The sequence below is a fragment of the Pedobacter xixiisoli genome (assembly GCF_900215335.1).
Classification (GTDB): domain Bacteria; phylum Bacteroidota; class Bacteroidia; order Sphingobacteriales; family Sphingobacteriaceae; genus Pedobacter; species Pedobacter xixiisoli.
The window spans coordinates 1,153,428-1,211,098 of sequence record NZ_OCMT01000001.1; the positions used below are offsets into that span (position 1 = coordinate 1,153,428).

General features: G+C 36.3%; 51 protein-coding genes (2 of these 51 cut by a window edge). 17 read left to right on the forward strand and 34 right to left on the reverse strand.

Annotation, left to right across the window (positions count from 1 at the left end):
- The 7 genes from CRO54_RS04430 to CRO54_RS04460 form a co-directional block, all read right to left on the reverse strand.
- On the reverse strand, nt 1-592 hold the 5' portion of the coding sequence (locus CRO54_RS04430) for a serine hydrolase domain-containing protein (protein WP_097129115.1). The gene continues 479 nt to the left of window position 1, outside the view; 592 of the gene's 1,071 nt are visible here — the first part of the coding sequence; the start codon lies at nt 590-592; its stop codon lies off the left edge, out of view.
- A gap of 280 nt (nt 593-872) precedes the next feature.
- Nucleotides 873-3,752 (reverse strand): aminomethyl-transferring glycine dehydrogenase, encoded by a 2,880-nt coding sequence (gcvP, locus tag CRO54_RS04435; protein ID WP_097129118.1) that lies wholly within the window; start codon nt 3,750-3,752, stop codon nt 873-875.
- A gap of 162 nt (nt 3,753-3,914) precedes the next feature.
- The gene (locus CRO54_RS04440; protein ID WP_097129120.1) at nt 3,915-4,991 is read right to left on the reverse strand and encodes a DUF3667 domain-containing protein; all 1,077 of its coding nucleotides are present in this window, start codon (nt 4,989-4,991) and stop codon (nt 3,915-3,917) included.
- A 19-nt stretch (nt 4,992-5,010) separates the two neighbouring features.
- The gene (locus CRO54_RS04445) at nt 5,011-6,396 is read right to left on the reverse strand and encodes a nucleoside permease (protein WP_097129122.1); all 1,386 of its coding nucleotides are present in this window, start codon (nt 6,394-6,396) and stop codon (nt 5,011-5,013) included.
- Nucleotides 6,397-6,566: 170 nt separating this feature from the next.
- Nucleotides 6,567-7,187 carry a bifunctional nuclease family protein gene (locus CRO54_RS04450; RefSeq protein ID WP_097129124.1) on the reverse strand — a complete coding sequence of 207 codons (621 nt, stop codon included), beginning with the start codon at nt 7,185-7,187 and terminating at the stop codon, nt 6,567-6,569.
- A 53-nt stretch (nt 7,188-7,240) separates the two neighbouring features.
- A complete protein-coding gene (locus CRO54_RS04455) occupies nt 7,241-8,209 on the reverse strand; it encodes an electron transfer flavoprotein subunit alpha/FixB family protein (RefSeq protein ID WP_097129126.1) in 969 nt (322 codons plus the stop codon).
- 106 nt (nt 8,210-8,315) lie between these two features.
- Nucleotides 8,316-9,053 carry an electron transfer flavoprotein subunit beta/FixA family protein gene (locus CRO54_RS04460; protein ID WP_097129128.1) on the reverse strand — a complete coding sequence of 246 codons (738 nt, stop codon included), beginning with the start codon at nt 9,051-9,053 and terminating at the stop codon, nt 8,316-8,318.
- Between the two features lie 194 nt (nt 9,054-9,247).
- Here CRO54_RS04460 and CRO54_RS04465 point away from each other — a divergent pair, with 194 nt between their 5' ends.
- The 3 genes from CRO54_RS04465 to CRO54_RS04475 all read left to right on the forward strand — a co-directional run bounded on the left by CRO54_RS04465 (nt 9,248) and on the right by CRO54_RS04475 (nt 11,755).
- Entirely contained in the window at nt 9,248-9,583 is a 336-nt protein-coding gene (locus tag CRO54_RS04465) for a tetratricopeptide repeat protein (RefSeq protein WP_097129131.1), read from the forward strand.
- Between the two features lie 128 nt (nt 9,584-9,711).
- The gene (chrA, locus tag CRO54_RS04470) at nt 9,712-10,911 is read left to right on the forward strand and encodes a chromate efflux transporter (RefSeq protein WP_420812673.1); all 1,200 of its coding nucleotides are present in this window, start codon (nt 9,712-9,714) and stop codon (nt 10,909-10,911) included.
- Nucleotides 10,912-11,008: 97 nt separating this feature from the next.
- Nucleotides 11,009-11,755 carry an LOG family protein gene (locus CRO54_RS04475; protein WP_097129133.1) on the forward strand — a complete coding sequence of 249 codons (747 nt, stop codon included), beginning with the start codon at nt 11,009-11,011 and terminating at the stop codon, nt 11,753-11,755.
- A 56-nt stretch (nt 11,756-11,811) separates the two neighbouring features.
- On the opposite strand, the gene dnaB is transcribed toward CRO54_RS04475, so the two are convergent.
- Complete coding sequence (dnaB, locus tag CRO54_RS04480; protein ID WP_097129135.1) at nt 11,812-13,371, reverse strand: replicative DNA helicase; 1,560 nt, start codon at nt 13,369-13,371, stop codon at nt 11,812-11,814.
- Between the two features lie 262 nt (nt 13,372-13,633).
- On the opposite strand from dnaB, the gene rlmB reads away from it, so the two are divergent.
- Entirely contained in the window at nt 13,634-14,401 is a 768-nt protein-coding gene (rlmB, locus tag CRO54_RS04485; protein WP_097129137.1) for a 23S rRNA (guanosine(2251)-2'-O)-methyltransferase RlmB, read from the forward strand.
- 69 nt (nt 14,402-14,470) lie between these two features.
- On the opposite strand, the gene CRO54_RS04490 is transcribed toward rlmB, so the two are convergent.
- Together CRO54_RS04490 and CRO54_RS04495 are read right to left on the reverse strand one after the other, a co-directional pair.
- Nucleotides 14,471-15,562, reverse strand: a complete 1,092-nt coding sequence (locus CRO54_RS04490; RefSeq protein ID WP_097129140.1) for a mannose-1-phosphate guanylyltransferase — start codon at nt 15,560-15,562, stop codon at nt 14,471-14,473.
- Between the two features lie 21 nt (nt 15,563-15,583).
- On the reverse strand, nt 15,584-16,549 hold the full coding sequence (locus CRO54_RS04495; protein WP_097129143.1) for a KpsF/GutQ family sugar-phosphate isomerase: 966 nt from the start codon (nt 16,547-16,549) through the stop codon (nt 15,584-15,586).
- 87 nt (nt 16,550-16,636) lie between these two features.
- Here CRO54_RS04495 and recQ point away from each other — a divergent pair, with 87 nt between their 5' ends.
- Genes recQ through CRO54_RS04510 form a run of 3 tightly spaced genes read left to right on the forward strand, consistent with a single transcriptional unit; the run spans nt 16,637 to nt 20,415 of the window.
- Nucleotides 16,637-18,826, forward strand: coding sequence for a DNA helicase RecQ (gene recQ / locus CRO54_RS04500; protein ID WP_097129914.1), 2,190 nt, complete (start codon nt 16,637-16,639; stop codon nt 18,824-18,826).
- Between the two features lie 50 nt (nt 18,827-18,876).
- Complete coding sequence (gene kdsA / locus CRO54_RS04505) at nt 18,877-19,689, forward strand: 3-deoxy-8-phosphooctulonate synthase (RefSeq protein ID WP_097129145.1); 813 nt, start codon at nt 18,877-18,879, stop codon at nt 19,687-19,689.
- A gap of 3 nt (nt 19,690-19,692) precedes the next feature.
- Entirely contained in the window at nt 19,693-20,415 is a 723-nt protein-coding gene (locus CRO54_RS04510) for a YqjF family protein (RefSeq protein WP_097129148.1), read from the forward strand.
- On the opposite strand, the gene CRO54_RS04515 is transcribed toward CRO54_RS04510, so the two are convergent.
- Complete coding sequence (locus CRO54_RS04515) at nt 20,416-22,305, reverse strand: OmpA family protein (RefSeq protein WP_097129150.1); 1,890 nt, start codon at nt 22,303-22,305, stop codon at nt 20,416-20,418.
- 71 nt (nt 22,306-22,376) lie between these two features.
- A complete protein-coding gene (locus CRO54_RS04520; RefSeq protein WP_097129152.1) occupies nt 22,377-23,000 on the reverse strand; it encodes a 7-carboxy-7-deazaguanine synthase QueE in 624 nt (207 codons plus the stop codon).
- Between the two features lie 80 nt (nt 23,001-23,080).
- Between CRO54_RS04520 and CRO54_RS04525 the strand changes: the two genes are divergently transcribed.
- Complete coding sequence (locus CRO54_RS04525; protein ID WP_097129155.1) at nt 23,081-23,410, forward strand: Rieske (2Fe-2S) protein; 330 nt, start codon at nt 23,081-23,083, stop codon at nt 23,408-23,410.
- Here CRO54_RS04525 and CRO54_RS04530 read toward each other — a convergent pair.
- The 4 genes from CRO54_RS04530 to lepA form a co-directional block, all read right to left on the reverse strand.
- On the reverse strand, nt 23,403-23,822 hold the full coding sequence (locus CRO54_RS04530; RefSeq protein ID WP_097129158.1) for a type II toxin-antitoxin system VapC family toxin: 420 nt from the start codon (nt 23,820-23,822) through the stop codon (nt 23,403-23,405). The two genes, CRO54_RS04525 and CRO54_RS04530, sit on opposite strands and share 8 nt — an antisense overlap.
- A 1-nt stretch (nt 23,823) precedes the next feature.
- A complete protein-coding gene (locus CRO54_RS04535) occupies nt 23,824-24,090 on the reverse strand; it encodes a DUF6364 family protein (protein WP_097129161.1) in 267 nt (88 codons plus the stop codon).
- 326 nt (nt 24,091-24,416) lie between these two features.
- Entirely contained in the window at nt 24,417-25,295 is an 879-nt protein-coding gene (locus tag CRO54_RS04540) for a bifunctional 5,10-methylenetetrahydrofolate dehydrogenase/5,10-methenyltetrahydrofolate cyclohydrolase (protein ID WP_097129164.1), read from the reverse strand.
- Nucleotides 25,296-25,381: 86 nt separating this feature from the next.
- Nucleotides 25,382-27,169, reverse strand: a complete 1,788-nt coding sequence (gene lepA / locus CRO54_RS04545) for a translation elongation factor 4 (protein ID WP_097129167.1) — start codon at nt 27,167-27,169, stop codon at nt 25,382-25,384.
- 119 nt (nt 27,170-27,288) lie between these two features.
- On the opposite strand from lepA, the gene CRO54_RS04550 reads away from it, so the two are divergent.
- Nucleotides 27,289-28,059, forward strand: a complete 771-nt coding sequence (locus tag CRO54_RS04550) for a hypothetical protein (protein ID WP_097129169.1) — start codon at nt 27,289-27,291, stop codon at nt 28,057-28,059.
- A gap of 351 nt (nt 28,060-28,410) precedes the next feature.
- Here the strand turns inward: CRO54_RS04550 and CRO54_RS04555 are convergent, their stop codons facing one another.
- From CRO54_RS04555 to CRO54_RS04590, 8 genes are all read right to left on the reverse strand, one after another.
- Nucleotides 28,411-28,821 (reverse strand): hypothetical protein, encoded by a 411-nt coding sequence (locus tag CRO54_RS04555; protein ID WP_097129172.1) that lies wholly within the window; start codon nt 28,819-28,821, stop codon nt 28,411-28,413.
- Nucleotides 28,818-29,006, reverse strand: coding sequence for a hypothetical protein (locus tag CRO54_RS21105; protein ID WP_097129175.1), 189 nt, complete (start codon nt 29,004-29,006; stop codon nt 28,818-28,820). The genes CRO54_RS04555 and CRO54_RS21105 overlap by 4 nt, the downstream gene beginning before the upstream one ends.
- The gene (locus CRO54_RS04565) at nt 29,003-29,773 is read right to left on the reverse strand and encodes a copper homeostasis protein CutC (RefSeq protein WP_244904281.1); all 771 of its coding nucleotides are present in this window, start codon (nt 29,771-29,773) and stop codon (nt 29,003-29,005) included. Before CRO54_RS04565 ends, CRO54_RS21105 begins: the two co-directional genes overlap by 4 nt.
- Before the next feature lie 9 nt (nt 29,774-29,782).
- Nucleotides 29,783-30,664, reverse strand: a complete 882-nt coding sequence (locus tag CRO54_RS04570) for a YegJ family protein (protein ID WP_097129178.1) — start codon at nt 30,662-30,664, stop codon at nt 29,783-29,785.
- A 48-nt stretch (nt 30,665-30,712) separates the two neighbouring features.
- A complete protein-coding gene (locus CRO54_RS04575; RefSeq protein WP_097129180.1) occupies nt 30,713-31,750 on the reverse strand; it encodes a glycosylasparaginase in 1,038 nt (345 codons plus the stop codon).
- Between the two features lie 8 nt (nt 31,751-31,758).
- Nucleotides 31,759-32,559: a nitrilase family protein gene (locus tag CRO54_RS04580; protein ID WP_240775020.1), complete on the reverse strand. Its 801-nt coding sequence runs from the start codon at nt 32,557-32,559 to the stop codon at nt 31,759-31,761.
- A gap of 20 nt (nt 32,560-32,579) precedes the next feature.
- A complete protein-coding gene (locus tag CRO54_RS04585) occupies nt 32,580-33,725 on the reverse strand; it encodes a methionine aminotransferase (protein WP_097129183.1) in 1,146 nt (381 codons plus the stop codon).
- A gap of 65 nt (nt 33,726-33,790) precedes the next feature.
- A complete protein-coding gene (locus tag CRO54_RS04590; RefSeq protein ID WP_097129186.1) occupies nt 33,791-34,993 on the reverse strand; it encodes a multidrug effflux MFS transporter in 1,203 nt (400 codons plus the stop codon).
- Between the two features lie 132 nt (nt 34,994-35,125).
- Here CRO54_RS04590 and CRO54_RS04595 point away from each other — a divergent pair, with 132 nt between their 5' ends.
- The 5 genes from CRO54_RS04595 (at nt 35,126) to CRO54_RS04615 (ending at nt 39,194) form a co-directional block, all read left to right on the forward strand.
- Nucleotides 35,126-35,896 carry a queuosine precursor transporter gene (locus CRO54_RS04595; RefSeq protein ID WP_097129188.1) on the forward strand — a complete coding sequence of 257 codons (771 nt, stop codon included), beginning with the start codon at nt 35,126-35,128 and terminating at the stop codon, nt 35,894-35,896.
- Between the two features lie 48 nt (nt 35,897-35,944).
- Nucleotides 35,945-36,643 (forward strand): DUF421 domain-containing protein, encoded by a 699-nt coding sequence (locus tag CRO54_RS04600; protein ID WP_179747331.1) that lies wholly within the window; start codon nt 35,945-35,947, stop codon nt 36,641-36,643.
- A 70-nt stretch (nt 36,644-36,713) separates the two neighbouring features.
- Nucleotides 36,714-37,931, forward strand: a complete 1,218-nt coding sequence (locus CRO54_RS04605) for a sterol desaturase family protein (RefSeq protein WP_097129191.1) — start codon at nt 36,714-36,716, stop codon at nt 37,929-37,931.
- Nucleotides 37,924-38,613, forward strand: coding sequence for a lysoplasmalogenase (locus tag CRO54_RS04610; RefSeq protein WP_097129193.1), 690 nt, complete (start codon nt 37,924-37,926; stop codon nt 38,611-38,613). The genes CRO54_RS04605 and CRO54_RS04610 overlap by 8 nt, the downstream gene beginning before the upstream one ends.
- Nucleotides 38,613-39,194, forward strand: coding sequence for a hypothetical protein (locus CRO54_RS04615; RefSeq protein WP_097129195.1), 582 nt, complete (start codon nt 38,613-38,615; stop codon nt 39,192-39,194). The genes CRO54_RS04610 and CRO54_RS04615 overlap by 1 nt, the downstream gene beginning before the upstream one ends.
- A 58-nt stretch (nt 39,195-39,252) precedes the next feature.
- Here the strand turns inward: CRO54_RS04615 and pbpC are convergent, their stop codons facing one another.
- The 7 genes from pbpC to CRO54_RS04645 all read right to left on the reverse strand — a co-directional run bounded on the left by pbpC (nt 39,253) and on the right by CRO54_RS04645 (nt 52,420).
- A complete protein-coding gene (gene pbpC / locus CRO54_RS04620) occupies nt 39,253-41,625 on the reverse strand; it encodes a penicillin-binding protein 1C (protein WP_097129198.1) in 2,373 nt (790 codons plus the stop codon).
- Nucleotides 41,626-41,905: 280 nt separating this feature from the next.
- Nucleotides 41,906-47,488, reverse strand: a complete 5,583-nt coding sequence (locus CRO54_RS04625; protein WP_097129200.1) for an alpha-2-macroglobulin family protein — start codon at nt 47,486-47,488, stop codon at nt 41,906-41,908.
- Nucleotides 47,489-47,637: 149 nt separating this feature from the next.
- The gene (locus CRO54_RS04630) at nt 47,638-48,042 is read right to left on the reverse strand and encodes a hypothetical protein (protein ID WP_097129202.1); all 405 of its coding nucleotides are present in this window, start codon (nt 48,040-48,042) and stop codon (nt 47,638-47,640) included.
- Nucleotides 48,043-48,139: 97 nt separating this feature from the next.
- A complete protein-coding gene (gene topA, locus CRO54_RS04635; protein WP_097129204.1) occupies nt 48,140-50,677 on the reverse strand; it encodes a type I DNA topoisomerase in 2,538 nt (845 codons plus the stop codon).
- A gap of 238 nt (nt 50,678-50,915) precedes the next feature.
- Complete coding sequence (locus tag CRO54_RS04640) at nt 50,916-51,599, reverse strand: hypothetical protein (protein ID WP_097129207.1); 684 nt, start codon at nt 51,597-51,599, stop codon at nt 50,916-50,918.
- A gap of 174 nt (nt 51,600-51,773) precedes the next feature.
- A complete protein-coding gene (locus CRO54_RS21110) occupies nt 51,774-51,983 on the reverse strand; it encodes a histidine kinase dimerization/phospho-acceptor domain-containing protein (protein WP_205943949.1) in 210 nt (69 codons plus the stop codon).
- Nucleotides 51,984-52,000: 17 nt separating this feature from the next.
- Entirely contained in the window at nt 52,001-52,420 is a 420-nt protein-coding gene (locus tag CRO54_RS04645) for a PAS domain-containing protein (RefSeq protein WP_097129209.1), read from the reverse strand.
- A gap of 159 nt (nt 52,421-52,579) precedes the next feature.
- Between CRO54_RS04645 and CRO54_RS04650 the strand changes: the two genes are divergently transcribed.
- Both CRO54_RS04650 and CRO54_RS04655 read left to right on the forward strand, forming a co-directional pair.
- Nucleotides 52,580-53,098 carry a glutathione peroxidase gene (locus CRO54_RS04650; RefSeq protein WP_097129921.1) on the forward strand — a complete coding sequence of 173 codons (519 nt, stop codon included), beginning with the start codon at nt 52,580-52,582 and terminating at the stop codon, nt 53,096-53,098.
- 65 nt (nt 53,099-53,163) lie between these two features.
- Nucleotides 53,164-53,934 (forward strand): M90 family metallopeptidase, encoded by a 771-nt coding sequence (locus CRO54_RS04655; protein ID WP_097129212.1) that lies wholly within the window; start codon nt 53,164-53,166, stop codon nt 53,932-53,934.
- A 16-nt stretch (nt 53,935-53,950) separates the two neighbouring features.
- On the opposite strand, the gene CRO54_RS04660 is transcribed toward CRO54_RS04655, so the two are convergent.
- The 3 genes from CRO54_RS04660 to pdxH all read right to left on the reverse strand — a co-directional run bounded on the left by CRO54_RS04660 (nt 53,951) and on the right by pdxH (nt 57,008).
- Complete coding sequence (locus CRO54_RS04660; RefSeq protein WP_097129214.1) at nt 53,951-54,676, reverse strand: polyprenol monophosphomannose synthase; 726 nt, start codon at nt 54,674-54,676, stop codon at nt 53,951-53,953.
- Between the two features lie 102 nt (nt 54,677-54,778).
- The gene (locus tag CRO54_RS04665; RefSeq protein ID WP_097129216.1) at nt 54,779-56,251 is read right to left on the reverse strand and encodes a peptide MFS transporter; all 1,473 of its coding nucleotides are present in this window, start codon (nt 56,249-56,251) and stop codon (nt 54,779-54,781) included.
- Between the two features lie 106 nt (nt 56,252-56,357).
- Nucleotides 56,358-57,008 (reverse strand): pyridoxamine 5'-phosphate oxidase, encoded by a 651-nt coding sequence (gene pdxH / locus CRO54_RS04670; protein ID WP_097129218.1) that lies wholly within the window; start codon nt 57,006-57,008, stop codon nt 56,358-56,360.
- A 288-nt stretch (nt 57,009-57,296) separates the two neighbouring features.
- Here pdxH and CRO54_RS04675 point away from each other — a divergent pair, with 288 nt between their 5' ends.
- Nucleotides 57,297-57,671, forward strand: partial view of a YqgE/AlgH family protein gene (locus CRO54_RS04675; protein ID WP_097129220.1) — the 5' portion only. Its footprint extends 189 nt past the window's final position; 375 of the gene's 564 nt are visible here — the first part of the coding sequence; it begins with the start codon at nt 57,297-57,299; its stop codon lies off the right edge, out of view.

The following is a 57,671-nucleotide window of genomic DNA, read 5'->3' on the forward strand; positions in this document are numbered from 1 at the left end:
TATTCTTTTGAATATAATCTTGATAGCTTTCTTTAGCAACTAATTCTATGATGTAACCTAAAAGTGCATATCCAGAATTGTTGTATTCAAATTTTTCCCCAGGTTGGAAATCTACAGGCTCATTTTTGAAGAAATCTACCAATTCCTTTGGCGATAAATCTTTTTGAGCAATTTGAGAGAGCGACTTCATTTTAGTAAAATCCTTGATTCCAGAAGTATGATTTAATAACTGATGGATGGTTATGTTTTTACCATTTGGATAGTCTGGAATAAATTTTGAAATTGGATCTTTTGTTGAAAGCTTGCCATTCTCTTCTAGCATCAAAATACCAATAGCTGTAAATTGTTTGGTAATTGATCCTAACTGGAAAATATTTGATGTATTCATAGCTACATTTAACTCAAGATTTGCTTTCCCAAAAGCTTTCTGGTAAATTGATTTACCAGCTTTGGAAACCATAAAAGCTCCACCTGGACCATTTGTATCGGTAAATACATTCGATAATAGACTATCTATTTTTTTATCTAGGTTTTGAGCGAAGACTACTACTTGAATAAGAAGAAATAAAGAAGTTAATATGATTTTTTTCATTGAAGTTATTGTTTCCAATAGGACGCAATAAGTTTGTAAGTGGTTACAGGCCTTTCGTTAATCTTGTGAGTTTATGGCAATGCCTTGAGTATAATAAACCTGATGGAAGCGAGCACGTAGTGGCAAACCTGTGTGTTTGCCCGAAGTAAAGCGGATAGCAGGGCAAACGTTAAAATGAAATGCTATAATTGCTTTTCAAATAAAAATAGCCCGAACATTTGTCCGAGCTATTGAGTGTTTTTGTTTATGAGATCCTTCGACAAGCTCAGGATGACAAAGTTTAAGCCATCGCTTCTTCTTCCATATAACTTTCTAACGGAGGGCAAGCACAAATCAAAGAGCGGTCTCCATGACTATCGTTTACCCTACCCACCGAAGGCCAGAATTTGTAAGCAGCTACATAAGGCAATGGGAAAGCAGCTGTTTGACGGCTATATGAATGCTCCCAATCGTTTCCAGTGACTACGGCAGCAGTGTGTGGGGCATTTTTCAATGGATTATCTACTTTGTCTAAGCTTCCGTTTTCTACTTCAGTAATTTCGCTCCTAATAGCAATTAAAGCATCGCAGAAACGGTCTAACTCGTGCTTAGGTTCACTTTCTGTAGGCTCAACCATTAAGGTTCCAGCGACTGGGAAAGAAACGGTAGGAGCGTGGAAACCATAATCCATTAAACGTTTTGCGATATCAACTACCTCGATACCGAAGTTTTTGAAACCACGACAATCTAAAATCATCTCGTGCGCACAACGACCATTTGCACCAGCATATAAAACAGGGAAGTGTTGCTCTAAACGAGCTTTCATATAGTTGGCGTTTAAAATCGCATATTTAGTAGCATTAGTTAAGCCTACAGCGCCCATCATAGCGATGTAAGCGTGAGAAATTAACAAGATGCTAGCCGAACCCCAAGGTGCAGAAGACACTGCTGGGATAGATTTTCCTTTTTCGATATCAACAACAGCATGACCAGGTAAGTAAGGAACTAAGTGTGCTGCCACACCAATTGGACCCATACCAGGACCACCGCCACCGTGAGGGATACAGAAAGTCTTGTGTAAGTTCAAGTGACAAACATCGGCACCGATATTAGCAGGACTAGTTAAGCCAACTTGTGCATTCATGTTGGCACCATCCATGTAAACCTGTCCACCATTTTCGTGGATTACTTTACAAATTTCGATGATACTTTCTTCGAACACACCGTGAGTAGAAGGGTAAGTTACCATTAAACAAGAAAGATTTTCTGCGTGTTCTGCAGCTTTTGCTTTCAAATCTTCTACATCAATTTCACCTTTATCGGTAGATTTAACGACAACGATTTTCATTCCAGCCATTGCTGCCGAAGCAGGGTTGGTACCATGCGCCGAAGCAGGAATTAAAGCAATATTTCTGTGATGATCGCCACGATCTTGATGATAAGCTCTAATTACCATCAGGCCAGCATACTCACCTTGCGCACCAGCATTTGGCTGTAAACTCATTGCAGCAAAACCAGTGATTTCACTTAACCATTTATCTAACTCATCAAAAACAGTATAGTAACCTAATACTTGATCGCTAGGAGCAAAAGGATGCACCTTTCCAAACTCTGGCCAAGTTACAGGGATCATCTCTGTAGTAGCATTTAATTTCATGGTGCATGAACCTAATGCAATCATTGAGTGACAAAGTGATAAATCTTTAGTTTCTAATGATTTGATATAGCGCAACATCTCATGCTCTGAGTGGTGCGAGTTAAATACTGGGTGTGTTAAATATTCAGAAGTACGTTGTAATTCAGTTGGAACTGTAGTATTTACATTATCAACCACCACTACACTATCAGTTGAAATAGCTTTTACTTTAGAGAAGATACGAACGATTAAACTTACGTCTTCAAAGTTAGTAGTTTCGTCTAAAGAGATAGTCGCTTTAGTGCCTTGGTAGTTTAAGTTGATGTTATTGTCTAAACAATCTTTGTGGATAGCACCTTTTAAATCAGCTAATTCAACTTCAATGGTATCGAAATAAGCTTGATTGCTAACTTGGTAACCAATTGCTTTTAAAGATTCTGCTAACGAAACGGTTAAACCATGTGTGCGTTCAGCGATCAGTTTTAAGCCTTTTGGACCGTGATAAGCAGCGTAAAAGCCTGCCATAATAGCCAACAAAGCTTGTGCGGTACAAATATTTGAAGTGGCTTTATCTCTACGAATGTGTTGCTCACGAGTTTGCAAAGCCATACGCAAAGCATAGTTATCGTTACTATCGATAGTTACACCGATAATACGACCTGGGATTGAACGCTTGTATTCATCTTTAGTAGCGAAGAAAGCAGCGTGTGGACCACCAAATCCCATTGGAATACCAAAACGTTGTGTGGTACCTACTACTACATCAGCGCCCCATTCTCCTGGAGGAGTTAATAAGGTTAAGCTCAATAAATCTGCAATTACCGTTAACTTCACATTTTGTGCGTGTAATGCAGTAGCTAAATTGCTGTAATTATAAACTTCGCCATTTCCTGCTGGATATTGTACAATAGCACCGAAAAATTCAGTCGTAGGCTCGAAGGTTTCGTGGTTGCCAATTACTAATTCAATACCGAACGGATTAGCTCTAGTTTTTAGAATATCAATAGTTTGAGCGAAGATGGCTTCAGAAACAAAATACTTATTACCTTGCTCTTTTTTGCGTAAACTGTATTGCATAAACATTGCCTCAGCTGCTGCTGTACCTTCATCTAGCAAAGAAGCATTGGCAATCTCCATTCCTGTTAGGTCAATTACCATGGTTTGGAAATTCAATAAAGCCTGTAAACGACCTTGTGCGATTTCTGCTTGGTAAGGCGTATATTGCGTGTACCATCCTGGGTTTTCGAATACGTTACGTAAAATTACACCAGGAGTGATGTTATCATAATATCCTTGTCCGATATAAGATTTGAAAACCTTATTTAAAGAAGCCGTCTGCTTCAAGCTAGTTAAGTAATCAACTTCAGATTTTGCTGCTGGTAAATTTAAACCTTGCTTTAACCTAATAGTTGCAGGAACCGTTTGCTCAATTAATTCGTCGATAGAATTAACACCTACAGTTTCTAACATCGCCTTAGTATCGGCCTCATTTGGCGCAATATGACGGTCTTTAAAGTTCTCTTGATAATGGATGTTTAAGCTCATTGAATGCTAGCATTTTTAATGCCGCAAAGGTAAGAATTTTAAAGGAGATATTATCGTAACAAAATCTCCATAAAACTCATATTTGAGCTGATAAAATCTATCGTTTTTGTAGTTTAAAGATAGGTTTATGTATCAGTTTGTTATTATTTTCGGAGTAAAGATTTATCCTCCGATAAAACTAATAGCGATAATAACAATGAAACAAAGCGTTAATAGCATACTATAACAAAAACTTAAGAAGAAATACTTCAATAAGGTAATCCATCTAGTACTGCCATAAAATGTCCTAAGCGATCTGTAGATGTACCATGTTACGTAAATCAGACCGGCAAATTCTATCCAATCACTAATGTCTACTGCAAAACCAGTTAGCCAAATCAAACCTCTAACTAAAATGAAACTTAAAAAAATAGCAGAATGGGTATGAAATGAATAAATCAAATGTTCGTAGTAGAATCTATGCTTTCTAATATAAACAAGTTTTAAAATCAGCGCAAATAGAGGTAAGAGCAAGAACATCATTTTTGGTATGTATTTAATTAGATCCTCGCCAAACTTTGCCATTGGATCTGGATAATTATTAAATTCGATACTTTTCTTGGTAAAATAATTGACAATGAAATTATCACGCTTTGCTTTTGGTAGGGCACGTTGTTTTCTATCGTATTCCTCAACAGTTTTTTCGTCAGCGATAATCTTGCTATATTTTTTTTTCTTTTTTTTCGAAGTCTCGATGTGAACCGCCGAAGTGCCATTTTCGTTAATATCTTTCTCAACCTCTTTTAAAATACTATCCTTTTTATTCTTGCTAATCGGGATGTAATCTAATATTTGTTTGGCTTCTTTTAAAGAATTAGAAGTAAGCGTATCATTCTTTATTTTCTCGGTTATTTCTGCAGCTGCTTCGGCAGATTGTTCCTTTTTCTTATTTCCACTAAAAATAACGATGAAAAATACGATGCTGATAAAAATGTAAAGCTTGATAGGATGTAAGAATGAAGCTCTTTTACCCGCTACATAGTCAACAGTTAATTTACCTGGCTTAAAAAGCAATGGCTTAATGGTTCCGAAAAACTTATGCTCAAAGTGAAAATAATCTGCAATGGCATGAGAAATCATATGCAATGCATCTTCTTTTAATTCAATGTTTTCTTGACCGCAATGTGGGCAGTAGGTTTCTTCTACATGATGACCACAGTTTAAACAATCTTTTTCTTTTCTAAGCTTAACGGATGACATCTTCTAAAATGGAGAGGTATTAATGACTGATTTTATTGATAGCTTCTTCTTCGGCACGGGTATGTTTATGCTTAAACATCAATGCAAATAGAACGGTGATAACTAAGGCATAAAGTGCGAAACTCAACCAGATGTTGTGCCAATCTTTAACATCTAAAGCACGGCTTAAACTGCCATCTGCTAAAACATCGATGCCTTTATTGCCTAAAAATTTACGCAGGTGCTCGTTATTGATATCAGTATTAACTAAGTCTGCGGTAGATTTAATATCTGTGTAGAATTTGGTGAAATACTTGTCAATCATCCAACCAGATAACAAGCTACCTAAAATAGCACCAAAACCATTTGTCATCATCATAAACAAACCTTGTGCAGACGAACGTATTTTTGCTGTAGTTGAAGTTTCTACAAATAATGAACCTGAAATGTTAAAGAAATCGAATGCCATGCCGTACACGATACATGATAAGATAATCATCCACAATCCACCGGCAGGGTCACCGTAAGCAAATAATCCGAAACGGAAAACCCAAGCTAACATCGAAATCACAATTACTTTTTTTATACCAAAGCGTTTCAAAAAGAATGGTATAGCTAAAATAAATAAGGTTTCAGATACTTGAGAGATAGAAATAATTAGTGTAGAATATTTTACAACCAATGAGTTGGCATAGATTGGAAATAGTTTGAATTCATCTAAAAATACATCGCCGTAGGCATTTGTTAATTGTAACGCACCACCCAAAAACATAGAGAAAATGAAAAATAATGCCATTTTATAATTGGCAAATAATTTAAACGCCTCTAAACCCAAACTTTCTACAAAGTTTGCCTTTTCAGATACCGACTTCGTTGGCAAACATTTTGGTAATGTAAATGAATAAAATCCTAAAAGGATAGCGCCCACTCCGGCTATATAAAACTGGTTAGCACTTGCCTTACTACCTGTTAAGTTGGTTACCCACATGGCAACAATAAAACCAACTGTACCCCAAACACGTATAGGAGGAAAGCTTTTTACTACGTCAAATTCACTATTTTTTAAAGTAGTATAACTTATAGAGTTGCTTAATGCGATGGTTGGCATGTAAAAACACATCGCTAACAAGATAATCCAGAAAAAAGTATGCGGATTATCTACCTGCGGTAAATAAAACATCACACCTGCATATAAAAGATGCAAGACTGCGTAAAGCTTCTCCGCATTAATCCATTTATCGGCTAAAATACCTGTTATTGTAGGCATAAATAATGAAGCTATTCCCATCGTGGCGAATATGATTCCGAAATGGGCTCCGTCCCACTGTTTGGTGCCAAACCAGTAATTGGCAATGGTAATTAACCAAGCAGCCCACACAAAAAACTGCATGAAACTCATGATGGTTAAGCGTAGCTTAATATTCATAAATAATTTAAGTTGTGTTTAGTTAGTTTTGAAAGGTTTGAAGATAGGATTTTTTTATAAAATAATGAATTCTGCCACAGATGCACAGATTTTTATTTCAAAAAAAATGGGAATCAACATTAAATTGAATTAAATACACTAAGCGCTGATTTGTGTATCTGTGGATTATATTAATTACCTGTGTTTCTTCTATTGATTTCATCCCTAATTCGGGCTGCTTTTTCATAAGCTTCTTCAGCTAAGGCTTTTTCTAACTTATTTTGAAGTTCTTCTGTAGATAAACTTTGGAAACCAGAAACTGGATGAGGTGCTGATTGAATTTCTTCAGGGTTAGAAGGATTGGTAATACTTTCCATGTTTTCTAAGAAAAGGAAATCGTTTCCTTCGATAACAATACCTGCAGATGAAAGTATGAATTCGTAAGTGTAGATTACGGCATTAAATCTTACCGCAATGGCAATGGCATCAGAGGTTCGTGCATCTATTTCTAGTTGTTCTCCATCTTTGTTGCACATCAGTTTGGCGAAGAAAACGCCATCAACAAGATTGTAAATTAAAACTTCGGTAATTTCTACTTGGTAAGCTTGTGCAAATGATTTGAAAAGATCATGTGTTAGCGGTCGGGTAGGAGACATCTTCTCGATCTCTATAGCAATGGCTTGCGCTTCGAATGCGCCAATAATGATAGGCAATCTTCTTCGTCCGTTAACTTCTCCAAGTACCAGCGCATAAGCACCAGATTGAGTTTGGCTATAGGATAATCCTACTATATCGAGTTTTACTTTCTTCATATACAAAATTAACCCTTATCGTTTTGTGAGCGATAAGGGTCTGTTGTACAAAGTTAAGCTTTATGTGCCTTTAATGCAGCAATTATTTTCGGAACTACTTCAAAAGCATCTCCAACAATCCCATAATCAGCTACTTTAAAGAAAGGAGCCTCAGGGTCTTTGTTAATTACCACGATTACTTTTGACGAACTTACACCAGCTAAATGTTGGATAGCACCAGAAATGCCTATAGCGATATATAAGTTTGGACTGATGGCAATACCGGTTTGTCCAACGTGTTCCGAATGTGGTCTCCAATCTGCATCAGATACTGGTTTTGAACACGCTGTAGCCGCACCTAAAAGATCTGCCAACTCTTCCACCATTCCCCAGTTTTCAGGACCTTTTAAACCTCTACCGCCAGAAACGACAACTTCAGCATCAGGTAAAGAAACTTTATTGGTTGCTCTAACAATTTCTTTTACAATGGCTGTTAGATCACTAGCTTTTACTTCTGGATTAAAAGTTTCGATGGCTATGCTAGCTGCATTTTCTTTTACACCAAAAGCATTTGGATTTAAGGCAATTACTTTATTCTCAGAAGTCAAAGTTGCAACAGCGAAGGCTTTGCCCGAAAAAGCTGTTTTCTTTACTGAAAAACCACCGTCTGTAGTAGGTAATTCTACTGCGCCATCTACTAAACCCGCCTTAAGCTTTACGGCAACACGAGGAGCTAAACCTTTTCCAGAGAAAGAATTAGAAAGAACTACGATATTTGCACCTTCTTTTTTAGCCGCTTCTGCAATTACAGATGCGTAAGCTTGGTTTATAAAATTTTTAAGCTGGTCGGCTTCTACTTTTAAAACCTTACTTGCACCATATTTTCCAAGTTCGTTAAGTTCTGTATCGGCAACGTTACCAATTGAAATAGCACTTAAGCTAGTGCCTTGCTGGTCTGCGATTGCCTTTGCATAAGAAACTGCTTCAAAAACAGATTTTTTGAACTTTCCTTCAACTTGCTCTACATATACTAATACTGACATATTAATCTATTTGAAATCTCCCAAAGGAGAATATTTGATGATAATCTAATTAATTATTGATTAGATAGGCAATTGGAACTGTAAACTTCAAACTGCCTACTGAAAACTATATTACTTTCGCTTCGCTGTGTAGCAACCCAATTAATTCTTCTGCACTTTCTGCAGGAATTAATTTTACTGAACCACGAGGAGCAGGAGTTTCAAATTTGCTGATTTTGCCAACTTCTTCTACTGCAACTGCTTCAACTACTTGAAGGGGTTTGGTTCTTGCAGACATGATACCTCTCATATTAGGGATTTTAGCTTCAGCAGTACCTTCAGCACAGCTAGCTACAAATTTACCAGTAACACTTACTACTTCTTTGCCACCTTCAATTTCGCGTTCTATGGTTGCGGTAGAACCGTCATAGTCTAGTTTCTTAATGATAGAAATCGATGGGATATCTAGAAGTTCACCAACCATCGCCGCTACTTGAGAACCGTTATAGTCAATAGACTCTCTACCACATAAAATGATATCAAATTCGTTCGATTTTGCATATTCGGCAATTTGAGTTGCAACAAAATAAGCATCTCTAGGAGCTGCATTTATTCTCACCGCATCATCAGCACCAATGGCCAATGCTTTTCTTATGGTCGGATCTGTTGCAGCTTCACCAACATTAATTACGGTAACCGTACCTTTTCCGTCTTCAGCAAGTTCTATAGCACGAGAAAGTGCAATTTCATCGTAAGGATTTACAATATACTGTACACCGGCCGTATTGAATTCGGTATTATCACCCGTAAAAGTTATTTTTGTCGTCGTGTCGGGAACGTTACTGATACAAACTAATATTTTCATAATGATTTTTAGGTTAAAAAATTGTTATGCTTGCATAATATATTTGCAATGATATATATTCTAATTCTATTTTCATAGAATAATTTAGAATTTATATAAATAAGTGTTTTATATCATTTAAAAATGAACACTTGGCAAGTATATATGCGTTTAAATAAATTACACAAACTTAATTAAAAAAGCAGGGAATTAAAATGCAGAACCAGCGATTAGCCAAATTGTTTGAATTTTTAGAAAGCGATCCGAATGATAGTTTTATACTGTATGCGATTGCAACGGAGTATAATGTTCAAAACGATACAGAAAATGCGTTGAAATATTACCTTGAGCTAACAGAAAAGCATCCAGATTACGTAGGTACATACTACCATCTAGGTAAATTATATGAGAAGTTAGGGCAGAAGGATGAAGCTATAAAAACATATCAAATAGGAATGCAGGCGGCAAGACAAAAACGAGATATGCACGCATTATCTGAACTACAAGGCGCTTATAACAGTGCTGCCGGTTTAGATTACGAGGATGATTAGAAAGTGGTCAGGAATTAGGAGCCAGGGATTAGTCAACTAATAATGACCAATCATCAAATAACCATAATCAAACTAGCGAATTGAAGTTTGCAATTAACCAAATCCACAATTAACCAGTTAACCTATTGATTGCTAAGCGAAAATTTTTCTTTATCAGAAATGTGTTCTATTTCACGTTCACTGCCTTTGGTGGGGCGCAGGCGCATTTGTCGTTATTGTTACGCTATTTCGTTACTAACATCAACTTTGTTACCGAAGAAGAATTATTGGAATTAAATGCTTTGGCGCAGGTATTACCCGGACCAGCATCTACCCAAACACTAGTAGGCATTGCATATAAAGTGGGCGGACTAAAGTTAGCGATTATCACCTTTTTAATATGGATTTCACCATCTGCTGCAATTATGACGCTGGCGGCAATCTGGTATTCGGTTCTGGACCAAAAAGATAAATTCGTCGAAGTATTGGAATACATACATCCTATTGCTTTGGGGATTGTAGCCTATGGTGCTTTTAAATTGGGTAAGCGAGTGCTCACTAATCAAGTTTCGGTATTTTTAGCAGTTGGCGCTTTGGTTGGCACTTTAGTTTTGAAGGAAGCCTACGTATTCCCTTTGGCCATATTAATAGGAGGAATGGTTTCTTCAGCAATTGGTACGCCGGCCGAAGAAACTGAATTGCGTGTAAAGCTTTTTGCAAACGTTAATCCGAGGAAACTAGGTTACTTTGTAGGTGTTTTGTTGCTTATGGCTCTACTTGGCGCATTAATCAATAGAACTTCGCCATTTAGTTTGCCAATCAGGTTATTCGAAAACTTTTACCGAAACGGGATTTTTATTTTTGGCGGCGGTCAGGTGTTGGTTCCAATGATGTTTACTGAGTTTGTTCAGATGAAGCAATACCTTAGTCAAACTGATTTTCTTTCGGGTTTTGCCTTTCAACAAATTTTACCTGGACCAACTTTTTCATTTACCAGCTATATTGGTGCGCTAGGTATGAAACATGGCAACTATGGTATTGGCGGGCAAATTACTGGCGGATTATTAGCGGTTTTAGGCATTAACTTGCCAGGTTTGATATTGGTACTCTTTATTGTTCCTTTTTGGAATGATTTGAAAAAAGTATCGAGAATTAAATATTCATTGTCTGGAATTAATGCCGTGAGTGTTGGTTTTATCATTGCGGCATTTTTTATGTTAATTACGCCCGTTGGCTTAAATTGGTTGTTTTTAGGCATTGTGTTAGGTACATTTTTGTTATTAAATTTCACGAAGATTAGTCCAGCGTTAATTATTATTGCTGGTGTTGTGCTAGGATATATAATTTAGTTTGTATAATAAACATTAAGGAGTTAAGTATCAATTAAGAATTTGATGATAAACTTAATTCCCTGATGGTAAATTTTACCGTTTTTATAATTTTAAGATGAATAAGTTTGTTAGAGAAGAAGTAAGCTTTTTTAAGGGCGCAAGAACACGTTGGCAAGAGTTGAAATATGTTTTGGGAGTGATTTTCCAATTTTACAAAGGATTTAGAAAATTACATTTTGTAGGACCATGCGTAACTGTATTCGGTTCTGCTCGTTTTAAAGAAGATCATCCGTACTATGGAATGGCTCGAAAGGTTTCTGCGGAAATATCAAAGCTAGGTTTCGCGATAATGACTGGTGGTGGTCCTGGAATTATGGAAGCAGGTAACAGGGGAGCTAAAGATGCTGGAGGTTTATCTATAGGTTGCAATATCGTTTTGCCTCACGAGCAACATGAGAACCCTTACCTAGATACTTTTGTAAATATTGAGTATTTCTTCGTTAGAAAGGAGTTGCTGAGAAAATACTCTTACGCATTTGTAGTTTTACCTGGCGGATTTGGGACTCTTGATGAGTTTTTTGAGACTTTGACCTTAATTCAAACAGGTAAAGTAGAAAAATTTCCTATCGTGATTATGGGTAAAGAATTTCATCAACATATCTACGAGCATGTGCAGCTAATGATGGAACAAAAAACCATTAGTCCAGAAGATATGGATTTATTACTGTTTACTGATGATGTAGAAGAAGTTGTTGCCCACCTTAAAAAATACAAGGATGATGCAGCCATATTTAAACATCAAGCTCCGAAAAAAGCATGGTGGATATTTGGAGAGGAAAAGCCTGATGCGAAGGCAAGTTAGTCATAAATGAGAAAGCCATCCCGATTTCGGGATGGCTTTCTCATTTATTTTATATATTAAAACGGTGGATCATCATCCAGCATATCATTCATGCTAGAAGGTCTGATGATAATGTTTCCAGGATTATTAAAGTTTTCTGAAGGAGCCATACTGCTATCGCTGCCTGCCGAGAAACTAGAAGGAGGCATAAAACTATCTTCCAAATCACCGAACTTAACATACTTACCTATAAATCTTAATGGTACAATTCCAGTTTCACCGTGACGGTTTTTACCAATAATAACCTCACCAACTCCAGCATTTGAACGGCCATTTTCATCTTCCATAATTCCGTAATACTCCGGACGATATAAGAAAAGTACCATATCCGCATCTTGCTCAATAGAGCCAGACTCACGTAAATCGGATAGCATTGGTCTTTTACCATTCTGGCCTGGTCTACTCTCTACCGCACGGCTTAACTGCGAAAGTGCCAAAACTGGAACTTCTAATTCTTTAGCTACAGATTTTAGTGCTCTTGAAATACTACCAATCTCTTGCTCACGGTTACCACCACCTTCGCCTTTACCATGCATTAACTGCAAGTAATCGATGATAATCATTTGAATATCGTATTGCGATTTTAAACGACGACATTTTGCCCTAAACTCAAAGATATTTAAGGCTGGGGTGTCGTCAATCAACAAAGTTGCTTCTGAAAGTCTACCTATTTTACTATGTAATTGTTGCCACTCCCATTCTGCAAGATTACCTTTTCTGATTTTCTCTTGCTCAATTTCGGCTTCTCCAGAAATCAAACGATTTACCAACTGAACTGACGACATCTCTAATGAGAACACTACAGTTGGTTTATTGAAATCTACCGCTGCGTTGCGGGCAGCTGTTAGTACAAAGGCTGTTTTACCCATCGCCGGACGAGCAGCAATAATGACCAAATCGGATTTTTGCCATCCGCCAGTAATACGGTCTAAGTCGGTAAATCCAGAAGGAACACCTGTTAAACCATCTGTTTTTGTTCTTAATTCTTCTAATGATGCCAAAGATTGCTTGATGATGTCGTCCATCTTTTGTGTATCTCTACGCAAATTGTTTTGGGCAATATCAAATAAGTTCTTCTCGGCCATGTCTAAAAGGTCGAAAATATCAGTAGTATCTTCGTAAGCATTCTTAATAATTTCTGTAGAAATTCTGATTAGCTCACGTTGGATATATTTCTGTGAAATGATACGAGCATGGTACTCAATATTAGCTGCAGAAGACACCCTGTTTGTTAGATAAGTAACAAAGTAAGCGCCACCAATCATTTCTAGATTGCCATTGGTACGCAACTCTGTAGTTACAGTTAAAATATCTACTGGCTTAGATTTTTCGAATAATTGTTGGATAGCTTCGAAAATTCTTTTGTGCCTCTCATCGTAGAAAAGTTCTGGTTTAAGTACATCGATAACAGCAGAAAGCGCATCTTTTTCTAACATTAAAGCCCCCAAAACAGCTTCTTCCAAATCAGTAGCTTGCGGTTGTATTTTTTCAACAGTACTAATGGTGTTAGCTAATCTATTCTTTCGGGCAGATACTGAAAATTTGCCTTGTCCTCTTTGTTCGTTATCGGTACTCATGAAGCAAAAGTAACTAAAAAACGAGGGTTTGTTCCAATAAGTTCCTACTACTTTGTCAACAACTTGAATGCTAATCTGATGTAATTTTTAGTATATTATAAGCAAAGATTTAGTTCTGAACAATTTTGTGTGGATAATAGGATAGGATGATTACGCTAACTTTCGAGAGTTGAAATGTTTGAAATTTAGAGCGTTAAGAATTGCGTAGTAAAAACTAAAAACTGCCAGTTGAAATGGTTACTTTTGCAAAATATTAGATAATATGGATAATTTTAGAAGACCACAGAGAGTTAAAGAAAATAATGAATTTGTATTCGGTATTAGAGCTGTCATAGAAGCAATTAAGGCAGCTAGAGATATAGAAACAATTTACGTGCAACGTGGGTTATCTGGTGAGCTTTTCCTAGAATTAAAGGAGCTATTGTCTGGCTCGTTAATTCCGATGAGTGTGGTACCTATCGAGAAGTTGAACAGGATGACACAGAAAAACCATCAAGGTGTTATTGCTGTAATTTCTCCAATTACTTATCAAAATATTGAAGACATTGTACCTGCCATTTATGAAAAAGGGGAGACACCTTTAATACTCATATTAGACAGTGTAACGGATGTGCGTAATATGGGAGCTATTGCTCGTACTGCTGCTTGTGTGGGGGTACATGCGATTGTAGTTCCGTTAAAAAACGCTGCTCAAATTAATGCAGATGCAATTAAAACCTCAGCTGGTGCGTTGTTTTCTATTCCAGTTTGTAGACATGCTAATTTACATAAAACCTGTTTGTTTTTACAAGATAGTGGTTTGCAAATTGTGGCGTGTACAGAGAAAACTAACGAATACATCTATACTCCAGATTATACGATGCCCACTGCTATTGTAATGGGCTCAGAAGATGAAGGTATTTCTAATGATTTATTAAGAGTTGCCAATCATTTGGCCAAAATACCAATGGCGGGCAAAATTGAATCGTTAAATGTATCTGTTGCAGCTGGTGTTATTTTATATGAAGCAGTAAGACAGCGGACTATTTAAAGATTTATAAAAATCAAAAAGCCCATTAAACAGATCGATTAATGGGCTTTTTGATTTTATTGAGATAAGCTAAATAAATTTACCTCCAAACTTAGCCTTCACATCGGCTACAATATTTTTTACATTCTGTTCTTCTGCTCTTTTGCAAATCAGTAATGTGTTGTTAGATTCTACAACGATGTAATCATGCATTCCTTGTAAAATAACTAACTTCTCTTTGGGAACATTTACCATACAGTTAGAAGAGTCGTACATCATTACTTGTTCTGACGGTATCACGGCATTACCTACATAGTCTTTCTCGGCCATTTCATAAATAGAAGCCCAAGTTCCCAAATCAGACCAACCAAAATCGGATGGTAAAACATATACATTATCAGCTTTTTCCATGATGCCAAAATCAATAGAGATATTGGTGCATAGTTGATATGCATTACCTATAAAAGCTTTTTCGTTTTCTGTATTGTAGGCTGTTTTTCCATTAGTAAAAATTTCGTGCATATCTGGCAAATGTTTCTCTAATGCCTTGTTAATTGCACTAGCAGACCAGATAAATATGCCTGCATTCCAAAGAAAATCACCACTTTGCAAGAATGATTTAGCAAGTTCTAGATTAGGTTTCTCAGTAAAAGTTTTTACTTTATAGATGTCATTATCACTTTCTAAAACCTCGTCTGTATATTGTATATAGCCATAGCCTGTATCAGGTCTATTTGGTTTAATTCCTAATGTAATTAAGCAACTCTCTTGCACAGCTACTGTCATCGATTTTTCGATAGCCTTAATAAACGCATCTTGGTTACCTATAGTGTGATCTGAAGGAGCTACAACGATTACCGCATTTGGATTAAGCTGTTCAATCTTCATCGCCCCATAAGCTACGCAAGGAGCCGTATTGCGCATCATTGGTTCAGCTAAAATCTGATTGTTATTTAAGAACGGTAATTGTTCCTTAATTAAATCGGTATATGATTCATTGGTAACTATAAAGATGTTTTCTGGCAAACAGAGGTTTAAAAATCGTTCGTAGGTACTTTGAATAAGTGTTTTTCCTACACCAAAAAAATCTATAAATTGTTTAGGAAATTCTGTGCGGCTAACTGGCCAAAAACGGCTTCCAACGCCGCCTGCCATAATTAATGCATATCTATCTTTATTCATTTCAATGGCAAATATATACTTTTATACAATACCTTCTTGTAAAAGATCGTGTAGGTGAACAAGCCCAAAATAACGTTCTTCCTTGGTTACTAAAATCTGAGTAATGTTATTTTGTCTGATAATCTCTAAAGCCAGCAAAGCCAATTCTTCACTATCAATTTTCTTTGGATCCGTACTCATCAGGTCAATAGCTCTTATATTTTCTAGATTGGAGTGTTTTTCAAGCATTCTTCTAATGTCTCCATCGGTAATCATTCCCAAAACATTGTCACCATCAATAACAACAACAGCGCCTAAACGGTTTTTACTGATTTGTATAATAATATCTTTAATTGATGCGTCTGGAGAGACACTTGGTTTTTCGTTCTTTGCGGCAATATCTCCAGCCTTTAGGTACAGTCGTTTACCCAAGGAACCACCAGGATGATATTTGGCAAAATCAGTGGATTGGAAATTACGGGCCTCCAGCAAGCAAATTGCTATAGCATCACCCATGGCCAATTGAGCAGAGGTACTAGTTGTTGGAGCTAGGTTGTGAGGACAAGCTTCTTTTTCTACTGTTGTATTTAAAATCAAATCTGCTTGTTTTGCTAAATCAGATTCAACATTACCCAACATGGCTACCAACTTATTACCAGATAATTTCAATAGCGGTGCTAAAAGTTTTATTTCTGGTGTATTCCCACTTTTAGATAAACAAAGTACGATGTCATCTTTTTGGATAATACCCAAATCTCCATGTACAGCATCTGCTGCATGCATAAAAACAGCTGGTGTTCCTGTAGAATTAAAAGTAGCCACAATTTTCTGTGCGATGATAGCACTTTTACCAATTCCAGTCACAATAACCCTTCCATTACTCGATAAAATGGCATTTACAACTTCAACAAAATCATCGTTTAAATAATCGATGAGCTTCAAGATTGCTTCCGATTCAAGCTTTAAAGTAGCAATCGCAGAATCTATTATAGATTTTTTACTTTCCAAAGAGAATTTATTAGTAAATTAATACTTTAATTAATGCAAAATTATGTTATTTTGAACAATAATAGCACACAATATTTAGTACAAGAAATGGACGTCAAGAAATCTTTATTTGATAACCTTCAAACTTTCTTCGGTTTCGATAATTTTAAAGGTGATCAAGAATCGATTATTACCAACATATTAGAGGGGAAGAATACATTTGTCATTATGCCAACTGGTGGAGGTAAATCTATCTGTTACCAGTTGCCAGCGTTAATGAGCGAAGGCACAGCGATTGTAATTTCGCCGCTTATAGCGCTCATGAAAAACCAGGTTGATCAAATTAGAGCATTTGGTGGAAGTGATAGTGTAGCCCATTTCTTGAATTCTTCACTAAATAAATCGGAAATTACTCAGGTGAAATCTGATTTGTTGAATGGACATACTAAATTACTGTACGTCGCCCCAGAATCATTAGCCAAAGCAGAGAATATTGAGTTTTTACGTTTGTTGAAAATTTCTTTTGTTGCTGTAGATGAAGCTCACTGTATTTCTGAGTGGGGACATGATTTTAGACCTGAATATAGAAAGATAAGACAAGTAATTGCCGGTTTGGGTGAAAATATTCCAATTATCGCCTTGACAGCTACCGCAACTCCAAAAGTACAGCAGGATATTGTGAAAAACTTGGGAATGATGGATGCGACTCTATTTAAATCTTCATTTAATAGGCCTAATCTTTTTTACGAAATCCGTCCTAAGAAAAATATAGCCAAAGAAATTATTAGGTATGTAAAATATAACCCTGGTAAATCTGGCATTATCTACTGTTTAAGTAGAAAAAAGGTAGAAGAAATTGCCGAAACGCTGAATATTAATGGCATCAAAGCTCTTCCTTATCACGCTGGTTTAGAACCAAAAGTGAGGGCAGATACTCAAGACAAATTCCTTATGGAAGATGTAGAAGTGATTGTAGCCACTATTGCTTTCGGAATGGGAATTGATAAACCAGATGTGAGATTTGTAATTCACCACGACATTCCTAAAAGTATGGAAGGTTATTATCAAGAGACGGGTAGAGCTGGACGTGATGGTGGTGAGGGAGTTTGTGTAGCTTTCTATTCTCAAAAAGATGTAGAGAAACTTGCCAAGTTCATGAAGGACAAGCCAGTTTCTGAAAGAGAAATTGGTACTCAAATATTAAAGGAAGTAATAGATTACGCTGAATCTTCAGTTTGTAGAAGAAAACAGATTTTGCATTATTTTGGAGAGAATTTTAACGAAACGGGTTGTAATTGCATGTGTGATAACTGTAAAAAACCTAAACAGCAGTTTGAAGCGGAAGAGCAGCTGTTAACTCTGTTAAAATTGGTGGATACTAGTGGCGAAAAGTTTGATGATGCGCATTTGCTGAATGTATTTATGGGCTACGAAACTGCTCAAACAATAGCATATGAACACAGTAAACTTCCCGAATTTGGTTCTGGCAAAGTGGACGGAGAAATTTTATGGAAATCTCTGTTAAGACAAGCTGTACTAAATAATTTCTTAGCCAAGGATATTGACAATTATGGCCTATTAAAACTAACAAAAGCTGGTAGAGACTACATTGAAAGTCCTTACAACCTTAAGTTTATTTTGAACGAAATATTAGAAGTTGTAGGCGATGATGATGAAGAGGAATCAAAACAGGGAAGCGCTGCTTTAGATACACAGTTACTTCAATTGCTGAAAGATTTAAGAAAGAAAATAGCTAAGCAAAAAAACGTACCTCCATTTGTGGTTTTTCAAGACCCTTCGTTAGAAGAAATGTGTACGCACTATCCAATTACTAGTGATGAGTTAAAACAGATTTCAGGAGTTGGCAATGGTAAAGCGTTAAAATTTGGCTCGGCATTTTTAGATTTAATCAAAAAATACGTTGATGATAATAATATCGATAGGCCGATTGATATGGTCATCAAAACTCAAGCAAATAAATCTGCTTTAAAGGTTTCTATTATTCAAAATATTGACAGACAGATAGGTCTTGAAGATATTGCTCGTTCTAAAGGAATAACTTACATTGATGTTTTGAAAGAAGTTGAAGCGATTGTTAACTCTGGAACAAAACTAAATCTTACTTATTACATTGATGAAATGATAGATGAAGATAGACAAGATGAAGTTTTCGATTATTTTCAATCTGCTGATACAGACTCGATAGATTTAGCTTTGAAAGACTTAGGAGAAACTGACTACACAAGAGAAGAAATTCAATTAATGCGCATTAAGTTTATGAGCGAACTAGGTAATTAATGTTAAACTTAGGAATTGAAATTTCATAATACTTCCATATTGCACAAAAAATGATAAACTACTTAGATAAATTAAAACACACAGATAGCAATAACTTTTTTTTAATGGCTGGCCCGTGTGCGATTGAAGGTGAAGATATTGCCTTACGAATAGCAGAAAAAATTGTTTCTATTACCGATAAGTTAAATATTCCTTACATTTTTAAAGGCTCTTATAGAAAAGCGAATAGAAGCAAAGGCAACTCTTTTACTGGTATTGGCGATGAAAAAGCGCTTAAAATATTAGAAAAAGTTGGGAGAGAATTTAACGTCCCTACTGTAACAGATATTCACGAAAGTGCTGAAGCTGCTATGGCTGCCGCTTACGTAGATGTGCTTCAGATACCTGCTTTTTTATGTCGTCAAACAGATTTACTAATTGCCGCTGCAGAAACAGGCAAAGTAGTGAACGTTAAAAAAGGTCAGTTTTTATCTGCTGGCTCAATGAAATTCGCTGTAGATAAAATTAAGGATGCTGGAAACAATAAGGTAATTCTAACCGACAGAGGAAATACTTTTGGCTACCAAGATTTAATTGTTGACTACAGAGGTTTACCCGAAATGCAGAGCTTTGATGTACCCGTAGTAATGGATTGTACTCACTCGCTCCAACAGCCTAATCAAAGTAGCGGGGTAACAGGAGGCAAACCAGAATTGATCGCAACTATTGCAAAAGCTGCCATAGCAGTTGGAGCTGATGGTCTTTTTATAGAAACTCATCCAGACCCTGCAAACGCAAAATCAGATGGTGCCAATATGCTTAATTTAGCCTTACTTGAAGATTTACTAGAAAAACTTGTAAAAGTTAGACGGGCTGTAATCTAATAAATGATAAGAAATAGTGTCTTTTTATCTGCCGAGTGGCGAAAACTTGCTTTAGCTAATTATGAAGTAGATAAAGAGATTTTACAAAAATATTTACCACCGTTTACCGAATTAGATGATTGGCAGGGCAAATATTATGTAAGCTTAGTAGGTTTTATGTTTATGGATACCAAGCTAAAAGGTTTTGGTATCCCTTTTCATACTAACTTTGAAGAAGTTAACTTGAGATTTTACGTAAAGTATAATGAAGGTGGAACTTGGAAAAGAGGTGTGGTTTTCATTAAAGAAATAGTCCCAAAGCCTGCTATCACTTTTGTTGCTAATACTGTTTACAAAGAGAATTATCAAACTTTGCCCATGAAACATAAGTGGGAAGTTAATGAAAGTCAATTATTGGTTGAATATCTTTGGAAAACTAAGAACTGGAATAAATTTGCTGTAAAAGTTGATGCCGAAAGTAAAGTGATGGAAATTGGTAGTGAAGAAGAATTTATTACCGAACATTTTTGGGGCTATACCAAAATAGGAGCGAACCTTACTTCAGAATATCAAGTAGAGCACCCTCGCTGGGAAGTTTATCCAGTTAAAGACTACGAAATTGATGTAGATTTCGCTGCTAACTACGGTACAGATTTTACTTTTTTAAATGAAATGACGCCAAATTCAGTAATGCTGGCCGAAGGTTCATCAATTAATGTGCTAAAAGGAAGGAAAATTAGAAGCTAATTATATTTTCACTACCAAAAATTCAGTTCTTCTATTCTTTTGCTTTCCTTCTTCTGTTGCGTTGTCAAATGCAGGTTTTTCCTCACCATAGCCTTTGTAGTTAAGTTGCTTTTTACCTACACCGTTACTAATTAGGTACTCGTAAACTGCTTTGGCTCTATTTTCAGAAAGCTTTTGGTTTGCTTTATTGTCTCCAATATTATCTGTATGACCTTGAATCTCAATTTCTATTGTAGGATTAGACTTCAATACATCAATTAGGATGTTTAATTCCACCATCGACTGAGGAAGCAATTCAAACTTATTAGTATCGAAGAAGATGTTATTCAGTAAAACTTTGCTGCCTACCGTAATTTTATCTAACAGAATTTCTAACTCAAATGGCTTATTGGCATCAGCGGGTTTAATATCAAAATGCTTCGAATAAAGAAGGTATCCATCAGAAAATACATTGAAAGCGTAGCTTTGATTGGCGGGCATTACTGCTATGAAATCTCCAGTAACCTTATCTGTAATTTCATTATAAGCAGCAATTTCAGTATTAAGATTAATTACCAACACAGAGGCTTCAAGCGTTTCTTTAGTTTCTGCATCTTTTACAATACCTTTCACATAAGTTACTGGTTCAGGTTTTAAGGCATCCGGCAGTTTGAAACGATAAATATCTACATCGCCAAAACCACCATCTAAATCAGAAGAAAATAAACCTTCTTTTCCATCTGCACTTACTATAAAACCAAATTCATCGTTAAAAGTATTGATAGGGTAACCTAAATTTACCGCTCTGGAAAAATTGCCATCGCCTTGCAATTTGCTATAAAAAATATCTTTTTGCCCCAAGCCTGGCCAACCATCAGAAGAAAAATATAAGGTTTTACCATCTGGGTGGATAAAAGGTGTAGCTTCGTCATAAGGCGTATTTACATTAGGACCTAAGTTGGTGGGCTTTGTCCAATAACCTTCATCATTCATTACTGATTTCCAGATATCGTATCCACCAATACCTCCAGCTCTGTTGCTTAAAAAATAAAGGGTACTTCCGTCGGCACTAATAGAAGGTTGTGATTCCCACTCTCCAGTATTGATCGTCTGACCTAAATTCACTGGCTTACTCCAATTATTTCCTTCTCGTCTACAAACGTAAATATCACATCTGCCTACGCCATCAGGCCTATTACATCCCGTGAAAAATAAGTATCTGCCATCGGGCGATATTGATTGTGCGCCTTCATTGAAATGTGGAGTATTTATATTCTCACTTAAAGACTTAGCTTGTTGCCATTCGCCATTTTTCTTCACAGCAGTATAAAAATCCTCGTTTCCTTTTACATTTCTAGTGAAAATGATAGTTTGCCCATCAGCTGTTAATGCAGGGAAATAATCGCGATGTTCACTATTCACATAAAATCCCATATTGAAAGGCTCGTAAGGAACTGGCTTTTTTATCGCATCTACAGAAAAATCACAATCTAAAATATATTTTTTTGCCTTATCTATAAATTTCGCATCCACATTAATGGCTTTAGTAATGAAGTTTTCAAAACTTTGTTTAGCGAAAGCATAATCTCCTGTTTGTAGTTCTGTTTCTCCTAGTAAGAAATAAATGTTGGGATTTTCAACTGGAGCAGCATTAATCGCTAGTCTATAATTTTCCTTTGCTTTTTGGGTATTTCGAATTCGCTTATAAATATCGCCTAACTGGAGATAAGCTTTCTGAAATTTTGGATCCGCTTTTACGGCATCATTCAAATACTTAATGGCTTCATCAAATATGTTTTGCCTTACAAATTGCTGGGCGTCTTCGAAACTATTTTGCGCCTTTTTTATTGTAGATTGGCTATAAACTAAATGACTTAGGCCAAGAAAAAAGAATAGAAGACACGTACGCATATAAAAGTGATCATTTGAAGGAAAACTACAAGTTAGCAACAATAAAACAATTTATCAATGCAGCAATAACACTAAGGTATATTAAGAAATTTATGCGTTTGTAAAGAGATTTCCCACTTTGGATTAGCCATTACATACTCAATAATCAAAGGTGTTACCGTACTAGCCTTGGACCATTCGGGCTGTAGATATAACTTGCAATTTGGACCAACCATTTCGGCATATTTTTCCGCCCATTCAAAATCACTTTTGTTAAAAACGATAACTTTTAACTCATTAGCGAAAGGAGTAATGTCTGGTCGAGGTGCTTTAAATTTCTTTGGAGAAAGACAAATCCAATCCCAGGAACCAGAAAGGGGATAAGCACCAGAAGTTTCGATAAAAGTTAAAATACCTCTGTCTTGAAGCTGCTTTGTTAAATAATCTAAGTTATAAATTAACGGTTCGCCACCTGTAACTACAACAGCTTTACCTGGAAAAGTATCAGCTTTAGCGGCGATATCATCACTTGAGGTTAATGGATGTAACTCAGCATCCCAACTCTCCTTCACATCACACCAGTGGCAACCTACATCACAACCTCCCAAGCGAATAAAATACGCAGCCTTACCGGTATTATATCCTTCGCCTTGAATGGTGTAAAATTCTTCCATTAAAGGAAGTAGTGTGCCGTCTTCGGGAATATGATGTGCCATAGAAATTAAGGTCGCAAAGTTAATTAATTATGGCAGAATATAGTAATCTATGTATCTTGCTAAAGTAATATTATATAAAAATGAAATGGGTTAGGCTCGATATAGAATTGCCAAAAGATGATTTCGTTACCATGATTAAGTTAGATGGGAAGAAGCTATGTCTTGTTAAACATCAAAATAAACTTCATGTTCTACAAAATAGCTGCCCACATGCTGGTGGCCTTTTAAGTGGTGGTTGGTGCAAAAGCGGAAATATTATTTGTCCAATCCATCGTTACGAATACAATTTGGAAACCGGTAAAGGTGCTGCTGGGCAGAATGACTACATTGATGTTTACCCTACAGAAGAAAGAGAAGATGGAATTTATGTTGGGTTGCCAGATGGATTTTGGAAACGATTATTTAGTTGAGCAAGTACTTGTCGAAAAAATTCTTACAAGAAAGCACTTCAATTTCAGAAAAATAAAAATCGTCTATATCTTCCGTTACAATGCAGTTGCATTTTACTCGTGACGCAGCATAGTATTCTAACCCATCCTCGAAATCATTGATTTTCTTATTGGATAGGGTAGAAGTAACGCCATCACTTACATTATCAGCAATTTTAATGTGCTGGCATAAAATGGAGATTTTTTCTTTGGCGGTAGATTTATTCTTCTTTTCTGCAAAATAGAATGCTATAGCTAAACACATGGGAGACGTGTAAACTTCAAATTTTTGGTGGTTAGCCAAGCTGAGTATTCTCGATGAGTAATTAAACAAAGGAAATTCCTTATTCAATACAGAAACTAATACATTCGCATCTAAGAAAATCCTCGTCATTTTACTTAGACTTTTTAGAACTAAAGAATTCGTCTTTTAAATCTTTTCTTGACGTTTTAGGTGTGCGCTTGTATTCTACTTCGCCTTCGGCAACCATGCTTACCCAATCACTTATCGGAAAATCTTCTAAGGATTTATATTGATTTGAAGTAACCTGAGTAAGTAGATATTCTATTAATCGAGATAAGCTAATGTTATTTGCAGCAGCATATTTCTTTGCCTTTTCTACAATATCTTGATTAAAACTTAACGTTAATTTGGTATCCATTTTTACCTCCGTTTTTAATTGATAAACAAAGGTAAATCTAATACGTGTAAATAAAAATAGCTATACGTGTTTTATTCCTGAAACGAATATGAAATTTTTATAGATAACCAACTAGCAAACCTTAGTTTACCTAAAGATGCAATTAGAAACTAAAATGTACTGAAGTGTCTTAGGTGGTTAATAATTTTAGAAAGTTAGATTGAAAATCAAATCCAATTAAGCTTAACTTAATACAGCTAAAATTTTATTCGCTAGATTTCTCTCCCGTACATACGAGACTGCGCTGCCATCGAAATGACGACTGCCTACAAACTCTCCTTTGGGGGTTAATAAATTTCTTTTCTAGCCGATGCTAATGTATTCTTCAATAAGCCCACAATAGTCATTAAACCTACGCCACCTGGTACCGGAGTGATAAATGAAGACTTTGGAGCTACATTCTCAAAATCTACATCACCATATAATTTAAAACCAGATTTAGTTTCTGTAGAAGTTTCTCTGTTGATACCCACATCAATTACAATAGCGCCTGTTTTAACCATATCAGCAGTGATAAAGTTCTTTTTGCCAATAGCTGCAATGATGATATCGCCTTGCAAAACTTGTTCTTTAAGGTCTTTAGTTTTACTGTGTGTTAAAGTTACTGTACAATTGCCAGGATTAGCATTACGAGCCATCAAAACACTCATCGGACCGCCAACAATATTACTTCTACCAACTACCACGCAATGCATTCCAGTGGTATCAATATTGTAAGCTTGCAACATTAGCAAAATACCGTAAGGAGTAGCGGGAATATAGCAAGGCAAATTACGCATCATTCTACCCAAGTTAATAGGATGAAAGCCATCCACATCTTTCTTCGGGTCAATTGCTTCGGTAACCTTCTCAGGGTCGATGTGTTTAGGCAAAGGTAATTGAACAATTAGACCATCAACATCAGCATCAGCGTTAATCTCTCTAACCTTTTCTAAAAGTTCAGCTTCGGTTACAGAATTATCATAACGATACAAAGAAGATTTAAAACCAACCTTCTCACAGTTTTTCATTTTACTAGCAACATAAGTTTCACTGCCACCATCGTTACCAACTAAAATGGCAACTAAATGTGGTTTTCTTCCGCTTTCTGCTAAAAATTGAGATGCTTCTTCCGCTATTTGTACTTTAACTTGTTCTGATACGTATTTTCCGTCTAGTAATTGCATTGGTCTAGTATTGAGTAGCGAGTATTGAGTAGCAAGATTTTACGAAACTAGTCTTGATACTTGATACTCACATCTTGATTCTATTGTTAATCTAATTTTAAAACAGCCATAAACGCCGTCTGTGGAATTTCTACGTTACCCACTTGACGCATACGTTTTTTACCTTTTTTCTGTTTCTCTAATAATTTACGTTTACGAGAAATATCACCACCGTAACATTTGGCAGTCACATCCTTACGTAAAGCACTTAAAGTTTCTCTGGCAATAACTTTAGCACCAATAGAAGCCTGTATTTTAATTTCGAATTGCTGACGAGGGATTAATTCTCTCAGTTTCTCACAAATTTTCTTACCGAAATCGTAAGCATTGCTACGGTGAATTAAAGATGATAAAGCATCAACCGGCTCTTCATTCAAAAGCATATCTAAACGTACCAAATCAGACTTTCTGTAACCAGTTTGGTGGTAATCAAAGGATGCATAACCTTTAGAAATGGTCTTCAATTTATCGTAAAAATCAAATACAATTTCACCCATTGGCATTTCAAAAATCAATTCAACTCTGTCAGAAGTTAAATAAGATTGGTTAACGATGATACCTCTCTTTTGGATACAAAGCGACATAACCGGACCAACAAATTCTGCCTTGGTAATGATATTTGCTTTAATAAAAGGCTCTTCAACTCTGTCTAATTTACTCGGATCTGGTAAATCTGATGGGTTGTTTACAATAATCTCATCATCTTTAGTAGTGTAAGCTTTGTAAGATACGTTGGGTACCGTAGTGATTACCGTCATATCGAATTCACGCTCCAAACGCTCTTGGATAATCTCCATGTGAAGCATTCCCAAGAAACCACAACGGAAACCAAAACCTAAAGCTGCAGAACTTTCTGGTTCGAAAACAATAGAAGCATCGTTAAGCTGCAATTTATGCATTGCCTCTCTTAGTTCCTCATATTCATCGGTATCTACGGGATAAATACCTGCAAATACCATTGGTTTTACCTCTTCGAAACCTTGTATGGCATCGGTAGCTGGTCGAGCAACAGTAGTAATCGTATCACCAACTTTTACTTCACGAGCTTCTTTAATACCAGAGATAATATAACCTACGTCACCAGTTTTAACAGAGGTTCTTGGCGACATATCCAGTTTCAAAATACCAACCTCATCAGCTAAATATTCTTTACCTGTATTAATGAATTTAACTTTATCACCTTTTTTAATTTCGCCGTGTACGACTTTGTAGTAAGCGATAATTCCTCTAAATGAATTAAAAACGCTATCAAAAATTAGAGCTTGTAGCGGTGCATCAGGTTCGCCAACTGGTGCAGGTACTCGATCTACAATAGCTTGCAAAATATCTGGAATACCCATACCTGTTTTACCAGATGCAGGGATAATTTCTTCTCTCTTACAGCCAATTAAATCAATAATCTGATCTTTTACTTCCTCTGGCATTGCACCAGGTAAATCCATTTTATTTAAGATTGGAATAATCTCCAAATCATGTTCTAAAGCCAAATAAAGGTTAGAAATGGTTTGCGCTTGTATACCTTGCGAAGCATCAACAATTAGTAAGGCACCCTCGCAGGCAGCAATAGAACGAGAAACTTCGTAAGAAAAATCTACGTGTCCTGGTGTATCAATTAGGTTAAATACATACTCATCACCACCAACTTTATAGTTCATTTGTATTGCATGACTTTTGATGGTAATGCCACGCTCACGCTCCAAATCCATGTTGTCCAACAGCTGCGCTTGTGCTTCACGTTGCGAAATAGTATTGGTATATTCTAATAAACGGTCAGCTAGAGTGCTCTTACCGTGGTCAATATGTGCAATTATGCAGAAATTACGTATATTCTTCATCTTTGTGCAAAGATATATTTTTTACCCGAAATAAATTGACCGAAAATAGCAGTAGTGTTTCTTAACTTTTAGGTGCAAAATATATCTTTGTTATTATCTTCTTACCTAAATATAAACTAATGTTTTTTATTTTCTTCATCATATTTTTTGTTAACCGTATTAATAACGCTTTAGAAAAAGATACCTCGGTAGCAACTTTGTCCGAAGTACCGAAGCTTAAAACCATTCCAAACTATCTTCCCTTTATTTTTCATGTGGTTATAGCCTTATTAGTTTTAACCACCTTGTTTTCATATAAATTAATTAGTGAAGAAAGGATAGAAATATTAATTAATGATATTTCATTTCAGTTTTACTCTACACTTCTACTAGTGATTATTGGTTTGATTAGCCCCTTTACGAAGCTGAGGAAAGAAACTAACGAAAAGCTACAGTCACTTGCAGATACAATGAACAACCCAATTATAAAATGGTTAGCTGACGGCAACAATTTGCAAATCACTAAAATTGTAGCCTGTATTGTTGTTGTTTTCTATTTCGTTTACAACGAGTATATCAAATTACCAGCACTAAACGATAGCCTATTTTCAAGTGTAGCAATTTTCCTCATTTTCTTCTATTTGTTCAATAATATTGTACAATTGTTCCGTAATCCTGTTCAGTTTAGAAAAAGCAATATGCTAAGACTTAGCGTGCTGTTTAACTCCATTAAGACAAGTTTTTTTGTATTGATAGGTACGGTTGTTTTAGTTTTTATACCTTCAGCTATTATGGGGTTGAAGTTTGTGGATGAATTTAATCCTCTAATTATTGCATTGCTGGGCTACAATATCATTATGGCGCATAACGAGTATAAGGTTCTGAAGCTTTTGCATCAACCGAATAATTAGAAAAGCAGTTTTGTGGCTCCTCTAGAACGAAAGTCCGGCTTTTCGTTATTATCTTTTTTGTTTTTTTTCCGTCATTTCGAAACATAGTGATAAATCTAAAGGCTATACTTCTATAAAACAGATTTAGCGTTGCTTTCTTTCAGTTCTCCTGGTTCCTCGTCGAGATGACGCAGCAAAAAAGTATAACCACTTCAATCCGGTTTATTGCACAAAGCTCTTTGCTACTATTTACGGTTGACTAAACCTTGCTTAAAGAAATGGTTAAAACCATTGTTTAATTGTTTGCTAAATTAGCCCACGGTTTAAACCGTGGGCTATGAATAATGTCTTTTGCCAACCGTTTCAACAGTTTTATTCTACCACCTTCATCCTCGAAAACGGATAACCATTGCAACCTTTCCTTGGATTTTTTCTATCGGCAGCGGCAGTTTGTTCAGCTTCCTTATCGGTCAGTGCTTTATAAGAAGTTAAACAAAAGCCCCAATGCCAAGGTGCCATTCCCTCAAAAGTCATGAAATCTATACGGGTATATTTATTCTCATCGGCCTTGTGGCCAGAGCCGTTTTTGGCAATTAAATACTGCTCTTTCTCATTCCATTTAATGATATGGTATTTGATATTCGGATGCTGCATCCAAAGGGTATCGTTGATGGTATACTTGATACCATAATCATCAGTAAAATCGCCTTTGGCAAAGCTAAGCGCCTTTTTTTGCGACCAAGCGGCAATTGGGAATAATAGAAATATCAATATTAATCTCATTTTGCGGTACGTTTAGTGAAGAATAAAATAAGCCAAATCACTACGAGTAACATCGCGATACCTCTCAATATACTTGCATAATCAACTATATAATAAGTGTAGTGAAATTCAAAAGCGAAATTATTAGCTAAGAAAAAAGAAACGACCAGTAGTGCAGCTACCAAAATTAAAAGCGTATTTTTCATAACCCTTTCAACAGTCTTGATAATTCCATTACCTTCGCCACATCTGTTTCTTCATAGCTAAATTCATCAGCATTTTCGCTGCCCATTTTGCTTGCTTCGTTTCTAAATTGCATTTTACTTGCTACAACCGATTTAGCCGTAGTATGGAAACTTTTAGCACCTGTAATCTTTGCAATTTCAGTGATGTTTCCCGTATTAACCCCAGCGCCCGGCATAATTTCGATCCGTTCTTTAGCTTGTAAAACTAGCTTTGCCAATTCATTTGCGCCTACAAAAGCATTCTCTTTTCCGCCAGAAGTTAACACCCTAACAAATCCTAAATCAATAAGAGTTTCCAAAGATTTAATCAAATCATTGCTCATATCAAAAGCCCTGTGGAATGCTACGGGCATAGGAGAGGCGGCTTCAATAATTTTAGCGCAACGTTCCTCGTCAATGCTTCCATCAGTATTCAATAAGCCTGTAACTATTCCATGGCAACCCATTTTTTTACAGAAAGATATATCTTCTAAAATAGTTTCAAATTCAGCATCACTGTATAAAAAATCTCCACCTCTTGGACGAATTAAAGGCCAGACTTCTACCTGTAAATTTTCTACGCACCACTTTATTTGTCCGTAGCTTGGGGTAGTGCCACCTTCAGTTAAATTAGCACAGAGCTCAATTCTATGTGCGCCACCTTTTTCAGCTGCAATTGCAGATGCTACAGAGTTAGCACAGATTTCTAACGTGAACTTATCTGAATTTCTTGGTGCAGCCATTGCCATTAGAATTATTTAGTTTGCGTCATCAACTAAACCAACAACTTTCCAGCCATCAGCAGTTTTAGAAGTGCCTAATCGCTGTACAGATTTTCCTCCATCAGGAAACCAGCAGACCTCGGTGATTATCCAGTAATTTTCATTCACTTTCTCTCTTTTGGTGAAAGCTCGTTTTAAATGGCTAAATTGAGGCCAGTCACTTTCTGACGTATGTTTAATGAAACTTAGTTCTAAAACTTCAGCGGTTTGTTTAACAATTTCTTCATCAATTACATTGCTATCCATACCATTTAGCATTTGTTTAGCTTCGGTATAAAAATCTTTGCAAGCAAGTGCTTTATCTATATTTTGCTCGTCGTAAGCATTTTCTAATGATAATATTGCACCTTCCGGAGTTTCAAAATTCGCTTTAAAATAGTCTATTCCTTCGTCAATGTGCATTCCTACACTTTGGTCAAACTCGTGTTTTTTATCATCAGGAATACCATCTCTAATGGCTCTAAGTGTATAACCACCAACCAATCTTCCGCCTTCAATAATCATCCAGTCAGAAATAAAGTCTCTATCGATACCTATTTTTTGGTCTAGTTTAACTGTTTTTACATCTACAGGTTCGTTGCCAACTGTTCCAAACAAGTTTCCATCTTCATCAAAATGAGGCTCTGTTAACCAAATATGTTCTCCAGTTTCACCATCCATGATACACACTTTTATTGAGAAATATAGTTGATAAGGTTGCGGATTTTTTAAGCTTTCTTCAAAATACCATAATGTTAAATTGGCTTTTTCTATAGCCCAATTCATTCGCTCATCTTCATTTTCTATGTAAACCATGCTTGGTTCGCCTTTACGGTCTACAACTTTTTTCTTGCCAAATATTTTAGATAATAATCCCATTTTGTTTAACTTTTTTAGATAGTTGACAGCAAAATATTTATAATGAGTTTAATAATAACTTTTTCCTTTAACAATCAAGTCTTGTTTTTGCTTATCGCAAACCGAGAAAGTGAATCCTTTTTGGATAGCATAGGCTCCGTATTCGCCATTTTTGTTCAATGCCAAAAAGCCAACCTGTAAATCTTTAGTGCTATTTGCTTTCTTTTTAATAATACGCATCACAGCTTCTTTACAAGCTTCTTCTGGCGAATAGCCTTGTCGCATCAGTTCTACCACTAAAAATGAACCGACATTACGTACCACTTCTTCGCCAACGCCTGTAGCCGTAGCACCGCCAACTTCATTATCAATGTATAAACCTGCGCCAATAATTGGGCTGTCGCCAATACGGCCATGTAATTTATAGGCCATTCCACTGGTAGTACAGGCTCCAGCTAAGTTACCATGGCTATCTAACGCCAACATTCCAATCGTATCGTGATTGTATTGATTACCAGGAAGTTTTTCAGGTGCAGCATTTAGAGGGTTATTGTTTGAATTATCGTACAGTTTGTTTTCTATGTTACTTACAGGCTCATACTTCGCTGTTTTTACCCACTTATCCCAAGCGGCTTTACTATTTTCTGTAAGAAGATTTTCTTTTTTAAAACCTTGTTCTATAGCGAATTGTAAGGCTCCATCTCCAGCTAACATTACATGAGGTGTTTTTTCCATTACTAAGCGAGCTACAGAAATAGGGTGTTTGATGTTTTCTAAAGCCAGAACTGCACCACAATTGCTTATATGGTCCATAATACAGGCGTCTAAGGTTACAATACCATCTCTGTCTGGCAAACCTCCGTAACCTACCGACTGGTTTTTTACATCAGCCTCTGCTACTTTAACACCATTTTCTACAGCATCTAAAGCTTTTCCATTACTGTTAAGTATTTTCCAAGCATCAGCATTTGCTGCAACGCCAAAATCCCAAGTAGAAATAACAATAGGCTTATTGGCCTTTTTATCTTTTGATGTACACGATTTACTTAGTGTTATTACAGCAGCAGACAGCGCTGTAGTTTGGATAAATTTCCTTCGATTATACATATCATGAGTTAGTTAATCTCAAAATCGTCAGAATCTTTCAAAAAAGGAAATTGTCGCCTAATTTTTTCTAATTCAGCATAGTTAATACTGAAAGTATATAGGTCTTCATCCTCCGGTTTATAATAAACGGTGTTGCCTAAAGGATCAATACACATCGAGTGGCCACTGTGATAAATTTGGTTGCCATCATGTCCAACACGATTTACGCCAATTACATAACTTTGGTTTTCAATAGCTCTGGCATGAATTAAGGTTCTCCAATGCGGAGAACGCTTATCTGGCCAGCTAGCTACTAATAAAAGAATATCATAAGCCGCATTTTTATTGCGTAGCCAAACAGGAAAACGTAAATCATAACAAATGGCCAATCTAATTTTCCATCCTTTTAGCTCTACAATTACGGGTTCTTTACCGGGAGAAAAATGCTGATCTTCACTGCCTAAACCAAATAAATGGTGTTTATCGTAATATTGATATTCACCATCTGGCTTTACCCAAACCATGCGGTTGTAATATTTACCAGCTTCTTTAATCATTAAACTTCCTGTAACTACACAATCGTAATTAGCTGCGATTTTTTTAATCCATTGCATGGTTTTGCCATCCATTTCTTCAGCTAATTCTTGTGATTTCATAGTGAAACCTGTATTAAACATCTCTGGCAATACAATTAGATCTGTTTTTTCGCGTACGCCACCAGATAATCTTAATCCGATGTTTTGTAGGTTTTTATCTATGTTTTCCCAAAAGAGGTAGGCCTGGAAAATAGTAATTTTTAGATTTTGAATATTGAGGTAATGTGGTTCCATGAGCGAATTATAATATCTATCTATAATTTAGTTAATTTCTCTACTGCTTTTTCCAATGTGCCATTCTCTTTCGCAAAGCAAAAACGTAATATTTGATGGTCTACATTCTTAGTGTAAAAAGCGGATACTGGAATTGCTGCCACCCCAAATTCAGTTACTAGCTTTTTTGCGAAATCAGTATCCTTGTCCGCACTAATGCCTTTGTAACTTACGCACTGGAAATAAGATCCTTTGCAAGGTAGTAGTGTAAATTTAGTTTCTTTAAGCAATTGCTGAAAAAAGTCTCTTTTTTGCTGAAAGAATATAGGTATTTCTTGATAGATGTTGGTTGATTTTAAATAATTGGCGATACCTACTTGCATAGCACTGTTAACGCTAAAAACATTAAATTGGTGTATTTTTCTAAACTCAGCCATTAATTTAGCAGGAGCGAGGCAGTAGCCCATCTTCCAACCGGTAGTATGTAAAAGCTTGCCAAATGAGGCGACGATGAAACTTCTATCGGCCAATTCTGGATACAAAGCCACACTTTGATGTTGTTCTCCATCGAAAATGATATGCTCATAAACTTCGTCACTTAAAATGAGGATATCAGTGTCTTTTGTAAGTTTAATCAATGCATCGATATCTTCCTTTTTCAAAATACTACCCGTAGGATTATGAGGAGAGTTAATGATAATCATCTTCGTATTAGCGGTAAAAAGCTTCTTTACCATTTCCCAATCAATTTTGTAATCGGGAGCTTGTAGCTCGAAAGGTTTTACCAATCCACCTAATAACTTAACAGTAGGGGCATAGCAGTCGTATGCAGGTTCGAAGATGATGACCTCGTCGCCAGCTGAAATAAAGGTATTGATGGCTGTAAAAATAGCTTGTGTACCACCCGCAGTTATGGTTATTTCAGTTTCTGGATTATATTTTGCGTTGTAGAAACGTTCAATTTTATCTGCAATTTGCTCCCTAAGTGGAAGATAACCAGCCATAGGAGCGTACTGGTTAAATCCATTTTTCATGGCTTGATTAATAGCAGCAATTAGTTTTTCGTCTGTTGCATAATCAGGAAAGCCTTGTGATAAATTGATAGCTTGATAATCTGCGGCAAGTTTAGACATTACCGTAAAAACGGTGGTGCCAACAGTAGGTAGTTTAGAGTTTATATTTATCATCTGATACGAAAATAGTAATAATCTATATGATTTTTACCGTTTCATATCTCCTGAAAGCTATAAAACTACGGATTAGTAGTTGTGTTCCTTATTTTTCTACCTCCAATAAGTAAACAAAATAAGCCTACTAATGCGGCAACAGTCATCACTGCCGGCATTGGCCAAACTACATCAGCAGCGAACATACTAATGGCTGCTGATGCCAATGCACCTAAACCCATCTGTAAAGCACCCATTAGAGCAGACGCACTACCTGCATTTTTTTTGAAAGGTGCCAATGATAGCGCTGACGCATTTGGGTTGATAAAGCCTAAACAACCTAGAAACAATGCGATGAAAGCGATGGTAGTATATAAATTTAGAAGATTATAAACAGCTGAAAATAAAAATAAAACGCTGAAAATACATTGCGCTAACAAAGCCCAAAACACAATTCTTTTACTCGTAAACCATCGTAGTATATAACTGTTCACTTGACTAAAACCTATGAAAAATACTGACAACAAAGCAAATATCCATCCGTAGCCAGTTTCTGTAACTTTATATAAATCCATAAATACCACAGGTGATGATGAAACATATGCAAACAGACCACTAAAGGTAATAGCACTCACTAGTGCATAAGTGTAAAAGCTTGGTTCTTTTAAAACAGTTAGGAAATTACTTAATATAGGTTTGGGTTTTAGCGAATAATTTGCATCTGGTTTGTAGCTTTCCGGTAGCCACCACTTACTGGCAAAAAGCATCAAAATTGCCATTAAGCCTAAAAAGACAAATACAGATTTCCATCCTAAAGCCGTAATTAAATATCCACCAGCAGTTGGTGCCAACATAGGGGAGACAGCAATAACCAACATTAACGATGCAAAAACTTTTGGACTTTCTTCTACAGTGAACAGATCTCTAACCATCGCGATAGCAGCAACAGAAGCTGAACAACAACCAATTGCCTGGATAAACCTTAAAATTATTAATTGGTCAATTGATTTAACGAACAGACAGCTAATTGATGACAATATAAACAGGGAGAGGCCGAAATAAAGTGGTTTTTTCCTGCCAAATTTATCTAATAAAGGTCCGTAAAGCAATTGTCCGGCAGATATACCGATAAAGAAAGTTGCTAATGAAAGAGAAACATTTGGCACGTCCGTATTTAAATCTTTAGCGATAGACTTAAATCCTGGCAAGTACATATCTATAGAAAATGGAGCTAATGCCGCCAAACAACCCAGAATTAAAATTAAACGAAAAGATTTAGAATTTGCCATGATGATTTTAAGAAGGCGCAAAGATGAGTAATTATAGTCAACCGACTCGTCTGCATTTTGTAAAATAGAAGTTTAATTATAGACTATAATAAATGGATTTACTTTGCATCAAAATTTTGTACTTTAGTCGCTATGACTTTTAAAACTAAGGAAAGCCGACTATTATTGATTTTAGGCGCATTTTTCGTTGCCAACACCCTCATGTCTGAGTTTATTGGCGTAAAAATTTTTTCAGTTGAAGGAGTATTAGGTATCAAAAAATTCGATATCAATCTGTTTGGAGTTCCTAATTTATCTTACAATATGTCTGCTGGAGTTTTAACGTGGCCTATCGTTTTCATTATGACGGACATCATAAATGAATATTTTGGTGTAAAACAAGTGCGCTTTCTTTCCATATTAACAGCTGTTTTAATCGGCTTCGCTTTTTTTGTAGTTTGGATGGCCATCAAATTGGAACCAGCAGATTTTTGGTTGGTACAAGAAGTTGATGGACAGAAGCTAAGTATGCCTCGTGCTTTTGATGCTATTTTTGGTCAAGGTATGTGGATTATTGTCGGTTCTATTACTGCCTTTTTATTGGGTCAAATGGTCGACGTATTAATTTTCCACAGAATCAAAAAGTTTACTGGAGAAAAAGCCCTATGGCTTAGAGCTACTGGTTCAACTTTGGTATCTCAACTTATCGATAGTTTTGTGGTTATTTTTATTGCGTTTTATCTCAATCCGGCTTATCACTGGAGTTGGCAAATGGTTGCAGCCATCGGTTTGGTAGGATACACCTATAAGTTTGTTGTGGCACTGCTAATGACACCTATTTTGTACGTAGTACACGCAATAATTGATAGATATTTAGGTAAGGATTTAGCTCATCGTATGATCAAGATGGCGGCTAGGGGTTAGTAGCGAAACAAAATATCTGAATTTTGCGTTTTATTGCAAAATCAACAGATGACAGACTACCTAAATAGTATCGAAAAAATTTTAATTGGTGACGAAGAATGGAGTTTCATACCTGAAATCATGTTTCGTACACTTCTGATGTACCTTGTGGTACTAATCAGTTTGCGAGTACTAGGAAAAAGGGGTGTTAAGCAGCTCTCTATTTTCGAGTTGGTAGTTATTATTAGTTTAGGTTCTGCAGCTGGAGACCCTATGTTTTACAGAGAAGTTGGTATTTTATCTGCGGTAGCTGTATTTATCGTGGTGGTATTTTCCTATAAGGTCACTTCATATTTTGTAAATAAGAGCAAAAAAGTGGAAATCTTATTAGAAGGTAGTTGTACTTGTGTAATAGAACACGGAAGGTTCGCAATAGATAATTTCAAAAAAGAGACATTGGCCCAAGATGAGTTCTTTGCCGAATTGAGGCTAAAAAGCGTAGCACATTTGGGGCAGGTTAAATTAGCTATTTTAGAAACTACAGGAAGCATTAGCGTATTTTTCTATAGCGATGAGGAAGTGAAAAATGGCTTACCAATATTACCTGCTTTATTCGCTGATAAAAAAGAAGAAATCAAATACAGAGATTATTATTCATGTGCTTTTTGTGGCTTAACAGAGCTACTTGAACCAACAACTAAAGCTACTTGTAAATGTTGTGGAAAAGATAAATGGGTTAAATCAATTAACATACAGCGAGTTACCTAGAAAAACTTTGTAGCTACATCAATTAGGTGTATGCACTCTAATTTATCAGATAAATAAGTAAATTAGAGTAATGAAAACCAATTATATAGCCTTGTCGGTGCCAATTTTCTTTATCCTTATTGGGATTGAACTGGCTTACACTTTCTACAAAAAACTTAAATACTATCGATTAAATGATTCTATTGCTAATTTAAGTCAGGGGATAGGATCGCAGTTAGTAGGGCTGTTTATGAAATCCGTACTTTTTGTAGGCTACATGTATATTTTTGAGCATTGGCGTTTATTCGAGATATCTAATACCATCTGGACTTGGATTATCCTTTTTATTGGCGTTGATTTCTTCTACTACTGGTTCCACAGAATGAGTCATCAAGTTAATGCTTTATGGGCCGCACACATCGTGCATCACCAATCTGAAGAATATAACTTAACGGTAGCTTTGAGGCAGTCGTGGTTTCAAGGCTGGTTTTCATGGGTTTTCTATCTACCTCTAGCGCTAATAGGTTTTGACCCCATAATTTTTCTAACTCTAAGCTCATTTAACACACTTTACCAATTCTGGATTCATACGCGTACCATTAAAAGTATGGGCGTTTTAGAATATATCCTCAATACACCTTCCCATCATCGAGTTCATCATGGTTCCAATCCTAAATATATTGATAAAAATCATGCTGGCACCTTAATCATTTGGGATAGATTGTTCGGCACTTTTCAGAAAGAAGAAGAAGAAGTTTATTACGGTATTACCAAACCTTTAGCTAGTTGGAATCCTGTATGGGCAAACTTGCACTATTGGAAAGATTTGATAGAAACGGCAAAAAAATCAGATAAAATTAGTAACAAGATTAGTGTATTCGTCAAACCTCCTGGTTGGTTTCCAGAAAAACTTGGAGGATTTCAATTTGCACCTGAAATAGATGTCGTTAATTACAAAAAATTCCATACTGAAACTACTATTAAAGTAATGATTTATGCAGTATTACTATTTTTAGTGGCTTTATCCTTAGGTTCTTATCAGCTGTTCTTTTTTGATAAATTAAACTTAGCTACCAATATTTTAATTGCTTCTTTTACTATTTTAAGCATGTTAACCTGTGGCGCATTATTAGAAAAAAAGCGTTGGTTTGTTGGTGCAGAATATTTAAGGTATTTACTAGGTTTACTTACCATATATTTTCTATACAGATTAGATTTTAAGATAGAATCGCTTTTAGGAGTACTTGCTATTCATATTGCGATGGCGATTTACTTTTTTTTCATCAAATACAAATACCGAAATGCTTAAAAAATATCCTCAATTTACTTTCGGTTTTGCCATCATTTTTTTTGCAGAACTAATTGCAACAGCCAATGATTTAAAAGAAATCAGGTTTTTTACTAAGCCACTAATCACAATAGCTTTAATGTTATTCTTGTATTTTGCAATAGAACGAAAGGGTAGATTCACGAATAAAATAATTACTGGCTTATTTTTTTCGCTATTGGGCGATGTTTTATTAATGTTCGCTCATATAGACCAAATTTACTTTATGCTGGGCTTAGGAACATTTCTCATAGCGCATCTATTTTATATTTCAGCGTTTTATCTAGATAGTACTAATAAAATTCAGGTTCATAAAAGATATGTGCTACCAATATTTATGGTATTTGGCTTTTTTTGTATTTCCTACTACTATATTATACGTTCCCACCTTGGAAACATGAATATTCCTGTATTGATTTACTCATTTGTGATTACAGTTATGGGGATAATGGCAGCACTCCGTTATGGAAAAACTAATTCTAAAAGTTTTATTTGGGTACTAATTGGAGCTATTTTCTTTATTATTTCTGATTCTATTTTAGCTTACAACAAGTTTGTAGAACAAATAGATGCTGGAGATTTGTTCATCATGTCAACTTATATGTTGGCGCAGTTTTTTATTACAATGGGAGCTGTAGAAAGAAAGTTCGTAAAGAAAAACTGATGAAAATATTTTATAAAGTTTCTGATAAACAACTATTAAAAGATAGAAACGAGATTTTTAAAGAAGTTGGCATTTCTGCTTTAGAAACTAATGGGTTTGTTCCCTCAGTTTTCAAAAGTTCTTGGAATGGTGAATACAATAGGTCTATTAAAGGTTACACCTATGAATACTACAAATTAAAAGAAGGAAAATATTTAGAGCACATTGATATATCCATAGTTAGTGGAGACAAATGGATAAAAGTTTATTTAAATATATTCGAGCTTATATCTCCTCTAAATTCAATTGAAGAATTAGGCAAATACGAAGGAATCAACTTTTCTATGCCACCTAACAATTTAACTAAAATGAGATTACGTAGTGATGATTATAAAGGACCTCCATTATTCTATATGTTATTTTTACCTGAACATAAAATCGGAAGTTTTTACACTAAAGCAGGCTATATAAGTAAAGTTCTCAAACTAAAGAAATTGATTGAATCTGATATGGGACATATAGATGAGTTCGTGAAAAAGTGGCATAATATTTATAAAGCAAATGTTACAGACTGGGAAGGAAACATAATTAAGGAAATTTAAGTGTGTACAAGCTAAATTAAATCAGCGGTTTATCAAGTTCCTAACTTCAATTTATTCGCTACTTCTCTTTCTCCTTATCCAACACTGTGAAACTTTGTACTAAACGCTCTCCGTTTTGGTCGGTTAAAGTCAATACATGTTTACCTGGTTTTGGGCTTAAAGCAATTTGATGATAACTTTTTGTAGTACCTACGTACTCTTCGTCAATATGCCAATGGATAGTTGCATTATTATTTCGATGGGCCACGTTAAAAACTACCTTTCCTCTATTGCCATCAATTTCTAACGGAATATAAACAGAAGCGTTGGGTTTAGGGTAAATCATTTCCATTACAGAGGCACTTTCATTTTGGCACCCATCCATAAAAGGTGGTAACACCCGATATTCCGCATTTTTAGTTTTGTAATAATATTCCATAGTTGGTAGTAGGATAAACCAACCTTGATGCTTCATTTGAGTGACACTGTAGCATTGATTAGTTACCTGATAATTTGCACTTGCATCCAAATGAATCAGCTTATGGTAGGGACATAAAGCTGTTTTTTCGCCACTTGGCGGAACCCATTGCACCACTTTAGTTTCACAAATAGAGGAGGCTTTGTAACCACTTTGTTTGCAAACTGCTATTCGCTTCAGCTTTGTCTTCGGCATTTCAAACCATTTTGATGATGGCAATAACCTAAATATATCGAACATTAGCGGTGCTGCAGCTTCAATGCCTGTTAAGCCTGGCCTACCTTCTCCATCGGCATTGCCAACCCAAACGCAAACTACATAATTAGGCGTCAAGCCTACCGACCAAGCATCTCTAAAGCCAAAGCTTGTACCAGTTTTCCAAGCTATACGCTGCGACGAAGAAAATTGCTGCCATAAACCCTCATCCCCAGGACGCATCACTTCTTCCATCGCATTAAAGGTAGACCAAATGGTGCCATGGTCTAGGAGCGAAGTAGGATCTATGATATCTTCAGGGTCTTTTGCATCTTTTACGTAATAAGCAGAAGTGTAATCAGCATTGTTATACTTACCTTGATAGTCGTTATAATGATTTAGCGTTCTAGCCATGCCCAAGTAAGCATTACTTAAATCCCACATGGTTACTTCGCTACCTCCTAAAATTAACGATAATCCATAATGATCAGCAGGTTTATTTAAGGTGCTGAAATTGAATTTCTTCAGCTTATCGTAAAAACGTTCATACTTATATTGCTGCAGCATTTTTACCGCTGGAATATTCAACGAACGACTTAAAGCTCTATCCGCCGGAATGGCGCCGTCATAACCCAAATCGAAGTTCATAGGTGAATAGCCGCCAATTTGTGTTGGCACATCTGGGATTAAAGTTTGAGGTAAAATAAAGCCATCATTCAACATACTTGCATACAATAGAGGCTTTAAGGTACTTCCAGGACTTCGCCTAGCTCTAATCATATCCACATGACTTTCCATATCCTTCTGCTTAGGCAAATAACAATTACCCACATAACCAACTACGCTTCCATTTTTCACATTGATAACCAAAGCAGCTAAATTGTTGATGCCGTTGGCTGCAAATTTCTGATGGTATTGTGCTGTAACTTGATTTAGTTCTTGTTGCAAATGTTCATCGATAGTAGAAGTTATTCTGGTTGTAGCAATATTTAAAGATTTCATTTCATCCTTAAACCTGTTCAGCAAATGTGGTGCATGTTGTGGTAACGGGAGCGGAGCGGTAGGGATAGGTTCCGCTTTTGAAAGTTGTGCTGTAGCTCTATCTATAATTTTCTCGTCTACCAACTTATCTAGCAAGTTGTTTCTTTTGATGATTAGCTTAGTCGCATTTTTACCAGGATGCACTAAAGAAGGAGTATTGGGCAGTACCGCTAAAGTCGCCATTTCTCCCCATGAAAGCTGTTCGGCAGCTCTACCATAATATCGCCAGCTAGCTGCTTCTAAACCAACTACATTACTACCAAATGGCGCATTAGCAGCATATAATGCTAAGATTTCATCTTTAGAATAACCGACTTCCAATCTTACAGCCAGCCACATTTCTGCTATTTTTTGGAAAAATGTACGTTGTTTTTTTCTCGATAATCTAATCACCTGCATGCTTAGCGTACTGGCGCCACTAGCTACAGATTTCGCTTCTATGTTTTGGCGAATGGCTCTGCCCACTGCAATGAAATCAACTCCGAAATGATGATAAAAGCGTTTATCTTCAAAAGTAACGATACATTTAGCGAATTTATCGGGTATGCTATCAGCTACTGGAAAACGCCATTGCCCATCTTTGGCGATAGAGGCACTCAATAATTCGCCATTGCTAGCCTCTATTACGTAAGAAGTAGGCGTAAGAAATAAAGGTTTCGGTAATGAAAATAAAAAGAAAGCAAGTAGCGCTATAAATATTATATCGACATAAATAATTGCTTTGATTTGTTTTTTCATCTCTTATTTGAACCACAAAGACACTAGGAACACAAAGTATTTAATCTTCGTGACCTTGGCGTCTTCGTGGTTATATATTTATTGATTAAGGTAACATTTTTCAATTCGATTTGATATACATCAAAGGAGAAGCAAACATGGAAAAAATAATTACTTTAATCAGATTTTCAGCAGGTTTTGTACGTTTTATATTCACCAATATTTGGCCTAGAATTTAATTGGCTTACCTATTGCAAGTTACAAGTTATGAGATTTAATCCCATAACTCATAACTGACAACTTATTTAGTTACCTCTACCCAAAATCCAGCCTTAGCTGCGCTGATGTTATTATTGTACATCGCTTCGCACTGCACATTAGACAAATAGAATTTGCCTAAATATGAAGCATTAAGCAGCACTCTAAAGGTTTTGGTCTCATTTTCTCTTAGATTGAAATAAGTAAGCACTCTATCATCCCTAATGTCTTGGTAATCGTAAGCTGATGTGGCAAACGCACCTTCATTGTCATGTAACCTGGTATTGATAATTTCCCAACCAGACGGGAAAATTTGCGTTAAAGCCATTTGCTCATACAATCCTTGACTACCTGTATTTTTCACACTCACCTCTGCGTAGAAATCTTGTCCCTGTTTCAACTGTGCTGGATTTAATACTTGGCCTTTCATGTTCTTGTAACTCACTTCCATCTGTAACAAATCTGGATTATTTGGCAAGAAATCATTTTGTCCGGTTGCTGGACGGCCTTGAACAATCAGCCTTGCGAAAAGCACCCCATTACTTTTGTTGGTAATACTTGCCTTATTTCCTTTAAAATTAATAGGAGTAGAGCTGTAATACTGATTGTTATTTACAGAACCTTTAGCGCCATCTAATGCATATTGGAAATTAAGTTTTCTTGATGATTTTTGCTCTCCACAGAATTTTGCGATAGCCAATAAGCTATAAGCTGTTGTTTGGGTACTGTACCACTGATCTTCGCCTAATTTAGCTGCAACTTTATTCAACAATTGCATAGCTCTATTTTTCTGACCCATTAAGGTAAGCGTTTCCATAATCATTGCTTGGTCTCGCAAATCAGAGCCATAAGTTCCACCCAATTGCTGATAAGCTTCTACCTGCGTAGCCAAACCTTTAGTTAAGCTATTTGCAGCACCTGTTTGACTCGCCAATTGATAAGCAGCAGCCAATCTCCATTTTGCAGCATCAGTTAAATATTCGAAAGCTCTTAACCTGTTCATGGCTGCCATTTCTGGTTTTTTAGCTAAAGCCAATACATATAATCTATAAGCTTGACTTAAATCTCCACCATAGAAATTGTTAGCATTTGGAGTCCAGTTATTGGCTTTGGTCTTCAAGTAGCGAACCAAACCATCAAATAAACCTACCGGCAGCGCATAACCACTTTCTTGTGCTTCAATTAAGAAATGACCAGCGTAGTTGGTTCCCCATTCATCGGCAGTTGAATTGCCTGGCCAATAAGCTAAACCACCATCAGTAGTTTGGAAACCTTTCAGTTTATTGATTCCCGCTTTAACATTGCGCTCTATCTGTGCTTTTTTCTGTTCGTTCAACGCCGAAAGTCTATCTAAATACAATTGAGGGAAGATACCTGAGGTAGTCTGCTCAACACATCCATGTGGATATTGAATTAAATAAGAAATTCGCTTTTCCAAATTGATAGGAGGGATCGAAGACACTTCCAAACTACCACTGTTAGTGCCAGCGGTACCAATAACAGCATAATCAGCACTCCATGATTGGTTAGGCTGTATCACCGCAGAAATTACATTAGTCACTACCGGATTTGGATTCCTGATATCTAATTCTACATCTGATACTGTTCTTTCTGAACCGCTTTGCGCAATAATCTTAATCTTGGCTATACCCGTTTGGTTTGGAGCAGTAACGTTAAAGTAGGTTAACTGGTCGCCAGCTTTAGCGAAAGTTAAATTCTGTTTATTGGTAATATTGATTTTAAGATTGCTAGTCTGTAAGCTTACCGAAACATTTTTGATGTTATTATTGGTAGCAAAAACGTTAACAGGCAAGGTAAAACTTTCTCCAGGACCGATAACTCTAGGCACAGAAGCCAATAACATAATCGGTTTTTTAACTTCAACTGCTTTTTCTGCCTGTCCGTAAGCACCGTCGTTACCGGCAACTACCATTACTTTTACAGAACCAATGTATTGCGGCAATTTAAAATTATGCGTTTTCTTTTCTCCTTTACCTAATTGGAAAGGTCCCATAAATTTAACTACGGGTTTAAATCGGTTTGCCTTGGCTGGATTAATATTTTTATTGATTGCACCATCACCACCAATACTTAGAATCCTCTCCAAATTACCACCCCAAGCACCAAGTACTTGGTCAAACAAATCCCAAGTTTTAACGCCCAAACCTTCTCTGGCATAAAATGATGCATGTGGGTCAGGGGTTTTAAAGCGAGTAAGATCTAACAAACCTTCATCTACAATCGCGATAGTATAAGTCATCGCTTTACCATTAGCTTCACTTACGGACAAACTACTTTCAGTTTCGGGCCTAAGCTCTTTCGCTATAGCAATTTGAGGTTTTAATATGGTTTCGGGATTTTCGATACTCAAAGGAATGGCACCGTACATCCTAATGGGCATATCATTTACCGTTTGGCTATGTGGTTGCAACAAAGTTACATTGGCAAATACATTAGGCGTCATTGTTTTTTCAGCCTTAAAGCTAAATTGAGTTTGACCTTTTTTCGTATCTGTCCAAAAAGTTTTCACCACTCTGCTACCATTTTCTATGGAAATTAAAGCTCTTCCATTTTCTGGAGATGGAATGGTCAATGTCACTTCATCGCCAACGTTATATTTAGCTTTATTAGCAGTAAACGATAACATTGCGGCTTCGGTAGGGTTGCTACCTTGTTCACGTTGTGCCCATCCTGGCCAATCAATATACACTTCTCTTGCAGCATAGTGCCCGCCACCGTAAGCATTACCAACTACGATCAAATATCTTCCCCATTCAGGCTCATCTAATCTTAAGTTCCAGTTTGCTTTTCCTCTCACCATTTCTACTTGCTCAGTTCTGATGAGTTTATTGTACTCATTTTGGGTGAAATTTGCATAGTTTTCTTGGTTGTTTTGTTCCCACCACCAGCGCCATTGAACTTTGTAAAGTGCTACAGTAACCGTTTTGTTGGTGTTCAACAGCACACCATCTCTATTCACGTTTACAATATCTATTTGATGGTCTTTTCCAGTCACTAACATACCAGTCATTTTATCACCTTGTGGCGACTTGATACCGAAATAGTTATCGTAAACATGGTAGGGGATATTGAAATTATCAATACTGAAATTACCGCCTGGCTCAAATACTTTAGTCGTAATGTTTGCTCTCAAAATACCTGGAGCAGCCATATTATCATTGAGGTTGGTGTTTACTGTAGCTACACCGGCTTCATTTAAAGTACCTTCGAATACCGTTTTTAATTGCGTATCAAACTGTACAATTGGATTGTCAAACGAGTAGTCCTTAAAATTAGGGAAAGAAGTTTCTCCTTTACTAAGATTGATATCAACTTTCGCTTTCAGATTTTGTGCTGGCGTGCCAAACAACCATTTAGCAGATAGGGTAGCCGCAGATACACGTCCATTACCCAGGTACTTTTTACCGCCCAAATCAAAATTTATCTTGATTCGGTTGGGAGTAACAGTTTCAATTTTTAGGCTTTTGTTAAAAGTAGCACCTCCAGCTTTGAACTTGGCCTGCCATCCGCCAGTTGGCGCAGTATTTTCGGTAGCCGTTTTAAAAGTATAGAAACCATTTAAAGGTTTGGTATTGCTTTGCTTTCTAACCAATTGTCCTTTAGGATTGTAAAGCTCGAAAATAACGGGATAGTTTGCGGGAAGTTTACCTAGTTTATCCTCCAAAATGAACGATAGGTAAATGCTATCGCCTGGTCTCCAAACGCCGCGTTCTCCATAAATAAAACCCTTGATACCGTTTTGTACCACTTCACCACCTACATCAAACCTTGAAAGTGGTAAAGAATTACCATCATCCAATTTTAAATAACCACGTTCGTTGCCATTTTTAGCGACTAATAAGAAAGGTTTTCGTTTGAGTGCAAAGCTTGCCATCCCATCACCATCTGTTTTTACCGTAGTAAGCACTTGTTTTTGGTAATCTAACAATTCGATATTAACACCACTTAAAGGCTTAGCCGATAAGAGATCGGTAGCAACGACCAACATACTTTCATCGTTTCCTCTTTTAGCAATTAAACCGATATTAGAGGAAAGTAGGTTTCGATGCGCCCATCTTTCACTGGTATAGTACGATGGCGTACAAGGATCTTCACGATCGTTCCAGCGGTAACCACGAGGGTAGTAGTTTTGATAATTGTTCCAGAAATCATCATCCTCGTCTATTTTTTCGCCGTAATTATAATCTCCGTATTCGCTTTCTTCTCCTTCTTCTGTATTTTCAGTATTAGCTGATTGTGCACAATTAAACAAAGTGTAAGACTGCTTGAACATGATACTTACTCGATACATTGCACCAGGTTCAGTTTTAATCAGCTTATCTAAGTCTAATGTAAATCGGTTTTTCTTATGCAGGTCTAACGATTTATCTTCATTTAAATGAATTGTCTTTTGTAAAATCGGCTTTGCTACTCTACGTAACTCATTTCCTTCTTTATAGTTATTAACCTGAAAAAACTGAGGAATATTATCTTGATAGATTTTGATGATGGTTACATCTACTGCTTTTAGGTTTACTGCTTCAAAAGGTAAAACCAATTTCCCAGAATTGGGTAGGATCGTACCAGCACCAGCAATAGTTACCGCAGGTTTCTTATTTTCAAAAATGACGTTGGCACTTTTAGCAGACTCTAAATTTTTACCATTGATGTTGGCAATAGTGTTACTGATAATCACATTGTAATTACCTTCTAAGGCATCTGGAGCATATACTTTGATTTGACTTCCGTCGATGGTAAACCTTAAATCGCTTAAACTACCGATGCTGATTAAACCTGCTAAATCTTGTGTTACGCTAACTGGCTCCGAACACTGAATAAGCACATAGTCTTCCTGTTGTTGTACTGCTTTTATAGCTAATACTTTAAATACGTTAATTGCTGGTATTTCAAGTGTTGTTTCGCCTTTATCATCATCTGCGCTAATAGGATCACCGTCCCATTTTAACGTTAAATCAGCATTTGTCTTCTTAATACTATCTATGGTAAAGCTAGAAGTCTGTTTTTGAGGATTGTGACTCCATTTAATTTTTAACTTTTGAGGTGATTTTAGCGACAATACTTTTTCAATACTTTGCGTATCTTCGGCATCGGCTGTGCTAACCTCTCCGGTTAACTTCATCAAATTCAATGAAGTATTATTCTGTGAAACCAAACCATTCTCAATAAAAGCAATACCAGGTTTAATGACCTTGAAATCAAACTCAAATTCTTCTAGCTTTTCGTCAACTGGTACTATCTTAGCTAAATCTAACGTCGCTTCATATTTTTGGTCTGGCTCTAGATTCTCATCTGGACGGAACTCTAAAGTTTGAGCATCAACCCAATAGGTTTTACCTTTAATACTAGGAGAGAAGTCAAATAGTTTTTGCTCGGTTTCGCCTAAATCGGTGGTGTTGCTTACCGAATTTGCTAAATGTACTCTGATGTAACTCTTTTTAGATATAATGCCAGAAGTATAAGCATCTATGTATTTCGCGAATTGGGTATGGTCTTGTTTTTTATTCTTTTTTAACAAAAAATAACCTGCAACAATAGCAAGCAAGACAAGAGCGCCAATTATTATTACCTTAATAGTTGGACGTTTTGTAGAAATTTGTTGATTCATACGCTAAAAAGACTTTAGATATGAAGGTAACGAAAAAAGAAGGTAATTGTTGGGCAACTTTTAAATTCGCTAGTATTGCTTTGTTTTTCGCTAATAGTGAATAGTTATTCGCTTTAGAAAAAATCCATATTCTTCGAATATAATAGCGACTATTTAATCATTACCCCTGGTTTGTTTACCAAAGGAATTCTAATCAAATTAACATCAACAATGCTTTCGGGAAGGAAGATAAATTTCTTGTCGTAAATCGTATTGCCAATATAGTAGCTTAACCAATACTCGTTAGTTAAACCGAAAACTTCAGTATCGATAGCTTCTACACCCGCATAAGACTGTGCAGCAACATCGCCTATAGAATGCCTTAACAAAGATGTCTTTACCTGTTTGCCATCTTTTTCGCCATATCCTTTAGATGTAATCAATACGTTAGTGATTGGCTCATTTTTCAAGTTAACGAGATAAACTGTCCAGTTTTTTACTTCTGGAGTTTCGCTCATTAAAACGACCGCAATGGCTACATCTTCTACAATATTTTGGGGTAAATCTTTTTTCATTTGGAGCAAGGATAAAAGAACAAAGAACAAGGATGAAAGCGTAGAGATTGACAGTCTCAGTCTTTATTCCTTGTTCCTTACTCTTTGGTCTTAACTATTATTTCTTCTTCGCTAGTGCTTTCTTTTTGGCTGGTGCTTTTTTCTTCGCTTCAAAAGCATCAGGTTTTTGGGCAACAATTAAAGCTTTAACCTCATCCAAAGATATGCTAGCTAATTCTTCAGCAGTATATTTTTGTTTGGTAGTAGGATTTGTACCCAATTTAAGCATGTCTTTGCCTAAACGGATGAAAGGTCCCCATCTACCATTTTCAATCGCAATTTTAAGCTCTGGCCATTGTTGGATGAAACGGTTATTTTCCTTCTCAATCTTTTTACTAATTAACTCATCAATATCTTTTTGAGTAAGATTATCGAAGTTGTAAGCCTTTGGTACGTTGATAAACAAATCATTCCATTTAATGAAAGGACCGAAACGACCAGTGCCTTTAGTTACGGGCAAGTTGTCATAATGTGCCACTGGAGCATCTGCATTAATCTTCTCATCGATGATTATTGCAGCTTTATCTAGATCAATGCTTAAAGGATCTAAATTTTTAGGGATAGAGATAAAAGTATCGCCCCATTTTACATAAGGACCAAAACGACCTAACCCAACCGAAACTTCTTTGCCTTTATAATCCTCTAATTGGAACGGAAGTTTAAATAAATCTAAAGCTTGCTCTAAAGTAATTGTTCCAACCGATTGAGCTTTAGTTAAGCTAGCATAACGAGGTTTTTCTTCTTCATTATCACTTAATTCTCCAATTTGAACCAACGGGCCAAAACGACCTACTTTAGTGTAAACGTTTTTACCAGTTGCAGGGTCTGTGCCTAATAAGCGTTCACCTGTAGCTCTATCTGCATTTTCTATGGTGCTTTCTACTTCACTGTGGAAAGGTTTATAGAAGGAGTGAAGCATCTTGGTCCATTCCTGTAAACCCTGTGCAATTTCATCAAACTGCTTCTCCACCTTCGCAGTGAAATTGAAATCCACGATTCCTTTAAAGTGTTCTACCAAGAAATCATTAACCACTTCACCAATATCGGTAGGGAAGAGTTTCGATTTTTCAGCACCAGTAATTTCTGATTTTTGTTGTCTGTTGATTTTGCCGTCAGCTAATGAAAAAGCAAGAAAATCTCTATTCTTACCATCTCTATCTTCTTTAACTACGTAGCCTCTATTTTGTATGGTAGAGATAGTTGGTGCATAAGTAGAAGGTCGGCCAATGCCTAATTCTTCCAGTTTCTTAACTAAACTAGCTTCTGTATAACGTGCTGGTGGACGAGAAAAACGTTCGGTTGCCAGCATTTCTTTGAGTGCCAATTCTTGACCAACAGCTAAAGGAGGTAACAAATTGTTTTCGTTCTCGTCGTCCTCATCATCTGTAGATTCTAAGTATACTTTCAAGAAACCATCAAACTTTAATACTTCTCCTTCTGCACCGAAAATTTCTTTTCTGGTACTTACGCCAATATCTACAGTTGTTTTTTCGAAAACCGCCTCACTCATTTGAGAAGCAATGGCACGTTTCCAAATCAATTCGTACAGCCTTTTTTCAGCGTTATCGCCGTCGGTAGTATGTCTATCAAAATAAGTAGGACGGATAGCCTCGTGAGCCTCTTGTGCACCTGCAGATTTCGTTTTATAAACTCTTGGTTGGTGGTATTGGTTACCATAAGCCGATTTAATTTCGGCAGCAGCAGCAGCAACGGCAGTTTCCGATAAGTTTACCGAGTCGGTACGCATATAGGTAATTTTACCATTTTCGTACAGCCTCTGTGCAATTTGCATGGTTCTCGCAACCGAGTAACCTAATTTTCTTGATGCTTCTTGTTGTAGGGTAGAAGTGGTAAATGGCGCCGCTGGATTTCTCTTCGCTGGTTTAACTTCTAGGTTATTTACTTTGAAATTAGCTCCAATGCAATCCTGAAGAAACTTTTCTGCCTCTTCAGCTTTTTCAAAACGTTGTGGTAGTTCTGCCTTTACAATTCCTTTGCCAGCATTAAACTGAGCAGTAATTTTAAAAGCAGCCGTAGCATTAAATTTTATTACTTCTCGTTCTCTATCTACAATTAAACGTACCGCAACTGATTGCACACGCCCAGCAGATAAAGAAGGTTTTACTTTTTTCCAAAGTACTGGAGAGAGCTCGAAACCAACCAAGCGGTCTAAAACCCTACGAGCTTGTTGCGCATAAACTAAATTATAGTCAATGCCTCTTGGTGTTTCAATTGCTTTTAAAATAGCTGGCTTGGTAATTTCGTGAAATACAATACGCTTGGTATTTTCTTTCTTTAAGCCTAAAGTTTCAAATAAGTGCCAAGAAATGGCTTCTCCCTCGCGGTCCTCATCGGATGCTAACCATACCGTTTCGGCTCCCTTAGCTAATTTTTTCAACTCTGTTACTATCTGTTTCTTATCGGCAGGTACTTCATAAGTTTGCGAAAAATCATTGTCCACATCAATTCCCATGTCTCCCTTAACCAAATCGCGAATATGACCGTAGCTAGATTTTACTAAAAAATCTTTACCAAGATATCCTTCTATGGTTTTCGCTTTTGCGGGGGACTCAACTATCAATAAATTTTTTGCCATTAACTAGGTTTTTGTGCAAATAAAACTATAATATACTCTAATATCAAAATTGATGGAGTTTTTTTTGAAGAAAAATGAATATAAGGGTAGGTGTTTAGTAAGATAAATTTGATTATAGTCGATAGACAGGAAGTCAGGCAAGTCCAAAAGTAAATGGTTAACTTGACGGAAGTTTTAGACTTTGGACTAGCTATTTCGCTCCTTGATCTTTATTCTTTGATCCTTGCTTCCTAATCTCTTACTTCCAACTAACCAGCTGCATTTTATATTTAAAGCCTCCTGTAATTACGCCAGAACTTATATTTTTATTTACGGCTTTAACCTCCTTAATAACTAATCCAATATTCTTGGCGTAAGTTTCATCGTAAACATCTTCCCTAATCAAGTTTACTTCATTGTATTGGTGGATGGTTATGGTAGAATCAAGTTGATGATTTCCAATAGTTAAAGGTGCATCTAATTCTTTAACTTCGTGTTGCCATGCACCCAAATCATTGTAAAGATTCCCGTTCCATGTAGATTGTAGACTTGGAGGAAACACCAATCTCACATACCTTTTATTATCTATAAATTCCTCAGCTCTAGCGTTGCTTATTTTTCGGGTAATTACCTTTTGAAAGAACCAATCTAGGGTAGCAGTTTTCTTATATCTTTCGATTCGATAAGCTTCGTTACCTTGTGCATCTGTAAACTTATTGGTAACGATATCTTTTAATTGAAACTGATAATTTGTTATAGAGTTGTTGAAACTATTGTAAACAGTAGAATCTACGTTAAATACCACCTCGCTGTTAATTTTCAATGGGAAGTAATTATAGCCCATATCTGGTTTCGGAGCATTTTCCGACTTAGTACAAGCCGAGAGAAATAGGCAGCCAAGCAAAAGTATTCCATTAAAACGTAAAAAGAAATGAGATTTCATAGGTATCAAATATAGGAAAATGATTAAGGTGCTAAGATACTGGTTTTTAGCAAAAAATACTAAGTAGCAAAAATATGAAACTGTAATATACATTCTTCTAACTACATAGACATGTAGGAGGGCCAATTTGAGGTAAATAAAAAAATCTATGTTTCTATGTGGTAAATCGGACCATTACTGCTTTGCCAACTTTTCTTTCTTCGCTATGTTCTCGATATGCTGTGTGAGTTCTCTGGTATAATTATCAAGCATTACGGTAGAAGTTTTCATATAGTCTACAATTTGCGCAATACTATGCAACGAGTCTGAAGTTTGAGCCAAAAGTTCTGTCATTCCCATCAACTGAGTAACTGGTTGACGAAGGCCATGTGAGATATCAAACAATAGCGATTGTAGTTCTTCTATGCGTTGAACTTTACTTTGCTCAGCTGCTTCTTGTCATTAATTAAAGTTCTGATCGAAAAATACTGTTTCTGTTTTTGCTGATATTCGTAAACTGGAAAAATGACCGTATCCACCCAGTAGAAACTGCCATTTTTGGCTTTATTTCTTATTTCGCCCTGCCAAATATTCCCCTTGCCTACACTTCGCCACATTTCTTTGAAAAAATCTTTAGAATGTAATCCTGAATTAACAATGTTGTGGTTAGCGCCAATTAACTCCTCCTTAGCATATCCCGAAACTTCACAGAATTTATCATTAGCATACAAAATGATCCCTTTTTGATTAGTAAGGGAGTAGATCGCATTGTGTTCTGTCTTTTCATTCTCATGGTTAATCAACAACCTTAAGTCCGAAAAACTTGATTTATCTATATCCATTTATAATTTAGTTGAGAGACTCGCTAAACTATGCGATTATGATGTGTATTGGCAATTATTACTGGCATAAAATGATAAATAGATGATTTTATTGAGATGGATTTAAATTCGACGAAAGCGTTTTCTTCGTATATTCGTTTTAAAATAAAATTGAAAATCATGATTAATACATTACTGATATTATTTGGCTTAATGGTAGCGCCAAATCCTCCTAAAGACATTTATGCTTTTTCTTTCAAAACCTTAGACGGTAAAGATGTGAAGCTTTCTAAATTTAAAGGAAAGAAAATTTTAATTGTAAATACTGCTTCAAAATGTGGTTATACGAAGCAGTACGAAGATTTAGAAAAATTGCACAAACAATACGGTAAAGATGTGGTGTTAATTGGTTTTCCTTCGGCGAACTTTGGTGGACAAGAGCTAGGCACCAACGCAGAAATTAAAGAATTTTGTTCAAGTAAATTTGCGACTACCTTTTTAATTGCTGAAAAAAGTGATGTAAAGGGAGATGCCATTTCACCTTTGTTCAAATATTTAACCTCGCAAGCAAACCCAGATTTTACTGGCGATATTAAGTGGAACTTCGAAAAATTCTTAATTAACGAGAAAGGGCAATTGGTGCACCGTTACCGTTCGGCTGTAAAACCACTGGATGAGCAGATCGTAAAAAACTTTTAATATATACCAATTAAATCGAGGAACTTAATCAAATAGGTTCCTCGATTTTTTTTTAACCCATCCAAATGAACCTCTATCCATATTTCCTTCTCTTTTTATTCTTCGCTGTAGCTCTTTACTTTATCTTTCGTAAAAAGACAGTTAAAGCTGTGATCTTATCCTCAGACGACAAAAAACTATTACAAAACCATGTAGAGTTTTACGCAGAGCTTGATAAACAAAAGAAAATTCTCTTCGAAGAAAAGTTATCTCGCTTTTTAGGTGGAATTAAAATCGAAGGTGTTGGCACTGAAATTTCACCTTTAGATAGGATATTAGTTGGAGCGAGTGCCGTAATTCCAATATTAGGTTTTAAGGACTGGGAATATAGGAACCTTGGAACGGTATTACTTTACCCAGATACTTTCAATAAAGATTTTCAGTTTGCAGAAGGAGACAGAAATATTATGGGGATGGTAGGTGATGGCTACATGAACGGACAGATGATTTTATCACAATCTGCTTTGAGGCACGGCTTTTCTAAAAGTGCTGGTTCCGAAAATACGGGTATTCACGAATTTGTTCATTTAATAGATAAGTCGGATGGTGCCACTGATGGTATACCTCAATACTTTATCAAACACGAATACACTATTCCTTGGGTTAAAATGATGCATAAAGAAATCCAGAAAATAGAAGACAACAAGTCGGATATTAACCCTTATGCCATTACCAACGAAGCAGAGTTTTTTGCGGTTACTTCAGAGTATTTTTTTGAAAATCCAGAACGGATGAAAGAGAAACATCCTGCTTTATACGATAGTTTGACTAAGATTTTCGGACAGCAGTTGGCCTAATCCAACAAAAAAAAACTTACCTTTTGTAATTCCTAAACCAGCTATTTACCTTCATTTGAATTACTCCTAAAAATGCCTCCCTGAAAATACGGGTACTCATTTTAGAAGTTCCTTCGGTTCTATCCGTAAAGATAATCGGTACCTCAACTACGTTAAAACCGTATTTTATGGCCGTAAATTTCATCTCAATCTGGAAGGCATAACCCACAAATTTGATTTTTTCCATAGGAATGGTTTGCAATACTTTTCTGGTATAGCACTTAAATCCCGCGGTAGCATCTTGAATGTTAATTCTTGTAATGATGCGCACGTACATCGATGCAAAATAAGACATTAAAACACGCCCCATTGGCCAGTTCACTACGTTTACACCTTTCACATACCTTGAGCCAATAGCTACATCGGCACCATTTACACAAGCATCACGCAGCTTAATCAAATCATCAGGATTGTGAGAGAAATCTGCATCCATCTCAAAAATATACTCGTAATCTTTCGCCAACGCCCATTTAAAACCATGAATGTAAGCTGTTCCCAAACCTAATTTCCCCTTACGTTCTTCGATATGCAACATTGGAAACTCGTCTTGCAAGCCTTTCACTATTTGTGCAGTACCGTCTGGCGAGCCGTCATCGATAATTAAAATTTCGAAATAATAAGGTAGCGAGAAAACCTTGCGAATAATCTTTTCAATATTCTCTTTCTCGTTGTAAGTAGGTATAATGACTAAGCTGTCTGACAAAGGATTGACGATTTTAGATTGACGAATTACGATTTGTACACTGCGAAAGTAATGAATTTACGCTGATGTTTATGCTTTGCTATTTCGTTAAATTGTGTTAAACTATCTAATGTTTCCCATCCATTTTTTCAATAGCGGAACTAAAAAGAAAATAAAAACCCCGATACCAGCTGAATAGATAGAAATTTGAAGCAGTACATTGGCATAATAAGGAAGTGACAAAACAGGATTGTTAGCTTCAACAATGTTTTTAGGGATACTCATCAAAGCGCCGATTTTACCTGCTAAAAATTCACCTATAGCAGTAAAAAAGAAGAAAATCCCCATCATTAGACCTACAATATTTACTGGAGATAGTTTGGTAATCATTGATAGACCTACTGGCGATATACACATCTCACCACAAATGATAAAGAAATATCCGCCAGCAAACGCAACCAAAGGGATAAGACCATGGCTTAAGCTAGCTTGACAAGCCAGATAGAAAGTAAAGAAACCTGCAGCAACAAATATAAATGACATGGCAAACTTAGCAGGGGTGGAGGGCTCTAAGCCACGTTTATTTAACCACGGCCACAGTGACGCAAAAACAAAACTCAAAATAATTACCCATCCCGGAGGTAGAAAATTATTAACCGCAAGTGCTGGAAGTTCTATGCCAAAAACATGCATATCTACATTTCGCATGGCAAACAAATTCAACGAGCCTGCATTTTGCTCGTAAAAAGCCCAAAACAAAGTGGAAACTACTACCAAGGTTAATGCAGACAACAATTTAAATTTGGCTTCTTTTTCTAGTTTTGACGATAGATAAAGGATATAAATTACTGAAATTACGGCCAGCACCAACATGATACTGTCTAAAGCTTCGTAGTAATTAAATAAGGTTACAATTAATGGTAGTGTTACAAAAGTAAGCAAGTAAATGGTGTACTCTACGGTGAGGAAACCTGCTAGTTTTCGATGTAAATCCTGAGATAATGGCAATCCTTTTTCTTTCAAAGATGATTTTCCGATAATGAAAACAACCAAGCCTAAAATCATGAAGATACCAGCTAAGCCAAATCCGTAATGCCAATTAATTTTCTGACCAACGTAACCACATAACAAACCGCCCAAAGCAGCGCCAATGTTAATTCCCATGTAAAACAGTGAGAAACCACTGTCTTTTTTAGGGTCGTTATTGTCGTAGAGCGTACCTACCAAACTAGATACGTTGGGTTTAAAAAAACCGTTTCCGCAAATGATGAAAGCCATGCCGTAAAAGAAACTCCAATCTTGTGGTATGGCCAAAACAATATGACCAATTGACATCATCACACCACCAAAAATAATCGCTCTTCGATAACCCAAAAACTTATCGGCAAGCATACCACCAAACATTGGCATCGTATACACCAAAGCAGAATAAGCACCTAAAATGGCATAACCTTTTGGCTCATCGAATTTAAGTTGCGTTACCATGTAGGCCAATAGCAAAGCCTTCATTCCGTAGAACGAAAAGCGCTCCCACATTTCAGTGAAAAATAAAAGATAGAGCTGTTGAGGGTGTTTGGTACTAACTGTTGTAGACATTTTATCGGGGGAATTAGTTCATTGGTTCAATAGTAATTAGCTAAGCGATTAGCTACGCATCATCACATCATCTCATTAATAAATGATACCTATTACTTAATAACTTCTAAGGCGCTAATCTCTCAATTTTCCAGCTTCCGTTCACAAAAGTGTATCTAATTCTATCGTGTAAACGGTTCGACCTACCTTGCCAAAACTCAATTACTGTTGGTTTTACAATGTAACCGCCCCAATGAGCAGGTTTTTGTATCGTTTTACCTTCGTATTGCTTAGTCAATTCATCTACTTTATTTTCCAAGACCTCTCTATTGGCTATAACCTGACTTTGCGGAGAAGCAATAGCACCAATTTGGCTGCCTAACGGACGAGAGTTAAAATATTGTTCTGAAGTTTCTTTATCAAGTTTCTCTATTTTACCTTCAATTCTTACCTGACGCTCTAATTCTCCCCAAAAGAAAACCAAACAAGCCAAAGGATTTTTCTTAATTTCTTTACCTTTTTGACTCAAATAGTTAGTGTAGAAATTGAAACCATTCTCATCGAAACCTTTTAACAATACAATTCTTGCATTCGGTCGCCCAGATTTATCTGCAGTAGCCAGTGTCATAATGTTTGGTTCAAAAATTTCTGCATTTACTGCATCTGAGAACCATTTTTCGAACTGTGCTATTGGATTTTTAACGATGTCATTTTCACTTAATTCGGCAGCTTTATAGTCTTGCCTTAAGTTCTGTACCATTTCTTGAGTAACCTTCATTGAGCAAAAGTAACGTTGTTAGGAGATAATTTCAATAGGTGCTTATTTTTCTACAATTTAAACTTTATAATAATTGGATAAATAAACACATAGAGACATAGAGATACATAGATTTGGAGCCGGAGTTAGTGTAATAAAATACTGTTTTTCAATGTATTAATGATATTATTGAAGTTTATATCTTTGAAATCTATGTACCTATGTGGTTAAATATTATAAAATGAAGCTTTATAAACTGATGACAATCACTTTTGGGCAGTTTCGGATATATTTTGTTAATTTACCTTTATGTTAAGCTTATTAAATCCTTCTGCTGGTAAGTTGTTAATTTCGGAACCATTTTTAGCCGACCCTAACTTTAAGCGTTCTGTAATTCTACTTACAGAATATGGCGAAGATGGAAGCATTGGTTTTATCCTCAATCAGCCAAGTAATTTAGTGGTTAAAGATCTAATACCTGATTTATGGATGGCAGATTTACCTGTGTTTATTGGCGGACCAGTAGAGATTGATACTATTCATTTTGTGCACAGATGTTACGACAAACTAGGTGGTGGTGAAGAAATTACCGATGGAATTTATTGGGGTGGAGATTTCGAGACGCTAAAGCTGCTGATCAATAACAATAGCATACAAGAAGATGAGGTAAAATTCTTTTTAGGT

Coding starts and splice junctions, on each gene's coding strand:
- gcvP (WP_097129118.1), bottom strand. CDS start 3,752: ATGAGCTTAAACATCCATTATCAAGAGAACTTTAAAGACCGTCATATT.
- CRO54_RS04440 (WP_097129120.1), bottom strand. CDS start 4,991: ATGTCATCCGTTAAGCTTAGAAAAGAAAAAGATTGTTTAAACTGTGGT.
- CRO54_RS04445 (WP_097129122.1), bottom strand. CDS start 6,396: ATGAATATTAAGCTACGCTTAACCATCATGAGTTTCATGCAGTTTTTT.
- CRO54_RS04450 (WP_097129124.1), bottom strand. CDS start 7,187: ATGAAGAAAGTAAAACTCGATATAGTAGGATTATCCTATAGCCAAACT.
- CRO54_RS04455 (WP_097129126.1), bottom strand. CDS start 8,209: ATGTCAGTATTAGTATATGTAGAGCAAGTTGAAGGAAAGTTCAAAAAA.
- CRO54_RS04460 (WP_097129128.1), bottom strand. CDS start 9,053: ATGAAAATATTAGTTTGTATCAGTAACGTTCCCGACACGACGACAAAA.
- CRO54_RS04465 (WP_097129131.1), top strand. CDS start 9,248: ATGCAGAACCAGCGATTAGCCAAATTGTTTGAATTTTTAGAAAGCGAT.
- CRO54_RS04475 (WP_097129133.1), top strand. CDS start 11,009: ATGAATAAGTTTGTTAGAGAAGAAGTAAGCTTTTTTAAGGGCGCAAGA.
- dnaB (WP_097129135.1), bottom strand. CDS start 13,371: ATGAGTACCGATAACGAACAAAGAGGACAAGGCAAATTTTCAGTATCT.
- rlmB (WP_097129137.1), top strand. CDS start 13,634: ATGGATAATTTTAGAAGACCACAGAGAGTTAAAGAAAATAATGAATTT.
- CRO54_RS04490 (WP_097129140.1), bottom strand. CDS start 15,562: ATGAATAAAGATAGATATGCATTAATTATGGCAGGCGGCGTTGGAAGC.
- recQ (WP_097129914.1), top strand. CDS start 16,637: ATGGACGTCAAGAAATCTTTATTTGATAACCTTCAAACTTTCTTCGGT.
- kdsA (WP_097129145.1), top strand. CDS start 18,877: ATGATAAACTACTTAGATAAATTAAAACACACAGATAGCAATAACTTT.
- CRO54_RS04510 (WP_097129148.1), top strand. CDS start 19,693: ATGATAAGAAATAGTGTCTTTTTATCTGCCGAGTGGCGAAAACTTGCT.
- CRO54_RS04515 (WP_097129150.1), bottom strand. CDS start 22,305: ATGCGTACGTGTCTTCTATTCTTTTTTCTTGGCCTAAGTCATTTAGTT.
- CRO54_RS04520 (WP_097129152.1), bottom strand. CDS start 23,000: ATGGCACATCATATTCCCGAAGACGGCACACTACTTCCTTTAATGGAA.
- CRO54_RS04525 (WP_097129155.1), top strand. CDS start 23,081: ATGAAATGGGTTAGGCTCGATATAGAATTGCCAAAAGATGATTTCGTT.
- CRO54_RS04530 (WP_097129158.1), bottom strand. CDS start 23,822: ATGACGAGGATTTTCTTAGATGCGAATGTATTAGTTTCTGTATTGAAT.
- CRO54_RS04535 (WP_097129161.1), bottom strand. CDS start 24,090: ATGGATACCAAATTAACGTTAAGTTTTAATCAAGATATTGTAGAAAAG.
- CRO54_RS04540 (WP_097129164.1), bottom strand. CDS start 25,295: ATGCAATTACTAGACGGAAAATACGTATCAGAACAAGTTAAAGTACAA.
- lepA (WP_097129167.1), bottom strand. CDS start 27,169: ATGAAGAATATACGTAATTTCTGCATAATTGCACATATTGACCACGGT.
- CRO54_RS04550 (WP_097129169.1), top strand. CDS start 27,289: ATGTTTTTTATTTTCTTCATCATATTTTTTGTTAACCGTATTAATAAC.
- CRO54_RS04555 (WP_097129172.1), bottom strand. CDS start 28,821: ATGAGATTAATATTGATATTTCTATTATTCCCAATTGCCGCTTGGTCG.
- CRO54_RS21105 (WP_097129175.1), bottom strand. CDS start 29,006: ATGAAAAATACGCTTTTAATTTTGGTAGCTGCACTACTGGTCGTTTCT.
- CRO54_RS04565 (WP_244904281.1), bottom strand. CDS start 29,773: ATGGCAATGGCTGCACCAAGAAATTCAGATAAGTTCACGTTAGAAATC.
- CRO54_RS04570 (WP_097129178.1), bottom strand. CDS start 30,664: ATGGGATTATTATCTAAAATATTTGGCAAGAAAAAAGTTGTAGACCGT.
- CRO54_RS04575 (WP_097129180.1), bottom strand. CDS start 31,750: ATGTATAATCGAAGGAAATTTATCCAAACTACAGCGCTGTCTGCTGCT.
- CRO54_RS04580 (WP_240775020.1), bottom strand. CDS start 32,559: ATGGAACCACATTACCTCAATATTCAAAATCTAAAAATTACTATTTTC.
- CRO54_RS04585 (WP_097129183.1), bottom strand. CDS start 33,725: ATGATAAATATAAACTCTAAACTACCTACTGTTGGCACCACCGTTTTT.
- CRO54_RS04590 (WP_097129186.1), bottom strand. CDS start 34,993: ATGGCAAATTCTAAATCTTTTCGTTTAATTTTAATTCTGGGTTGTTTG.
- CRO54_RS04595 (WP_097129188.1), top strand. CDS start 35,126: ATGACTTTTAAAACTAAGGAAAGCCGACTATTATTGATTTTAGGCGCA.
- CRO54_RS04600 (WP_179747331.1), top strand. CDS start 35,945: ATGACAGACTACCTAAATAGTATCGAAAAAATTTTAATTGGTGACGAA.
- CRO54_RS04605 (WP_097129191.1), top strand. CDS start 36,714: ATGAAAACCAATTATATAGCCTTGTCGGTGCCAATTTTCTTTATCCTT.
- CRO54_RS04610 (WP_097129193.1), top strand. CDS start 37,924: ATGCTTAAAAAATATCCTCAATTTACTTTCGGTTTTGCCATCATTTTT.
- CRO54_RS04615 (WP_097129195.1), top strand. CDS start 38,613: ATGAAAATATTTTATAAAGTTTCTGATAAACAACTATTAAAAGATAGA.
- pbpC (WP_097129198.1), bottom strand. CDS start 41,625: ATGAAAAAACAAATCAAAGCAATTATTTATGTCGATATAATATTTATA.
- CRO54_RS04625 (WP_097129200.1), bottom strand. CDS start 47,488: ATGAATCAACAAATTTCTACAAAACGTCCAACTATTAAGGTAATAATA.
- CRO54_RS04630 (WP_097129202.1), bottom strand. CDS start 48,042: ATGAAAAAAGATTTACCCCAAAATATTGTAGAAGATGTAGCCATTGCG.
- topA (WP_097129204.1), bottom strand. CDS start 50,677: ATGGCAAAAAATTTATTGATAGTTGAGTCCCCCGCAAAAGCGAAAACC.
- CRO54_RS04640 (WP_097129207.1), bottom strand. CDS start 51,599: ATGAAATCTCATTTCTTTTTACGTTTTAATGGAATACTTTTGCTTGGC.
- CRO54_RS04645 (WP_097129209.1), bottom strand. CDS start 52,420: ATGGATATAGATAAATCAAGTTTTTCGGACTTAAGGTTGTTGATTAAC.
- CRO54_RS04650 (WP_097129921.1), top strand. CDS start 52,580: ATGATTAATACATTACTGATATTATTTGGCTTAATGGTAGCGCCAAAT.
- CRO54_RS04655 (WP_097129212.1), top strand. CDS start 53,164: ATGAACCTCTATCCATATTTCCTTCTCTTTTTATTCTTCGCTGTAGCT.
- CRO54_RS04665 (WP_097129216.1), bottom strand. CDS start 56,251: ATGTCTACAACAGTTAGTACCAAACACCCTCAACAGCTCTATCTTTTA.
- pdxH (WP_097129218.1), bottom strand. CDS start 57,008: ATGAAGGTTACTCAAGAAATGGTACAGAACTTAAGGCAAGACTATAAA.